The organism is Streptomyces sp. NPDC001381 (assembly GCF_042895685.1).
GTDB lineage: Bacteria > Actinomycetota > Actinomycetes > Streptomycetales > Streptomycetaceae > Streptomyces.
In genome coordinates, this window is record NZ_JBIAWO010000002.1 from 227,788 (window position 1) to 285,458 (window position 57,671).

The following is a 57,671-nucleotide window of genomic DNA, read 5'->3' on the forward strand; positions in this document are numbered from 1 at the left end:
CGGCCCGCAACAGGGCGTTCACCAGGCCGAAGTTGGTGGAGAACACCGAGCCGAAGACGATCGCGATCGCCACCACCGAGGTCACGTTCGGCAGGAAGTACGCGAACCGGTAGGCGTTCTTGAACCGCACGGCCGAGTTGAGCAGGACGGCCGTCACCATCGCCAGGAAGATCATGGGGAAGGTGGCCAGCGCCCAGATGACGACCGTGTTCCCGATCGAGCTCCAGAAGTCGCCGTCGCTCAGCAGGTAGGTGTACTGCGACAGGCCGGCCCACTCCATCGGGCCGAGCCCGTCCCAGCGGTGGAAGGACAGATACAGCGAGAAGCCGACCGGGACCAGACCGAAGCAGAGGAACAGCAGATAGAACGGCGAGATGGCCGCGTACAGGTGCCAGTGTCCGCGGAACCCCCGGCGGGGCCGGGGGGCCGAGGTCTGCTCCACGGTGACGGCGGGCTTCTCCAGCGCGGTGGCCATCAGTGGCTCACCCCCAGGTGGTCGGCGATCCGCCGGCACTTGTTCATGGCGTCCTTCCAGGCCTGGTCGGGGTTCTTGCCGAGGACGCCGACGTTCTTGATCTCGTCCTTGACGGGCTGGCCGAGCGCCACGTCGTACGGGCTGTTGTAGGCGACGGCGATCTTCTGCGCCGCGGGCCCGAAGACGTCCATGGTGACCTGGCCGCCGAAGAAGTCGTCGGGCTCGCGCAGTTGCCTCAGTCCGTACGAGGCGGGAGTGGACGGGAAGAGGCCCGCGTCGACGAACCCCTGGGCCTGGTTGGCCGCGTCCAGCATCCAGGTGATGATCTCGAAGGCCTGCTCGGGCTCCCGGCAGGCCTTGGTGATCGCCAGGAACGAACCGCCGTTGTTGGAGGGCCGGACCGGCATGTCGGCCACCCGCCACCGGCCCTTCGTCCTCGGCACGCCGTTCTTGAGGTCGTTGGTCGCCCAGGAGGCGCCGAGCTGACTGGGCAGCTTGCCGTCCTGGACGGCCGACAGCTGGTCGGGGGTGCCGTTGACCAGGTCCGAGACGATCCCGCGCCGCTTGGCCTCCACGGCGAGCGCCCAGGCGGCGCGCACATGCTCCTGGTCGCCGATGAAGTGGCGGTCCTTGTCGACGTACCGCTCGCCGCCCTGCTGCACCGCGTTCTCGAACACGGAGTTGACGTCGGTGAGCAGGTACGTGCCCGGGATCCGCCGCTTGAGCCGCTCGCCCGCCGCGAAGAACTTCTCCCAGGTGTCGAGCTCCTTCGACACGTCCCGCGGCTCGTACGGCAGCCCGGCCCTGCGGAAGACGTCGTACTGGTAGAGGTGGGCGACCGGGCCGCAGTCGATCGGGAAGCCGATCATCGTGCCGTCGTCGGCGATGCCCTGGTCCCACTTCCAGGCCAGGTACCGGCTCCGGTACTTCTCCGCGCCGAGCGTGCGCAGGTCCACGAACTGGCCCGCGTTGGGCAGATAGGACGCCATGTCCTCGCCCTTGAGTCCGGCGATGTCGGGGATGTGGGCGCGGCCGGCCATCGTGGTGATCAGCTTGGAGCGGTAGTAGCCGCCGATCTTGACGGCCTCCAGGTCGACCGCGCCGCCGTAGCGGGCCTTGGCCCTGGCGACGACGGTGTCGCCCAGGCCGCCGTCCCAGTACCACAGGACCATGTTCCGGCCGGTCGAACCGGTCGGTACGGCACAGCCGGACGCCAGGCCGCCGAGCGCCGTGGCGGCCGTACCGGCCAGACCGGCGCGCAGCAGGCCTCTACGTGAGAGCCGCAACGCTCCCACCGCCTTTCGGATCTGTTCGCGTTCTTCACAGACGGGATGCACCACCAGGGCACGCTTCGGGGGAAGGGCCGGCGCCGGTCAGGGCAGCCGGGCGGGCGGGGTGACCGGGGCGTACCGCACGGGCGGGCCGACGTCCGCCGGGATGCGGCCGGCGAGGAAGCCGTACGCCCGCCTCACCTCGGGGTCGGTCACCGACCGCCACCACCGGTCGACGCCGTACCAGCCGGGCGCGGCCAGCGCCCCGCCGTGATGGCGTACGGACAAGCCGGCGGCCAGGACGGCGAAGCGCAGCCGTTCCTCCAGCGGCCAGCCGCCGAGCGAGGCGGCGACGAAGCTCGCGCCGAACACGTCGCCGGCGCCCGTCGCGTCCAGGACATCGATGTCGAGCGCCGGGACCTCCGCGTACTCGCCGGTCGTCTGGTCGACCGCGACGGCGCCGTCGCCGCCCCGGGTGACGACCGCCACCGGCACCAGCTCGGCGAGCGTGCCGAGCGCCGCGAGCGCGCTGTCGGTGCGGGTGTAGGCCATCGCCTCGGTCTCGTTGGGGAGGAAGGCGTGGCACAGGGCGAGCTGTTCGAGGAGGTCGGGGGACCACTGCCGGGTGGGGTCCCAGCCGACGTCGGCGTAGATCCGGGTGCCGTTCGCCGCCGCCTTCGCGAGCCACGCCCGCGGCTCGGCCTCGATGTGCACCAGGGCGGTGCGCGCCGCGGGCGGGTCGCCCATCAGCACGTCCTGCGAGTACGGCGGCTCCTGGCCGTGGGTGACGAGGGCCCGGTCGTGCGAGCGGGTCCCCCCGTGCGCGGGCGGCCGGGAGCCGGGGAGGGCGAGGGCGACGGTGACCGGGGTGGGCCAGCCCTCGGTGACCCGGGAGAGCGACAGGTCCACACCCTCCTGGCCGGCGAGGACGTCGTGGCAGTGCGCGCCGTAGAAGTCGTCGCCGAAGACCGTGGCCAGGGAGGTTCTGAGGCCGAAGCGGGAGGCGGCCACCGCGAGGTTGGCGATGCCGCCGGGGCCGCAGCCCATGCCGTCGGTCCAGATCTCCTCGCCCGGCGTGGGCGGTCCGCCCAGTCCGGTGAGGACGAGGTCGTAGAAGAGCAGCCCGGTCAGCAGCACATCGGGCCGGTCGTCGTCCACGGAGGCGTCCTCTCGTCGGGGGAGCTCGCGCCCGTCACGGGAGCTCGTCAGAACTCTTCAACTCGTGACCGGAATCGTGCGACGCCCGCCGCCACTGGTCAATACCTGAGCAGAACTGAGCATGGAAATGATTGAAGCTGACGAGTAGTGTTCATGGTGTGCTGGCAGAACGACGACATCAACTCATCCTGCGGGCCCTGCGCTCCGGCGGCCCCGCGGCCGTGACCGATCTCTCCGAGCAACTGGGCGTGAGTCCCGCCACGATCCGGCGTGACCTGGTCAAACTCGAGGAGGACGGCCTGCTCACCCGGGTCCACGGCGGGGCCGTGGTCGAGGAGGGCGACCAGCCCTTCGCCGAGGTCGCCGAGGTGCGCGTGCCGGAGAAGGACGCCATCGCCGCGCACGCGGCGGCGCTGATCGAGGACGGCCAGTCGGTCCTGCTCGACATCGGCACCACCGCCTACCGCCTGGCCCGGCAGCTGCACGGCCGCCGCCTCACCGTGATCACCAGCAACCTGGTGGTCTACGAGGAGCTCGCCGACGACGAGGGCATCGAACTGGTGCTGCTCGGGGGGATGCTGCGTCGCGAGTACCGCTCCCTGGTCGGCTTCCTCACCGAGGACAACCTGCGCCAGCTGCACGCGGACTGGCTCTTCCTCGGCACCAGTGGAGTGCGCCAGGGCGGGCAGGTGATGGACACGACGGTCGTCGAGGTGCCGGTGAAGCGGGCCATGATCAAGGCGGGCGACAAGGTGGTCCTGCTGGCCGACGCGGCGAAGTTCCCGGGTACGGGCATGGCGAAGGTCTGCGGTCCCGAGGACCTGGACGTGGTGGTGACGAACGCGCCGGTCGACCTGGCGACCCGTGCCTCCCTGGAGGAGGCGGGCGTCGAGGTGATCGTGGCAGGAAAGGTGCAGACGTGAAGCTGACGATTCTGGGCGGCGGCGGGTTCCGGGTGCCGCTCGTGTACGGGGCGCTCCTCGGGGACCGTGCGGAGGGACGGGTCACCGAAGTCGTTCTGCACGATCTGGACGACAGCCGACTGTATGCAGTCGCCCGTGTACTGGCGGAACAGGCCGCGGGTGTCCCCGACGCCCCCACCGTGACGGCCACGACCGACCTGGACGACGCCCTGCGCGGCGCCGACTTCATCTTCTCCGCGATCCGCGTCGGCGGACTGCAGGGCCGGGCCGACGACGAGCGGATCGCCCTCGCGCAGGGCGTCCTCGGCCAGGAGACGGTCGGTGCGGGCGGCATCGCGTACGGGCTGCGGACCGTCCCCGTCGCCGTCGACATCGCCCGGCGCGTCGCCCGCCTCGCCCCCGACGCCTGGCTCATCAACTTCACCAACCCGGCCGGCCTGGTCACCGAGGCCATGTCCCGCCACCTCGGCGACCGCGTCATCGGGATCTGCGACTCACCGGTCGGCCTCGGCCGCCGTATCGCCCGGGTGCTCGGCGCGGACCCGAAGCAGGCGTGGATCGACTACGTCGGCCTCAACCACCTCGGCTGGGTCCGCGGTCTGCGGGTCGCCGGCCGCGACGAGCTGCCGAGGCTGCTCGCCGATCCCGACCTGCTCGGCTCCTTCGAGGAGGGCAAGCTGTTCGGCGTCGACTGGCTGCGGTCGCTCGGCGCGATCCCGAACGAGTACCTGCACTACTACTACTTCAACCGCGAGGCCGTCCGCGCCTACCAGCAGGCCGAGAAGACCCGCGGCGCCTTCCTGCGCGACCAGCAGGCCCACTTCTACGAGGAGATGCGCGACCCCGGAGCGGCGGCCCTGTCCGCCTGGGACCGCACCCGCGCCGAGCGCGAGGCCACCTACATGTCGGAGAACCGGGAGACGGCGGGCGCCGGCGAGCGCGACGCCGACGACCTCTCCGGCGGCTACGAGAAGGTGGCCCTCGCCCTGATGCGGGCCATCGCCCGCGACGAGCGCACCACCCTGATCCTCAACGTGCGCAACCAGGGCACCCTGTCGGTGCTCGACGCGGACGCCGTCATCGAGGTGCCGTGCCTCGTCGACGCCAACGGCGCCCACCCGGTCGCGGTCGACCCGCTGCCCGGCCACGCCACCGGGCTGGTGTGCGCGGTCAAGGCGGTCGAGCGGGAGGTGCTGGCCGCCGCCGAGTCCGGCTCCCGGGCGACGGCGGTGAAGGCGTTCGCGCTGCATCCGCTGGTCGACTCCGTGAACGTCGCCCGCAAGCTCGTCGAGGGCTACGCCGAGGTTCATCCCGGGCTCGCGTACCTTAGGCGCTGACATCTGAGAGAAAGCGCTTTCCGAGCCCGTCGGCTCTCCCCGCCCGGTTCCCTCTTCCCGGTTTCCTGGAGACAACCCATGCACGACGAACGCCGCCGCATCGAGGAGCGCGTCGAGCGCGTCCACAACCAGCGCATCAAGCCCGCGATCTACGCGGCCACCGTTCCCTTCGAGGTCGAGGCCTGGCAGGCGCCGGGGGAGCCGGTTCCGTTCGAGGAGGCCGCGGCCGCCGCCTACGCGCCCTTCGCGATGGACACTCCGTGGGGTCCGCCGTGGGGGACCACGTGGTTCCGGATGCGCGGCCAGGTGCCCGCGGCGTGGGCGGGCCGGCGCGTCGAGGCCGTCATCGACCTCGGGTTCGTCGGCGACTGGCCCGGCAACCAGGCCGAGGCGCTGGTGCACCTGCCCGACGGGACCCCGCTGAAGGCGGTCAACCCGCTCAACCAGTACGTGCCGATCGGCAACCCGGCGGCCGGCGGCGAGCGGATCGACTACCTGGTCGAGGCGGCCTCCAACCCCGACATCCTGGCGAACGACTTCGCCGCGCCGACGCTGCTCGGCGATGTACTGACGGCAGGCGACCGTCCACTGTATACATTCCGCCGCGCCGACCTCGCGGTCCTCGACGAGCAGGTCTGGCACCTCGACCTGGACCTCCAGGTGCTGCGCGGGCTCATGGTGCACCTCGGCGAGCACGAACCGCGCCGCCACGAGATCATGCACACCCTGGACCGGGCCATGGACACCCTGGACCTGGACGACATCTCCGGCAGCGCGGCGGCCGTCCGCGAGGTGCTCGCCCCCGCCCTGGCCCGGCCCGCGCACGCCAGCGCCCACACCGTCTCCGGCGTCGGCCACGCGCACATCGACTCCGCCTGGCTGTGGCCGATCCGCGAGACCAAGCGCAAGACCTCCCGCACCTTCTCCAACGTCACGTCCCTGGCCGACGAGTACGAGGACTTCGTCTTCGCCTGTTCGCAGGCCCAGCAGTACGAGTGGGTGCGTGACCACTACCCGCACGTGTGGGCCCGGATCCAGGAGTCGGTGAAGAAGGGCCAGTGGGTGCCGGTCGGCGGCATGTGGGTGGAGGCCGACGGCAACCTGCCCGGCGGCGAGGCGATCGCCCGCCAGCTCATCCACGGCAAGCGGTTCTTCATCGAGCACTTCGGCGTCGAGACCAAGGGCGTCTGGCTGCCCGACTCCTTCGGCTACACCGCCGCCTACCCGCAGCTGGCGAAGCTCGCCGGCAACGACTGGTTCCTCACCCAGAAGATCTCCTGGAACCAGACGAACAAGTTCCCCCACCACACCTTCTGGTGGGAGGGCATCGACGGCACCCGCATCTTCACCCACTTCCCGCCGATCGACACCTACAACGCCCGCTTCAGCGGCGAGGAGATGGACCGCGCGGTGCGCAACTACGCGGAGAAGGGCGCCGGCACCCGCTCCCTCGCGCCGTTCGGCTGGGGCGACGGCGGTGGCGGTCCCACCCGCGAGATCATGGAACGGGCGCGCCGGCTCGCCGACCTGGAGGGCTCGCCCAAGGTCGTCATCGAGCACCCCGACCAGTTCTTCGCCAAGGCCCGCGAGGAGTACCCGGACGCCCCGGTGTGGGTCGGCGAGCTCTACCTGGAGCTGCACCGCGCCACCTACACCTCGCAGGCCCGCACCAAGCAGGGCAACCGGCGCAGTGAACACCGCCTGCGCGAGGCCGAGTTGTGGGCGACGACGGCCGCCCTGCACGCGCCGGGCTACGCCTACCCGTACGAGAAGCTGGACCGGCTGTGGAAGACGGTGCTGCTGCACCAGTTCCACGACATCCTGCCGGGCTCGTCGATCGCCTGGGTCCACCGGGAGGCGGAGGCCGAGTACGCGCGCGTGGCCGGGGAACTGGAGGCGCTGACGGCCGAGGCGGTCGCCGCGCTCGGCGCGGGCGGCGCGGGCGGGACCCGGGTGTTCAACACGAGCCCGTACGACCGGGCAGAGGTGATCCGCACCTCCGCGGGCGCGCCGGCGTACGTGGAGGTGCCTGCCGGCGGCAGCGCGCCCCTGGCCGCCGCCGGGTCGCCGCGGCCGGTCACGGTGTCCGGCCGGGTCCTCGACAACGGGCTGGTCCGGGTGGAGGTGGCGGAAGACGGGACACTGTCCTCTGTATACGATCTGCGGGCGAACCGGGAGGTCCTCGCCGGCCGGGGCAACCTGCTCCGTCTGCACACCGACCTGCCCAACTACTGGGACGCCTGGGACATCGACAAGCACTACAAGAACCGTTTCACCGACCTGCTCGACCCGGACTCGGTCACCGTCGTCGAGGACGACCCGCTGCTCGGCGCGATCCGGGTCACCCGCTCCTTCGGGAAGGGCTCGACCCTCACGCAGACCGTCACCGTCCGGGCCGGCAGCCCCCGCATCGACATCGAGACCGACATCGACTGGCACGAGGCCGAGAAGATCCTCAAGGCGGCCTTCCCCGTCGACATCCGGGCCGCGCACTCCTCCGCCGAGATCCAGTTCGGCCATGTCCAGCGGCCCACGCACACCAACACCACCTGGGAGTCGGCCCGCTTCGAGGTCTCCGGCCACCGCTGGGTGCACATCGGCGAACCGGGCTACGGGGTCGCGGTCCTCAACGACTCGACGTACGGCCACGACGTCTCCCGCACGGTCCGCGAGGACGGCGGTACGACGACCACCGTCGCCCTCAGCCTGGTGCGCGCCCCGCGCGTCCCGGACCCCGAGGCCGACCAGGGCCGGCACCGGTTCACCTACTCCCTGCTGCCGGGCGCCACGATCGGGGACGCGGTCGCCGAGGGCTACGCCCTCAACCTGCCGCTGCGCGTGGCGGAGTCGGCGGGCGCGGCCGAGCCGGTCGTGACCGTGGAGGGCGAGGGCGTGACCGTCGAGGCGGTCAAGCTCGCCGACGACCGGTCGGGCGACGTCGTGGTGCGGCTGTACGAGTCCCGCGGCGGCCGGGCCCGGGGCGTGCTGCGCACCGGCTTCCCGCTGGCCGGCGCCCAGGTCACCGACCTGCTGGAGCGGCCGTGGGAGGAGGACAGGGCGGCGGCCGTGACCCGTGACGGCGCGGTCGAGGTGACGCTGCGCCCCTTCCAGGTCCTGACGCTCCGGCTGCGGCGCGGCCAGTAGAGCCGCGGGGCGGCGGGGCCACGGGGTCGCAGCGCCCCGGGCCCCGGGCCCCGAGGCACCCAGGCACCCAGGCACCCAGGCACCCAGGCTCGCAGGCCCGCGGACCGCAGGGGACCTGTGGGGCCGGGCAGAGCCGGTAGGGCCCGAGACGCCCGGTGGACCGCGGAGGCCGACCCTGGTGGCCCGGAGTTTGGGAGGGCTCGGCCTCGGCGTTCGCAAGATCCGACCACAGGGTCCGCCGGGCTCGACCCGGGCTCGACCCAGGCTCGCCGGGCTCGACCCGGGCTCGCCGGGCCCGGCTTCCGGGTCCGCGGGGCACGATCCCGAAGGGCGGGGCAGGACCGCCCTGTCCCGCCCGCCCCAGTGAAGTCAGCCGACCAGTCGAGGAGTTCAGCCGTGCCCATGCAACCCTGGTTCACCGACGCCAAGTTGGGGATCTTCGTCCACTGGGGGATCTACGCCGTCGACGGCGTCCAGGAGTCCTGGTCCTTCTACGACGACATCGTGCCGCACGAGCGCTACATGTCCCAGCTCGACCGGTTCACCGGCGCCCGGTACGACCCGCGCGCCTGGGCCGACCTGTTCGCCCGCGCGGGCGCCCGATACGCCGTACTGACGACCCGTCACCACGACGGTGTGGCCCTGTGGGACACCGCGTACGGCGATCTCCACCTCGGCCGGGACTACCTCACGGGATACGCCGACGCCCTGCGCGAGAAGGGCCTCAAGGTCGGCTTCTACTACTCCCACTCCGACTGGAACCACCCCGACTACGCCAGCACGCGCAAGCCGGGGCGTCCGCCGGAGATGGAGGACAACCGCTACTCCGAGTGCCCGGCAGAGGAAGAGGACCTTCAGGCCTGGGAACGGTTCCTCGCCTACCGGGACGGCCAGATCCGGGAACTGGCCTCCCGGCACCGGCCCGATCTGATGTGGTTCGACGGCGAGTGGGACCGCAGCGAGGAGCAGTGGCGCATCCCCGAACTCGCCGCGCTCATCCGCTCGTACACGCCCGACGTCGTCTTCAACGCCCGCATGCTGAGTGAGGGTGACTACGCCACCCCGGAGCAGGGCGCCCCGATCGTGCCGCCGGACGGCCCCTGGGAGCTGTGTCTGACGATCAACGACTCATGGGGGTACCAGCACCACGACCACAACCACAAGTCACCGGCCCAGCTGATCCGTTACTTCACCGAGACCATCGGCGGGGGCGGCAACCTGCTGCTCGATGTCGGCCCGATGGAGGACGGCACCATCCCGCAGCCGCAGGTCGAACGCCTCGAAGGGCTGGGGGAGTGGATCCGCAGGCATGCGGACGCCGTCTACGGGACGGTGCGCGGGCTGCCGGCCGGGCACCACCACGGCCCGAGCACCCTCTCCGCCGACGGCCGCACCCTCTACCTCACGCTGTTCGACATCCCGCGCGCGGAGATCGGCGTACGGGGGCTGGCGACGCCGGTCCGCAGGGTCACCGTCCTGGGCACCGGTGCCGAACTCGGTCACCGGGTCGTGGGCGGGCTGCACGAGGCGGTGGGCGTGTTGTGGATCGACCCGCCGGCCGTCTCCGACCTCGACCCGTACGCCACGGTGCTCGCCGTGGAACTGGACGGTGAACTGGAGCTCTACCGGGGTTCGGGCCGTTTCTGAGACCCCCCGACAACCCGGGCCGTTTCTGAGACCCCCCGACAACCCGGGCCGTTTCCGAGACCCCCGACAACCCGGGCCGTTTCCGAGATCCCCCGACGGCCCGGGCCGTTTCCGTGGCCTCCGACGAACCTCGCCGGGTGCCACGCCCAGCCCACCCACAAGGAGTCACAGAAACCTTCAAGAAAGGAGTAAGAGGCCAGGTCAGAGGCGGAGTACGGGATTTCGTGGCCCCTGCGCGTCGTCCGCGCGACACCTGGAGTTCGCCCGGGGCGCCTGGGATGCGGGCGCACGAGCAAGAGAGAGGTGTCACGGTGAACAATCCGCGCATGACCGCGATAGGCAAGGGGCTGAAGCGGCGAGGAAGGCTGATGAGGGAGGCGGTGAGCCCGCCGCGGCGCACCCTGAACGCCGTGCCCTCACCGCGCAGCGAGCCTCCGTCCGCCGCGGCCTCGTACACCGCGCCGCCGACACCCCGCCTGGTGGAGTCCCCGGTGTTCGTGCTCTCCTCGGTACGCTCCGGGTCGACGCTGCTCAGGGTCGTCCTCAACAGCCACAGCCGGATCCGCGCCCCGCACGAGATGCATCTGCGCACCCTCCACGTGCGGCTCAGCCGTGACTTCACCGCCGAGGCCATGCAGGCGCTCGCACTCGACCGCACCGAGCTGGAGCACATGCTCTGGGACCGGGTGCTGCACCTGGAGCTCGTCCGCAGCGGCAAGGACGTCATCGTCGACAAGACGCCCCCGAACACCCTCATCTGGCGCCGGTTGCAGCGGTGTTGGCCGGGCGCCCGGTACGTCCTGCTGCTGCGCCACCCCGCCGCGGTGGTCGCCTCCCTCACCAGCCGCCGCAAGGATCCCGACCACGAGGCCGTCCGTGCCGAGGTGCTCGGCTACGCGGAGAAGCTGGAGGAGGCGCGGCAGAATCTCGTTCACGCGCACGTCGTCCGCTACGAGGAGCTCACCGCCGAGCCGGAGCGCGTGGTCCGCGGGCTGTGCGCGTACCTCGGGGTGCCGTGGGAGCCCGCCATGCTGGAGTACGGCCGGGGCGAGCACGGCACCTTCCGGCCGAAGCTGGGAGACTGGTCCAGCACCATCAGGTCGGGGCGTATCCAGCGCGCCCGCACCGCCGACCTCTCCCTCTCGCTTCCGCCGCGCCTCGACGAGATCGCCCGCGCCTGGGGTTATCCCACGGAGTGACCCGGGGCATCGGGGCGTTGTGGACAGGGGCGAGCGGTCGGCCGCTCCCCGTGACAGCGGCCGACCGACCCGATCCCCCGTGCCCGGGGATTCCTTCCGGGCCCCGGCTCCCCCGTTGACCCTGTGGTGCTTCCCCGTGGTGCTTCCCCCTGGGAACCTCGTGGATCCCTGTGCCACACCGCGGGCCCACCGGGGTCCCCCGTGCTCCCCCGTCGTCCCCCGTTCCTCCCCGGTGGCCCTCGCGGTGACACCGTTAAGAGCACGCACCCCGGGCCCTGATACACCCTCCGTGAAAAAAAGTCCCCCGGATCTGGATCCGGGGGACTTCGCGGGCGGACGCGGCCGGGCCGGGCGGGGTGCGGCGCCGGCCCGCCGGGGACTCAGCCGGTGAAGCCGGCCGTGATGGAGGTGAACTGCCAGGTGCTCTGGCTGATGCCGGAGCAGTTGCTCACCACGCCTCCGCCCGGGCACGGCCGGTCGCGGTTGACGGCCCAGTAGGCGAGCCGCGCGATGTGGTGGGAGTTGGCCCAGTCGCGGATCTGCGTCCAGATCGCCGGAGTCGTGTTCTCCTGCTGGTCGGACAGGCCGTTCATGCCGGAGATGCCGATGTGGGCGTAGGCGGTGGCGTCGTCCCAGCCGAACGTGGACTTCAGCTTGGCCTTCAACCCCTCCGTCGCGTTCACGGTGTTGCCGTACATGTCCGAACCGCCGCCGAAGTCGAACGGCATGATGGTGAAGACGTCGATGTCGGCGCCCAGCGACTTGGCCTGCTCGATGAGCCGGTTGCCGTAGTACGTCGGGCCGGTGGTGGACGTCCCGAAGGTGACGATGGTCTTCAGGCCGGGGTTGGCGGCCTTCACCGTCTTCAGCGCGGTGAGGATCCGCGCCTGCACGGCCTCGTTCTCGAACTCGTCCGTGTTCTCGATGTCCATGTCGATCGCCTTCAGCGAGTAGGCGTCGACGACCTTCTGCAGCGCGCCCGCGAGCGCACCGGCGGAGGAGCAGTTGGCGCCGAGCTTGCTGCCCTGCCAGCCGCCGAACGACGGCACGATGTCACCGCCCGCCGAGCGGACCTGGTTGATGACGGTCTGGTCGACCCCGCCCGTCAGCGGCCGGGTGCTGTCCCACATCGGGTTGCAGCCGCCTCCGTCCAGCATGAACGCCATCGTGAACCACTTGACACCGGTCGAGCTCATCACCGTGGACACGTTCGGAGGATCGCCCCAGCCCTCGTACAGATAGGGCGCGGCCTGTTTGAACGTCGTCCCGCCGCTGCCCGCGTTCGTCGTCACGGACACCGGGTTGGAGGAGGCGGAGACGTTCCCGGCGGCGTCGCGCGCCTTCACCGAGAAGGTGTATCCGGTGCTGGGCGACAGCCCGCTGACGGTGGCCGAGGTGCCGGCGACGCTCAGTACCTGGGTGGATCCGCGGTAGATGTCGTACGCGGTGACCCCGACGTTGTCCGTCGACGCGTTCCAGGACAGCGACACGCTGGAGGAGGTCTTGCCGGTGGAGGTCAGTCCGGACGGCGCGCTCGGCGCCTGGGTGTCCGAGCCGCCGCCCCCGCCGCCCGGCCCGTCCAGACTGATGTCGTCGGCGTAGTAGGTGCCCTGGGCGTACCAGCCGTGCACATAGATGGTCGCGCTGGTCTGGGAGGCGCCGGTGGTGAAGGACACCGACAGCGGGCTGTACGCCGAGGTCGACGACGTCCAGGTGGAGGCGCCGCCGTCGACGCCGAGGTAGACGTAGCTGCCCCGCACCCAGCCGCTCAGCGTGTACGCCGTGTTCGGCTGGACGGAGACGGTCTGGCTGCATCGGGCGTTGTCGCTCGAACTCACGGCCCCGGCCAGGGACTTGGAGCCGCCGTGCACGGGCGAGGAGACGACCGAACCGAGATTGCCGGTGCAGGACCAGGGCGACAGCGTCCCGGACTCGAAGCCGGGGTTGGTGAGGACGTTGGCTGCCTGGGCGGTGGCGGGGAGGGCGATGGCCCCGGCGAGCGCGAGGGCCGCGGAGCCCATCAGGGCGAGAACTCGACGCCAGGGGCGTCTGTGGGGTGTCGTGCGCACGCGGTCTCCCTGAAGGTATGGGGGTGCTCGGGAGTGCAGGAGGTGCAAGAGGGTGCGCAACAAAGTTGGTATGGACCAATCCGCCTGTCAAGGAGAGGGACGGAATTGGTCCATACCGGTGAGGTGATCCGTGCGAGGGGGCGCGGGAAACGGTGCGGGCCGCCGTGGCGGACCCGCACCCGCCCGCCGCCTACAGCGGCAGTGCCTGCGCCGCGGCCGCCGCGGGCGCCGCCGTCTCCACGGAGTCGGCCTGCGCGGGCACGGCCGGCAGCAGCGGCTCGGCGGTGTCCTCGATCCGCTGGTGCGGCAGCGACACGGCGCGCAGCGGCCGCGGCCCCGACACCACCGTGTAGTCCTGCCCGAGGAACGGCGGCACGACCTCGCCCGGGTCCTCGCCGAGCGCCAACTGCACAGCGGCCCAGGGGGCGTTGACCCCGCACAGGGACAGCTGGTGCAGTCCGCCGGCCGGACGGGTGTTGACGTCCATCAACACGGGCCGGTCGCCGAACATCCGGAACTGGATGTTGGACAGGTAGTGCAGCCCGAACCCCTCGGCGATGCGCCGGGCCGGCTCCAGCCACTGCTCGTGCAGGGTGAAACCGCGCCGACGGCCGTTCTTGGTGCGGCCGATGGCCATCCGCAGATGGTTGTCGGGCCCGGTGAGGCAGTCCACCGACACCTCCGGCTGCTCCAGACGGGGCATCACGAGCCAGTCCACGGTCTCGTCGGCCTGCTCGAGCGCCTCGACGACCAGATCCAGCTGGACGTACGGGGTCGGGAAGCCGCTGAGGTGCATGAGCGAGAAGGGCGAACGCGTGATCACGCGGAAACCCACCCCGCCCGCGCCGGACGCCGGCTTGAAGCACGCCCTGTGCCCGGCGTCCTCCAACTCCTCGACGGCGGCGACGAGTTCGTCGGCACTGCGGACCCGGTGCCACGGCGGCACGGGCACGCCGATCGCCTGGACCGCCTCGTAGGCGATCACCTTGTCCTCGAACACGGCCACGGCCTCGGGCGTCGGCGCCAGCAGGGCCGTGCCGATCGCCTCGAAGTCGGCGCGGTGCGCCACGATCGCCGCCTGCTCCATCCGGGGTACGAACACGTCGATGCCGCGGCGCTGGCACTGGTCCAGCGCGTACTCGACGTAGGCGGCGGGGGACAGGCCCTCGGGCTCCAGGTCGGCGGTGTCGGCGGCGGCCAGCACGGGCGAGTCCGCGTCGCCGTGCGTCGCATGGATCTCGACCGCGCGATCGCTCGGATTTCGCCGCAGCTGATCCATGAAGAACACGTTCTCCGCGTACGTGCGGTTGAGCCAGACGCGTACGCGAGAGACCATGCGAGGCCGCCTTTCACGGTTCGCGGGCAGGGCAAAGCAGGCCCGTGCCCGGGCAGGGGGAATGGAGGGTCACCAAACCGCCCTGCTGAAGGGGCATTCATGGCGGTGGTGTTGGGGCGATCATACGGGGTCCCAGGGGTGCCGCGTGCAACGCGCGTGTTACGGATTTTCTGATCTTGTTCACGAATGTCGAGAGCTCGGGTAATGACCTGACCCGCCGGTAACCGCACGATCGCGGTCGGCGACCGGGTGTGGCCTTGTCCCGAGGGCGCGAATGTGTTGTCGTGGTGACCTTCGCGGGTGGGTGAACGGAGGGACGCGAGGTGACGTCGACGGCCGGTGGAGCCGGACAGCTGCTGGCCATCAGCGACCTGCACATCGGCTACCCCGAGAACCGCGCCCTGGTCGAGCGCATGGTGCCGGAGACGGACGACGACTGGCTGCTGGTGGCCGGGGACGTCTCGGAGAACGTGGCCGACATCCGCTGGGCGCTGAAGACCCTCGCAGGCCGCTTCCGCAAGGTGGTCTGGGCCCCCGGCAACCACGAACTGTGGACCCACCCCTCCGACCCCGTCGCCCTGCGCGGCGTCGCCCGCTACGAGCACCTCGTCGGCCTCTGCCGCGACCTGGGCGTGATCACCCCCGAGGACCCCTATCCGGTGTGGGAGGGCCCGGGCGGCCCGGTGGCCGTTGCACCGCTGTTCCTCTTGTACGACTACTCCTTCCTGCCGGCCGGATGCACGACCAAGGCGGAGGGGCTCGCGTACGCGGAGGGGACCGGCATCGTCTGCAACGACGAGTATCTGCTGCACCCCGACCCCTACCCGACCCGCGAGGCCTGGTGCCGTGCGCGTGTCGCCGAGACCGAACGCAGACTCGCCGAACTCCCGGACGACCTGCCCGTCGTCCCCGTCAACCACTACCCGCTGCACCGTCACCCGATGGACGTACTGTGGCACCCCGAGTTCGCCATGTGGTGCGGCACGGAGCTGACCGCGGACTGGCACCACCGCTTCCGCGTCGCGGCCATGGTCTACGGCCATCTGCACATCCCGCGCACCACCTGGCACGAGGGCGTCCGCTTCGAGGAGGTGTCGGTGGGCTACCCCCGCGAGTGGCGCAAGCGTACGCAGCCGCCGGGCCGGCTCCGCCGCATCCTTCCCGCGGGGCCGGAGCCGGGGCCGGGGCCGGAGCGGGAGAGCGCGCCGAAGACGCCGGAGGAGACCGGGACGGGGAAGGAACCGCGGGCGGAGGGGGGAACCCGGTGATCGAGGAGCTGCTGCCGGAGTCCGTGGTGGTCGTCGAGGCCTTCGGGGAGGAGGGCGTGCGGGAGTTCGGGGACGCGCCGCTGTACCCCGAGGAGGAGGCGCTGATGGCCCGCTCGGTCGCGAAACGCCGCCGCGAGTTCACGGTCGTACGCTCCTGCGCCCGCCGCGCGATGGAGAAGCTCGGGGTGCCCCCGCAGCCCGTGCTGCCCGGGGAGCGCGGCGCCCCGCGGTGGCCGGACGGTCTGACCGGCAGCATGACGCACTGCGACGGCTACGGTGCCGCGGCCCTGGTCCGCGCCGCCGACCTGGCCTCCGTCGGCATCGACGCCGAGCCCCACCAGCCGCTGCCGGAGGGAGTGCTGTCCGCGGTCGGCCTGCCCGTCGAGCAGCAGCGGCTGCGCCGCCTGGGCGCGGACCGGCCCGAGGTGCACTGGGACCGGTTGCTGTTCAGTGCGAAGGAGTCCGTCTACAAGGCGTGGTTCCCTCTCACCCGTAAGTGGCTGGACTTCAGCGAGGCCGACATCGACGTCTCGGCAGGGCACCCCGGGCAGGCGCGCGGCACCTTCCACGCGCGCCTCCTGGTGCCCGGACCGGTGGTCGGCGGCCACCGGATCGGGCACTTCGAGGGCAGCTGGACCGTCCGCCGGGGGCTGGTGGCCACGGCGATCGCCGTCCACAGCGCCTGAGGCAGGCCACGGGGACCCGGAGCCGGTGGCGACCCACGCCATTGGCCGCGTCCTGCCCCCTACCCCCCGCCCCGCCTCACCCCCGCCCCGGTACCCGGCGCCCGCTCACGGTGCCGGGCACCAGCTGTGCAGCAGCCGGAAGAACTCCTCCTCGTTGCCCGTGAGCCCCGCCTCCGACAAGGCCCGCTCCGCCTCGGCCAGCACGGTGGGCGGGACCATCGGAGGCAGCCGGTCGTGCGGCGGGCCGCAGGCGTCGCCCTCGTCGCCGAACTCCTCTCCGAAGGCGGCCCGTACGGTGTGCAGCAGGCGCAGATATGCCTGGACGGCGGTGCGCTCGCGATCGGTCAGTACGGCAGTGGGCATCGGTCGGCTCTCCCCGTGTCGGCGTCGTCTCCCACGCGCCCGGTCGGCGCGTACGCCGCCCCACGACGGCGCACCTCCCAGCTTGCCGCCCACCACTGACAATCCGGCCCAGCCGCCCGCCGGTTCGCCCGCTTAGCGGAGGCGAAACCTCCCCGAAATGCCCTGGGGAAAAGGGCCTCTACGCTGGGAGGAAGCGCTTACGGCCAACTGCCGAGGGCTCCAGGACACGGGAGGAGGGCGCGTGGTCGACGTTCCGAAGCGGCGCCCGGCGCGCGCCGCACGACTGCGCCCGGTGGGCGCCCCCGAGCCGGCACCGCAGTACCGGGTCGTGCACGGCTACCGGCGTGCCTTCCGCATGGCCGGTCAGGGTCCGGCCCTGGTCCTGATCCACGGCATCGGGGACTCCTCGGCCACCTGGGCCGAGCTGATTCCCGGCCTCGCCCGCACCCACACCGTCATCGCGCCCGACCTCCTCGGGCACGGCGCCTCCGACAAGCCCCGCGCCGACTACTCGGTGGCCGCGTACGCCAACGGGCTGCGCGATCTGCTGACCACGCTCGGCGTCGAGTCGGCGACCCTGGTGGGGCATTCGCTCGGCGGGGGAGTGGCGATGCAGTTCGCCTACCAGTTCCCCGAGCGCACCGAACGGCTCATCCTGGTCAGCGCCGGCGGAGTCGGCCGCGAGGTGACCCCCGCCCTGCGGCTCGTCTCCCTGCCCGGTGCCCATCTCGCGCTGTCCGCGCTCCGGTTGCCCGGCATGCGGCTCCAGGTGGGCCTCGCCGTCAGGCTGATGAGGCTCCTGGACACCGATCTGGGCCAGGACGCACCCGACTTGCTCAACCTCGTCGACGCGCTGCCCGACGAGACCTCGCGCAACGCGTTCATCCGCACCCTGCGCGCGGTCGTCGACTGGCGCGGGCAGGTGGTGACCATGCTCGACCGCTGCTATCTGACCGCCGGGATGCCCACCATGCTGCTGTGGGGCGACCGGGACAGCGTGGTGCCGGTCCGGCACGCGTACGGCGCGCACGAGGCGATGCCGGGCAGCCGCCTGGAGATCTTCGAGGGAGCCGGACACTTCCCGTTCCACAGCGACCCCGCCCGGTTCCGCGCGCTGGTCGAGGAGTTCACGCGTACCACGGCCCCGGCCGACTGGAGCCGCGACCACTGGCGCGCACTCCTGCGGGAGGGCCGTCCGGCGGTGCAGCCGGGCCTGCCCGGAAAGGCCGCACGGGATCTGCGGGAGGTGAGCCGGCGCAGTGCGACCTGACCGTCGTACCGGCATCCCGGGGCAGCCATGAGGTCAGCATCCGCCCTGCGGTCGGCGTCGGCCCTGCGGCCCGGGTCAGCCCTGTGGGCCCAGGTATCCGAGCGAGGCCCCGATGCGGCCCGCGAGGTGGTCGCGGCCGTGGCCGCGCGGGCACGAACTCGCCAGCCAGGTACGGCACTTGCTGGCCAGGAGCAGGCCGAAGCTCTCGGCCTCCTTCTCGTCGGACAGGTCGAAGCGGGTGCGTGCGGCGACCTTGCGGACCGTCGCCTGGAGGTCGGCCCCGTCGTTGAGTAAACGGGCGGCGACCGAGGCGCCCTCGACGTGGTGACCGCAGTGGCCCGCGTTCATGTGCCACAGCTCGTGCCCGAGGATCACCAACTGATGGTCGGGCGCGGTGCGTTCCTCGATGACGACGAGGTCCTGGTCGGCCATGTCGAGCCACAGTCCGCTCGCCGTGTCGGTCGGGAAGGCCGCCGTGCGGAAGTGGACGGGCCGGCCCCGGCGTCTGCTCATCCCGTCGCACAGGGCGGTGTACAGCTCGGCCGGCGCGGCGGGGGCCGGCAGGGTCAGTTCGGAGACGAGTTCGCCGCACAGGCGGCGCATTTCCCTGGCGATGCCCACTGTTCTCCCCCGGATCACGACTCGGGCCGCTTCACGCTCTCCAGGAGCATGTCCAGCCACTCGGCGACCTTGTCCCGGTGCTGGTCGGTGGGCAGCTGTGCCGCCCGCCAGGCGATCCCGCGCACGCCGTGGTCCTGCAGCAGCCGTTCCAGCGGGTCCTCGGCGGCAGCGGCCGCCTCCCGTGCGGCGAGTTTCTGCAGCAGCTCCTGCTCGGTGTGCTGGAGCGCGCCCGCGAGCGCCTCGGGGTCCTCCGCCGTGAGGAAGCCGGCGTGGACCCGGAAGAACCGCTGGAGAGCGTCGCAGTGTTCCATCGTGGGGCGGCGGTCGCCGTTGATGAGGGCGCCCGCCTGCTGCCGCGACATGCCGGCGCCGTCGGCGATCTCCTGCTGGGTGTACTTGCGGCCGTTCGGCTTCAGCCGGGTGCGGCGCAGCAGGTCCAGGCGCTGCAGGAACCGGGCCTGGACGTCCGGCTCGCCCGCCGGCCGGCCGCTCAGCAGGGCCTTGACCACGGACTCCGGGACACCGCAGGCGACGGACAGCCGCGCGGTGTCGAAGACCTCCGCGTGGGGCACACCGAGCCGGTCGGCGAGCTGGGCGACACGGGCGACGACGGCCGACAGCAGCACCGTCGCCGTGGCGCCCGGAACCTCGAAGCCATCCGACACCGACAGGTCTCCTACGTCTCTCACGTCCCTCTCACCGGCACAGGCGATCGCCGTGAACTGCGTGGAGACTAGCCGGTCTTTCGAACTCACATCCAGGGCTCGCCACAACTGTGGCCAATTTCAGCCGTCAACGAGCGCCGAATGCCACGATAGTTGACACCTCATGTATGCGGGCAGCAGGATCGGGGCGCCGCGTGAAGGCGGCACAGGCAAGAGGGGTGACCTCCCGATGGCGTTTCAGGCAGGAGGGCAGCGGTCCGCACCGCGGCCCGTCCCCGAGAGTCCCGAGGCCCGGGCGTATCTCCAGGACTACGCCGGCTACTTGGAGGCGGTCCCCTTCCCGTCCGTCGTGCTCGACCACCGCTGGGACGTGGTCCTGGCCAACACCGCTTTCGCGTCACTTTTCCGGGGCGTCGGACCGCACCCGACGGCTCAGCCCGGCGACAACTTCCTCCGGTTCGTCCTCTTCCATCCGGACGCGGCCTCGGTCCTCGGTGACCACGAGGCCAGCTGGTGCCTGCCGATGCTCGCCTGTTTCGCGGCGGCCGTGGAGCGCCACGGGCACGACGCCGGTCTGCAGGCGATCCGGCGCGAGATCGCCCAGGACCCGATCATGGAGGCCGCGTACCGGCAGGGCCTGCCGCACTGGATCCGCGTGGTCGGCGAGGGTGCCGTGGAGCACGACGGGGCGGTCCGCCCCCTGTACCACCCCGACCCGCGCCGGGGCACCACCGAGTGCCGTATCGTCGGCGAGACCCCCCGGACCCTGCGGGACATGGGGTACACGCGGCTGACGATGGTGCTGCGTGAGCCCCGCCCGGCGCCCCCGCCCCGCAGAACCCGTACCATCCGGCGCGGCGCGAGCCACCTCAGCGTGGTCCCCGCCCCCCGGGCCTGACCGGGCACCGTCGGCGTTCAGGTCGCCGACGGCGCCCTGGTCGGGCGAGCACCTAGGAGTCCTTCCGCAGGGCGTCCCGTGCCACGACAGGCTTCCCGCCCCGCGCCGCGCCGGGCTTCCCGTCCTGCGGGGTGCCGGGCTTCCCCTCCCGGGGCGAGCCGCGTTTCGCCGCCTGGATCTGCTCGTACACATGGGTGCGCAGCTCGGCGAAGCGCGGGGCGACCCGGGTGTGCAACTGGTCGCGGTCGGCCGGGAGATCGACCTTCAGCTGCTCCTGGACGACGGTGGGGGAGGCGGACAGGACGACCACCCGCTCGCCCAGATAGACCGCCTCGTCGATGTCGTGGGTGACGAACAGGATCGTGATGGCGCGCTCGCGCCACAGGCCCCGGACCAGATCCTCCAGATCGGCGCGGGTCTGGGCGTCCACGGCGGCGAACGGCTCGTCCATCAGCAGGACCCGGGGTTCGTAGGCGAGCGCCCGGGCGATCGCGACCCGCTGCTGCATACCGCCGGACAGCTGCCACGGATACGCCCCGGCGGCGTCCGCGAGCCCGACCGACTCCAGGGCGTCGGCCACCTGCTCCCTCCGGCGCGGCTTGGACAACCCCTTCTGCTTCAAGGGGAGTTCGACGTTCGCTCCGACCCGCATCCACGGGAAGAGGCTGCGCCCGTACTCCTGGAACACGAACGCCGTCCCGGGCGGCGGGCCCGTCACCCTGCGTCCCTCGAGCAGCACCTCACCGGAGGTCGGCGCCAGCAGCCCGCCCACGCACTTCAGCAGGGTCGTCTTGCCGCAGCCCGACGGGCCCACGAGACAGACGAGTTCGCCCGCCCCGACGGTGAAGGTCAGGTCGCGCACCGCCTCCACCCGGCGCCCGGATCCCTCGTAGACCTTCTTCAGGCCGCGTACGTCGAGCATGGACCGCCCTTTCACGAGGGTCACGGGGACCGCCGGGTGGATGCGCGCAGACCGTGGTACCAGCCGAGCACCCGCCGCTCGACCACCTGGAAGAGGACCGACAGCACGAAGCCCAGCAGACCGAGCAGCAGGATCCCGGTCCACATGTCGGGGATGGCGAAGCCCCGTTGGAACTGCACGATGGTGAAGCCGAGCCCGTTGCTCGCGGCGAACATCTCGCTGATCACCATCAGGATGATCCCGATGGAGAGTGCCTGGCGCAGGCCCGCGAAGATCTGCGGACTCGCGGATCTCAGGACCACGCTTCTGAGCCGCGCGACGCCCGTGATGCCGTACGACCGGGCCGTCTCCGCCATCACCGGGTCCACCGCTCGTACGCCCTCGACCGTGTTGAGCAGCACCGGCCACACACAGCCGCTCGCGATGACGAGGACCTTCATGGTGTCGCCGATGCCCGCGAACAGCATGATCACCGGAACCAGGACCGGCGGTGGCACCGCCCGCAGGAACTCCAGGACCGGCTCGCACACCTCCCGCACCCGCCGGTACGACCCGATGACCGTGCCCAGCGCGATCCCGGCCACGGCCGCCGTGGCGTAGCCGCCCGCGAGCCGCAGCACGCTCGGCCGTACGTCCGAGCGCAGCCGCTCACCGGTCCACACGTCCGGGAACGCCTCGAGGATCGTACGCAGAGGCGGCCGGTAGACGTCGGTGCTGCCGTCGGAGGCCAGCCACCACACCGTGACCAGCACGGCCGGCAGCGCCCCCGCGAACAGCAGCCGCAGCAGCAGCCGTCTCACACCGCCGCCTCTCCGCGCACCGACTGGTGCCAGGCCAGCGCCCGCCGCTCGACGGTCCGCGCGCCCACGTTGATCAGCAGCCCGAGGACACCGGTCACGACGATCAGCGCGTACATCCCGGGCACCGCCTGCGAGGTCTGCGCGACGGCGATCCGCGCGCCCAACCCCGGTGCGCCGATGACGAGTTCGGCGGTGACGGCGAGGATCAGCGCGACGGCGGCGGCGAGCCGCACACCGGTCATGACATAGGGCAGCGCGGTCGGCCACAGCACATGCCGGACCCGGGCCCAGCCGCCCAGGCCGTAGGAGCGGGCGGTCTCCTCGGCGACCGGGTCGACGTCCCGGATGCCGTACAGGACCTGGATGAGGACCTGCCAGAAGGCGGCGTAGACCACGAGCAGGAGGACCGAGCGGAGTTCGGTGCCGTAGAGCAGGACCGCCAGCGGGATCAGGGCGACGGACGGGATCGGGCGCAGGAACTCGATCGTGGAGGCCGTCGCCTCCCGCAGATACGGCACCACCGAGACGACGACTCCCGCCACGACGCCGGCGCCGACCGCGATCGCCAGGCCCAGTGCCCAGCCGGTGAGGGTGTCGCCGAGCGCCGTCCAGAACGCGGGGTCGGCCAGTTCCTCGCCGAGGGCGCCGGCGACACGGCTCGTGGGCGGGAAGTAGGCCTCCTTGACCAGGCCGAGCCGCGGCACCGCCTCGCCCAGGGCGAGGAAGGCCGCGAGCCCCGCCGCACCGAGTACGACGTTCCCGCCCCTCACGGCAGCAGCTTGTCCAGGTCCGGGGTCGTCTTGAAGAGCTTGTCCTGCTCGCCCAGCTTCTCCAGCGCCTCGATGGACGAGCGGTTCGCCTCGGCGGGCCACTTGGGCAGGGTGACCTGCGCCAGCACCGACGCCGGGATCTTGGTGTAGGTGGTGACGATCTGCCGGACCTCCTCGGGATGGGAGTCGGCGTAGGCGAGGGACTCCGCCGTGGCCTCCTGGAACTTCTTCACCACGTCCGGGTTCTTCTGCTCGTACTGCGTCGACGTGAAGTACATGGCGACGGTGAGGTTCGGCGCCACGTCCACCAGCGGTGAGGCGATCTCCACCCCGCCCTGGCTCTTCACGGTCGCGAGCGCCGGCTCGACCACCATCGCGGCGTCGATCTGCCCGCTGTCCAGGGCGGCCGGCATCTGGTCGAAGGCGAGCTCGACGAACTTCACCTTGTCCGGGTCGCCGCCCGCCTTGCGCACCGATTCACGCACGGCGGTCTCGTTGATGTTCTTCAGGGTGTTGATGGCGACCTTCTTGCCCTCCAGGTCCTTCGCGGACTTGATGGGGCTGCCCTTCTTCACGGTGATCGCCCCGAAGTCCTTGCCCTGGACGCCCGTTGAGGCGATGCCGTTCGAAACGGCCTTCGCGGGAACGCTGTTGGACTGGGCCACCATCAGTGACGTCATGTTGCTGAAGCCGAACTGGAACTGCCCGCTGACGACTCCGGGCACGATCGCCGCGCCGCCCTGCGCGGTGGTGATGGACAGCTTCAGGCCGTGCTTCTCGTAGAACCCCTTTTTCACGCCGAGGTAGACGGGCGCGACGTCCACGATCGGGATGAGGCCCAGTTTGACGGTCGTGACCCCGCCGGACGACGAACTCCCGCCGGACGAACCGGAGTCGTCGGACGAGCCACAGGCCGCGGCGGCGAGCAGGAAGGTGCCGGTCGCGAGACCGGCGAACAGACGACGCATGGCTCCCCCTGTGCAGAGACAACGGTGTTCCGACAGGCTGTGCGCACACCGCACAGTAGTGCTCAACTGGCGTGCAGGGAACGTAGATCGTGCCGTCCGGCGGGGTCAATGGCTTTGGCTGACGAAATTGTTGACAGTTTCCCCGCCGGTCTGGGACCTCCGGCTCACAGATCCAGGACGAGCCTCTTCCCCGCGCACCGCGACACGCAGATCATCATCGTCTCCCCGGCCTCCCGTTCCTCGGCCGTGAGCACGGAGTCGCGATGGTCCGGTGTGCCCTCCAGCACGTCGGTCTCACAGGTGCCGCAGGTGCCCTCGGTGCAGGACCAGAGCACCTCGACGCCGGCGGCGCGCACGGTGTCGAGGACGGAGACGCCGGGCGGGACGGTCAGCGTACGGCCGCTCTGCGCCAGCTCGACCTCGAACTCGGCGTCCTCGCCCGTCGGTTGCGCCTTCGCCTGGAATCTCTCGACATGCAGGGCACCGGACGGGCAGCGCGCCTCCACGGCGTCGAGCAGCGGGCCGGGACCGCAGCAGTAGACCAACGTCCCCTCGGGCAGCGGGTCCAGCACCGCACCGAGGTCGAGCAGCCCGGTCTCGTCCTGCGGAGCGACGGTGACCCGCTCGCCGTACCGCGCCAACTCCTGTGTGAACGCCATGGAGTCACGGCTGCGGCCGCCGTAGAGCAGCGTCCACTCGGCGCCCGCCGCCTCCGCCGCCGCGAGCATCGGCAGGATCGGGGTGATGCCGATGCCGCCCGCGACGAAGCGGTAGCGGGCAGCGGGGTGCAGGGCGAAGTGGTTGCGCGGACCGCGCACCCGGACCTTGTCGCCCTGCCCCAACTGCTCGTGCACATACGCCGATCCGCCGCGCCCCTCCGGTTCCCGCAGGACGGCGATCCGCCAGGCGGAACGGTCCGCGGGATCGCCGCACAGCGAGTACTGGCGCTCCAGGTCCGGCCCGAGCAGGACGTCGATGTGGGCGCCCGGCTCCCAGTCGGGGAGCGGCTCGCCCAGCGGGTGGCGCAGGGTGAGGGAGCGCACACCGTCGGCCGCGGACTGCAGCCCGTCGACGACGAGCTCGGCTTCGTACACCGTCATGAGTTGTTTCCTTGCGGCTCGTGTCCCTGGGGGTGGGCGAGCATCCACTCCCACATCTCCACCGGGTCCTGCGCGGTGTGCTCGCGACCGCAGTGACAGGTGCCGTGCAGGGTGTCCGTGCCCGGCAGCCAGTCGATGCGGTAGATCTCGCCGGTCGGGCTGCTCACAGGGCCTTCTCCACCGGCTTGTCGCCCTCCTCCACCAGCCGGGCGAGGATCCGGCGGGCGGCCAGTCCACCGGTGTCGATGTTGATGCTCAGCTCCTGGTAGCCGGTGCGCTCGGTACCCAGGGTGCGCTGCAGCAGGTTGAGCGCGGTGACGTCCTGCATGACGACGGTGTGGTTGTTGCTCCGCAGGAACTCGGTGACCTCGTCGTCCTGAGTCGCCCAGTCGCGCGAGACCATCCAGAAGTCGTACACCTTGCCGTCGGTGGACGGCGTGATCGCGTAGGTGACCTCGGTGTGGAAGCCGTTCGGGTCGCTGCCGTCCGGCTCGGGCACCACACCCACCGGGGCGACCCGGCTGTGCAGCAGATACAGGCACGGCGCGTGGTACTCGATGTCCTGCCAGCGCGTGATGCGGCCCTCGATGCCGGTCGAACGGGCGTAGAACGGCGGGCACTCGGCGTCGTCCATGTGCCGGCTGACCCGGACGATGCCGGCGCCCTCGTCGACCTCCGTGGTGATCGGCGTCTCGGCGACCTCGGGGGTGCCGATGTAGCCGCCGTGCAGATAGGTCTCGTGGGAGAGGTCGAGGAGGTTGTCGACGAGCAGGCCGTAGTCGGCGTCGATCGGCTCCATGCCGCGGACGGTGACCCAGCCGGGGGAGTCCAGGTGCCGGGCCCGCGGGATGCTCTGCGGGTCCGCCAGCGCCGGGTCGCCGATCCACACCCACACCAGCGAGTCCTGTTCGACCACCGGGTAGGAGGCGACCCGCGCGGTGCGCGGAACGCGCTTCTGCCCCGGCACGTACACACACGTTCCGGTCGTGTCGTACGTGAACCCGTGATAGCCGCACACGACGCGGTCGCCGTCGAGCCGGGTCGGCGCCTCGGACAGCGGGTATCGCCGGTGCACGCAGCGGTCGTGCAGCGCGACCGGCGTCCCCTCCGCCTCGGTGCGGTACAGGACGAGGGGCTCCCCGAGAATCGTCCGGCCCAGCAACTCCCGGCCCACCTCGTGGCTGTAGGCGGCGACGTACCACTGGTTCCTGGCGAAGGCGGTCATGTGAGGCATGGGCTTCCCGTCCCTGTCGGCGGGGCGTCCTCGCCCCGCGTGCCGTGGTTGGGATCAGGGTCGTGAGACTTGCATCGCCTCGGCAAGACGGCTTCTGCCAGGCGGAAGAACTTCTGTAAAGAGGCTGGTCAGAGCCCTGTTCTGTCGGCCCCTAGCCGCCAGAGCAGGTGGCCCGGGTGCTGCTGCTGTTCGGTTCGCGCTTGGGTTGGCCGGAGAGGGCGACGGCGAGTGCGGCTACTCGCTGCGTAGCGTTGATCGCCCAAACATGTCCGCTTAACTGCAAATGTGATACCCGTCTGTTGATGGATGCCCGGTACAGCGGCAAGAATCAGCATCATTGCAGGTCAACTATTGATCGTTTTGGAGTCTGGGGCTCTCGGGTCGAATCCGGGTCGAATCCGCACCCTTTTGGGCTGTTGAGCGTGTCGCCGCTGGTCAGGGTGGTGTGAGGTCATGTGCTGGTTCGCCTCGCGGATGGGGCTGGCGCGACGAGAGTCGGACCGATGAGCCGCTGAAGAGGCGCTGAGTGGCTGTGGTCGGCTGCCGGGGGCAGGGGGCTCACCAGCGGATGCTTCGCTGGCGGTGGTGCACGCCTTTCGTGATCATGTCCAGTGGACATGTCTTCAGGCGGGACGGCTGATGCGCGGCGGCCCGGGAATGGCGGTTCCTGGCCGAGACCGACCTGCCGGGTGGCAGGGGTCATCCAGGAGACGTGTGGTAGGCGGGTGGCGTGGCCGGCTGCCCCGCCGCCTCGCGAGGCATCCGGCGCTCTCGCAACAGCCGGTACACCCCGGAACTGCCATTCCTCGGCGCCGACATCAGCACAGCCTCGGTCGGCTCGCCGTCACCGACGCCGAACTGGAAATCTCGGTACCTCAACGGGTTCATGGACCTGGCTCATGTTGATGGTGCCGTCCGGTGAGCGGCTTTCGAAGTGGACGACGTACACGGGCCGCCCATAGGGGGCGTGTGTCGAGTAGGTCGTGGCGATGATGTCGAGATGGTGAGGCGGCTGATTCCAGGGACTTGGGTCCCACTTGAGCCGTACCTCGGCCTTTCCCACTCCCTGGCTGTCACCGCTCACCGGATTGCTGCCTCTCCCATGCCAAGCCACCACGGGATGGTCCCCCGTAAGGCCAAGTATGGCTCTCGGCCATCCTGTTGAAGCCCTGTGCGGCAGGCTCCTTCGACAGGCCGTTCGGGTCATGGTGCGTTCAAAGAGGCAAGGACATCAGCTGGTTCGGTGCGGTTTATGCATGCGGTGTCGACGAACACCCGGTGGATGATGCCGTTGTGGTCGATGGTGTGGGCCGTGGTCAGCGCCGGGACGCGGGAGCGGCTGCGCGGTCGTCGCGTGCGCTGTCGGCCCCGCCCACCGTGGCGGGTGCCGAGTGTCAGAGGTCCTTGGCGGGCCAGTCCAGAAGCCGGGCGCCAATCACTGCGGTCTGGAGCATGTATCGGTGGGCCGGGTCGGCGGGGTTGGCGCCGGTGAGTTTGTGGATGCGTTCCAGGCGGTAGGTCAGGGCGCGCACGCTGAGGGTGAGGCGGCGGGCGGCCTCGGCGGCCACGCAGCCGGAGTCGAAGTACGCGGTGAGGGTGTCCAGGAGGGGCTGGACGCCGCCGCGGGCCATGGTGAGCGGGCCCAGGGTGTCGGCGACGAGGTCGGCCATGGCTTGGCGGTCGCGGGTGAGGACGGGGTAGACCAGCAGGTCGGCGGCGCGTAGGACCGGGTCGTCGAGGCCGAGGCGCTCGGCGAGTTCGAGGGCGTTGACGGCCTCTTCGTAGGACTGGACTACGCCTCCCGGACCCGGTTGGGGTCGGCCGATGGCTACGCGGCCGCCGTCGGTGGCGGCGTGGGCCTGTTTGGCGAAGTAGGCGAGGACCTCGTCCTGGTGGCCGGGGGCGATGCACAGCAGTCGGCCGTCCTTGGTGGTGAGCAGGACGCTGCGGTCGCTGAAACGGGAGATGAGCGCCCGTTCCACCTGCTGGGGCACCGGGTCGCCCTCGTCGTAGGCGGCGGGTCCCTGCGCGACGGCGACCCCGTTCGCGTGGGACAGGCGCAGTCCGAAGCGTTCGGCGCGTTCGGCGAGGCGGCCGAGGTCGCTGCGGCCGTAGAGGAGGTCGTCGATGAACTCCCGGCGCGCGGCCTCTTCCTGGCGCACGGCGACAAGCTGGGCGCGTTCGTATCCCTCGGCGAAGGCGTCGATGACCTGCTGCGCGGCGGCCAGTGCGCCGTCGGCGGAGCCGGGCGTAACCGGCCAGGCCGTGCGGGCAGCGCTCAGATGCGCGCTGACGAGGGCACGCAGCCCGTGGCCCGCCTCGGCGGCCTCCTCGCCCAGGGCGCGGCGGGAGGCGATCTCGTCCCGGGTGAGGCGTCGTCCGGTGGCCGACACCGCGGCCAGGATCTCGGCGTATCCGTCCAGATAATGCTCGGGTAGTTCCCGGTCTGTCACTTCGTCCCCCGGACTGTTGACGCGCCGGTGACGGTTTCTTAGCGGCCATCGGCATGCAGACCCTAATGAACACTGCCGGGAACCGGCAATGCGTGGCAGGGGTTGGATCGTGCAGCATGGCTCGCGGGGAGCACGGCGGATGGTTCCGATGCCGGATACCGGCAGGTGCCCGGTACCGGGGCCCGGAACGGCCGTGCGCCGTCGGAGACGACTGATGCGCGCCACGGGCGGAGAGGGGGATCAGGAGATGCGGACATTTCTGGCAGCGGCCACGGCCCTGCCCACGATCCTGCTGACCGCTGCCCTCGTCGTGGTCGTCTGCTTCTGGCTCCTGGCCTCTGTGGGCGCCGCCAGCGTTGACAGCTTCGACGCGGACGTGGACCTTCGGGTGTGGCGCATGGGCGGGGTGCCCGTGACGATCGCTTTCTCGCTGCTGACGGTGCTCGCTTGGTGCCTGAGCGTCGGAGCGGCGGTTCTGCTTGCCGTGTTCGCGCGCCCAGGGCCGGTCGCCGGGATGTTGCGCCTTGTCGTGCCGGTCGGGGCGCTGTTCGTCGCCTGGGTCGTGACCTGCCTGATCGTACGTCCGTTGCACCGCCTCTTCCCGGATGAACCCGTGCCGTCCGTGCCGAGCGAGGCTCGCACGGGTGACGGTGAGCCGTCGGATGCCGCCGGCCGGGATCCCTATGGGGGCGTGTCGCGCGGCGCCGCGCTCCCTTCGCGAGGCCGCGCCGCCTGAGCCGCGCCGCCGCCGGACCTCGTCTGCGGCCCTCTCTTCTTCAAGCTCAACTCCCTTACGCCTGAAGGACGTATGCCATGGTTGCCATGCTCGTGGGCATCGGCGTGCTCGTCGCCGTCTGCCTCGTTGTCGTACTCGTCGTCTCCCAGCTCTTTCGCAAAGTGGAGCAGGGCAAGGCGCTGATCGTCTCCAAGTTGCGCAAGGTCGACGTGACCTTCACCGGGCAGGTCGTCCTGCCGGTGCTGCACAAGGCCGAGGTGATGGACATCTCGGTGAAGACGATCGAGATCACGCGCTCCGGGCGGGACGGTCTCATCTGTCAGGACAACATCCGCGCGGACATCCGGATCTCGTTCTTCGTGAAGGTCAACAAAACCGTCGAGGACGTCATCAAGGTCGCCCAGTCCGTCGGCACCGCACGGGCGAGTGATCGGGACACGCTGCAGGAGCTGTTCCACGCCAAGTTCTCCGAGGCGCTGAAGACCGTCGGCAAGCAACTGGACTTCACCGACCTGTACACCAAGCGCGAGGAGCTGCGGTACCGGATCATCGAGGTCATCGGCGTCGACCTCAACGGCTACCACCTGGAGGACGCGGCGATCGACTACCTGGAGCAGACGCCGCTGACCCAGCTAGACCCGGCCAACGTCCTCGACGCCCAGGGCATCCGCAAGATCACCGAGCTGACAGCCGTGGAGCACGTGCGCACCAACGAGGCCCAGCGCACGGAGGAGAAGGAGATCACCCGGCAGAACGTGGATGCCCGCGAGGCCATCCTGGAGCTGGAGCGCCGGCAGGCCGACGCCGAGATCAAGCAGAAGCGGGAGATCGACACCGTACGGGCCCGTGAGGAGGCCGAGACGGCGCGGGTTATGGAGGAGGAGCGGCTGCGCTCGCAGGGCGCCTTCCTCAGGACCGAGGAGCAGCTCGGCATCCAGCGGGAGAATCAGGCCCGCGAGGTGGCCGTCGCCGCGAAGAACCGCGAGCGGGTCATCGCCATCGAGAACGAGCGCATCGAGAAGGACCGCCTCCTCGAAGTCATCGCACGGGAGCGGGAGACGCAGCTGACCCGGATCGCCGCCGACAAGGAGGTCGAGGCGGAGAAGCGGGAGATCGCCGAGGTCATCCGCGAGCGGGTCGCGGTGGACCGGACGGTCGCCGAGCAGGAAGAGTCCATCAAGACGCTGCGTTCCGTGGAGGAAGCCGAGCGCGGCCGCCAGACCGTGATCATCGCCGCCGAGGCCGAGGCGCAGGAGCAGCTGGTGAAGGACATCAAGGCCGCCGAGGCCGCCGAGCAGGCCGCCGTGCACCGCGCCGCCGAGGAACTCACCCTGGCCGACGCCCGGTTGAAGACCGCCGACCTCGACGCGCAGGCCAAACTGCGGCTGGCCGAGGGCGTCCAGGCGGAGTGCGCCGCCGAGGGGCTGGCCGCCGTCCAGGTCCGCGACAAGGAGGCCGAGGTCATCGAGAAGGCCGGCCGCGCGGAGGCCGAGGCGACGCAGGCACGCATGCTGGCGGAGGCCGAGGGCGCCAAGGCGAAAGCGCTGGCCGAGGCCGACGGCATCGGCGAGAAGCTCAAGGCGGAGGCCGCCGGTCTCACCGAGAAGGCCGCCGCGATGGCCGCCCTCGACGACGCCTCACGCGGCCACGAGGAGTACCGGCTGCGCCTGCAGGCCGAGAAGGACATCCGCCTTGCCGGGCTGGACGTGCAGCGGCAGGTCGCCGAGGCACAGGCCACGGTGCTCGCCACTGGGCTGGAGAACGCCGACATCAACATCGTCGGCGGCGAGTCGGTCTTCTTCGACCGGCTGGTGTCCTCGATCGCGCTCGGCAAGAGCGTCGACGGCTTCGTCCAGCACTCCGACACGGCCCAGGCGCTCGTGAAGCCCTGGCTGGACGGCACCTCCAGCTTCACCGACGACCTCAGCCACGTCCTCGGCTCGGTCTCCACAGCAGATGTGCAGAACCTGACCGTCTCCGCCCTGCTCATGAAGCTCATGAACAACGGCGGCGCGAAGGCCGGACAGTTCCAGCAGCTCCTCGACAAGGCCGGTGAACTGGGCGTCGCCGACACGTCGCTGGCCGCGCTCAACGGCAGCGTAAGGGCCTGACCTGTACTGCCCCGGCCCGTGGTCTGGAGCTGCCGCACAGGGGACGGCAGCTCCAGACCACGTTTCTCCGACTTCCGAGAGGGACCCATGACCACCGGGACCACCGGTTTGGACACCGGCACCTACGAGGTGCTGCGCGACCGGCTCACCGCGCAGGCCGCCGAGCTCGCCCGCCGCGCCGAAGCGCTCAACGACAGGCGTGCCGAGAAGTTCGGCTCGACGCGATTCGAGCTGTCCGGCGCCAAGAGGCTGCGCACCGAGCACAACTGCGTGCCCCGCGACATCGTCTCCGTCGGCGGCGTGCTGCTTTTCGGCTACAACGTCTTCCTCGGCCTGAAGCCGGACACGGCCGTGGGTGACGTCTTCGCACTGCACGACCGCGAGCTGCGCCGGCTGCCCGACGACGCCGTGCCCGGTCTGCTCGACGACCCCGCCTTCGTACGGGAGTTCACGGCCCTCTACCGCTATTACCGCCAAGCCCATCTCCTCCAACTCCGTCACGTGGACGGGAAGTTGCTCGCCGTCTTCCAGACCGGCGATAAGGCCGACGACATCCGGGTCCTGCGCTGGGCCCTGACGGACGACGGCCGGGCGTCCTTCCTCGACGCGCGCGGCGAGCGCGACCACGTCTTCCCGCCCTCTCACGACTTCGAGTGGACCGAGACGACCCGGGAGGACCACGTCCTCGGCCGCCACCCGCACGTCTCCGTCCAGGACGAGGTGTACGTCGAGACGCTCGGCGGCACCCTCACCGTCAAGGTCGAGAACAACACCGAGACCGGCGAGGGCATCTACAGCGAACCCGTCGACGAACCGCTCCAGTCCCTCGCCGACGCGGACATCGCCTACGCGCGCGTGGGTGCCCTGATCCTGCTGCGGATCCGCCCGTACAAGGAGGAGACGCTCCGCTACCTGGTGTTCAACACCCTCTCCAGGAGGGTGATCCGCCTCGACGGCATCGGGCAAGCGTGTCGCCGGCTGCCGGAGGACCAGGGGATCGTGTTCCCTGGCGGCTACTGCCTGTTTACCGGTACGCACAAGAATTTCGACGGCATCGACACCACCGACCTGGACGTCGAGCGCGTGGTCCGCTCCCCGAACGGCGAGAACGTGCTGTTCGCCTTCCACGCACGCGGGGAGGGCCGCAGCCTCCTGCTGCCGTACAACGTGATCCGCAAGGAGGTCGCCACCCCACTGTCCTGCCACGGCTGGGCGCTCTTCGACGACGGCACCCTGATGGTGCTGCGTGCCGGCAGCGACGAACCGCAGCGTGTCCACCCGCTCCAGCTGTGGAAGTCGCCGTACGTCTCCGACACCCACGCCGCCGCGCAGCCCGTCGGCACCGGACCGCTGGCCCGCATCGGCAACGCCGACCTCGTGCGCGGCGTCTCCGACTGTCTCTCCATCACCCAAGCCGTCACCGAGACCACCCCGACGAGCGAGGTGTACGAGGCACTGGCCGCTGCCTGCGTCCGGGCGGCGGACTCCCACTACTGGCTGGGCGAGCCCGGACTCGGCGATCTGCACAAGCCGCTCACGCAGGTGCGGGCCACCGCCGAGCAGGTCCTGGCCGAGTTCGAGACCGTCCAGGCCCTCACCCGGCAGGCAGCGGACGCGCTCACCCAGGCCGCGGCGCGGGTCGCCGCCGTCGTTCGACGCCTGCGCGGTGAGGCCCCGCGCAGTGCCGCTGCCTGGGTGACCGGCCTGACCGAACTGCGCCACGCCCAGGGGCACCTGCTCACGCTCAAGGACATGCGGTACGCCGACACCGCCCGCATCGACGAACTTGCCGCCGATGTCGAGGCCGACCTGTCCGCCTTCGGGCATCGGGCCGTCATCCACCTCGCCCGCGAGGACGCCTTCGCCGGCCACCAGGACGACATCGGGCAGCTCGTCGCCGACGCGGAGGCGATCGCCACGGTGGCCGAGGCAGCGCCCGTCGCCGCCCGTCTTGACGAACACGCCGAAGGACTGCGCACGGTGACCGAGGTCGTCGCAGGGCTGGATATCGGCGACGCCACCGTCCGTACGTCCATCCTGGAGCGCATCGCCGAGGTCCTCGGCGGAGTCAACCGCGCCCGCGCCACCCTCGACGGCCGCCGCCGCGCGCTACTCGACCGTGAGGGGCGGGCCGAGTTCGCCGCCGAGTTCGCGCTGCTGGGCCAGGCCGTCATCGGTGCGCTCGCCGCCGCCGACAGCCCCGAGACGTGCGACGAGCAACTCGCCCGCATGCTGGTGCAGGTGGAGAACCTGGAGTCCAGGTTCGCCGAGTTCGACGACTTCCTCGGCGAGCTGGCGGACAAGCGCGACGAGGTCCACGAGGCGTTCTCCGCACGCAAGCAGACCCTCGCCGACGCCCGCGCCCGCCGCGCCGAACGCCTCGCCGACTCCGCGACCCGCGTTCTCCAGACGGTTACCCGCCGCGCCGCCACACTCGCCGACACAGACGCGATCGTCACGTACTTCACCTCCGACCCGATGCCCGCCAAGGTCCGCCGCCTCGTCGACGACCTGCGCGAACTCGGCGAACAGGTACGGGCGGAGGAACTGGACGGCCGCCTGAAGTCGGCCCGCCAGGAGGCGCTGCGTGCCCCGCGCGACCGCACCGACCTGTACACCGACGACGGCCGCACCCTCCGCCTGGGCAGCCACCACTTCGCCGTCAACACCCAGGCGCCGGAGCTGACGCTGGTCCCGCATGGCGAGGGACTGGCCTTCGCGCTGACCGGTACCGACTACCGCTCGCCGGTCATGGACCCCGACTTCGCCGCCACCCGGCCGTACTGGGAACGCCCGCTGCCGTCCGAGTCGCCCGAGGTCTACCGCGCCGAGCACCTCGCCGCCCGCCTGCTGGACGAACACGGCCCGGCCGCGCTCGCAGAGGCCGACCTGCCCGCCGTCGTGCGGCAGGCGGCGGAGGCGGCATACGACGAGGGCTACCAGCGCGGCGTCCACGACCACGACGCGACCGCGATCCTCGCCGCAGTGGTGCGCCTGCATGAGGGCGCCGGTCCGCTGCGCCACGAGCCCGCCGCACGCGCCACCGCCCAGCTCTTCTGGGCACAGGGCACGACCGCCGAGGAGCGCGAGAGCTGGACCCGGCGGGCGGTATCGCTGGCGCGTGCCCGGGACACGTTCGGGCTCGCGCCCGCCATCGACGACCTCCGGGCCGAACTGGCGGAGGCGATCGGCACCCAAGCAGCGGCCGCCTACCTCTTCGAGGAGCTGACGAGCGGCCCCGACGGCTTCGTCATCAGCGCCGGCACCCGCACGCTCCTCGACAAGTTCCGCCACACGGTGGGCACGTCGGCCTACGACGACGACCTCGCCGCCCTCCCCGACCCGGCCGCACGCAGGCAGCTGGTGGAGGCGTGGCTGACGTCGTACACCACCACGACCGGCACGGAGATCACCCCCGGCGACCTGGCCGAGGCGGTGGCCGCCGAGCTGTGCCCGGACCTGGCCCGCTACGAGTCCGACGCCCCGCTGACCGAGACCGTCGAGGGGCTGCTGGGCACTCATCCGCGCATCATCGGCCGTAGGCTCACGGTTCGCGTCGACGAATTCCTCGCCCGCACCGGGGAGTTCCGTGCCCACGAGGTCCCCGCCCACCGGGCGTACCAGCGTCGCCGGACGGCGTTGGTGGCCTCCGCGCGCACCCGCCTCCGCCTGGACGAGTACCGGCCGCGGGTGATGTCCGCGTTCGTCCGCAGCAGGCTCATCGACGAGGTGTACCTGCCGCTGGTCGGCGACAGCCTCGCCAAGCAGCTGGGCACCACGGGCGAGTCCAAGCGCACCGACACCGGCGGCCTCCTGCTGCTCATCTCCCCGCCCGGCTACGGCAAGACGACCCTCATGGAGTACGTCGCCGACCGCCTCGGCCTGATCCTGGTCAAGGTCAACGGACCCGCGCTCGGCCATGCGGTGACCTCCCTCGACCCGGCGGAGGCGCCGAACGCGACTGCCCGCCAGGAGATCCAGAAGATCAACTTCGCGCTGGAGGCGGGCAACAACACGCTGCTGTACCTGGACGACATCCAGCACACCTCGCCCGAGCTGCTGCAGAAGTTCATTCCGCTGTGCGATGCCACCCGCCGCATCGAGGGCGTACGGGACGGCGAGCCGCGCACCTACGACCTGCGCGGCAAGCGCTTCGCCGTCTGCATGGCCGGCAACCCCTACACCGAGTCGGGCAGCCGCTTCCGCGTGCCCGACATGCTCGCCAACCGCGCCGACGTCTGGAACCTCGGCTCCGTCCTGACCGGCAAAGAGAACGCCTTCGCGCTCAGCTTCATCGAGAACGCGCTCACCGCCAACCCGGTCCTCGCCCCGCTCGCCGGCCGTGACCGCACCGACCTCGACCTGCTCATCCGCCTGGCCGAGGGCGACGCGACGGCCCGCGCCGACCGGCTGGCCCACCCATACGCCCCAGCAGAGCTGGAGCGAATCCTGGCAGTACTGCGGCACCTGCTCGCGGCCCGTGAGACGGTCCTTGCGGTGAACGCCGCCTACATCGCCTCTGCTGGCCAGTCCGACGTCACCCGCACTGAACCGCCCTTCCAGCTCCAGGGCTCGTACCGCAACATGAACAAGATCGCCCAGCGTATCCAGCCGGTCATGAACGACACTGAGCTGGCCACGCTGATCGACGACCACTACCGGGCCGAGGCCCAGACCCTCACCACCGGAGCCGAGGCCAACCTGCTGAAGCTGGCAGAGCTGAGTGGCACACTGACCGCCGGACAGGCTGTGCGCTGGGCCGAGCTGAAGGCGGCGTACGTCCGCACCCAAACTCTCGGAGGCCCGGAGAACGACCCGCTCCCCCGGGCCGTCGCCGCCCTCGGCCTCCTCGGCGACCGAATCGCGGCCGTGGAGACGGCGATCAACCGCGCTGTTGACCCGCGCCTCCTGGTGGCCGGCCCCACCGCCAGGCATGCGGCCCGTCCGGCCTCGGGGCCAGGGGAGAAGTGACGTTGACATCCCACGCGGTGAGATCCGCCTCGCCGGCAACGCCGGACACGTCACCCTTCACCGCCGCCGTCCCGACGCCGTACTGCAAGCGATCCAGGATTTCCTCGGCAAGCGACGGCCGAAAGCGGTCACAACGCGGCCGAGAAGACGGTCGAGACGTACGCCGTCTGCCAGCGCGACGACCGGACGATCCGCGCGCTGGTAGCGGAGGGGAAGGATCGTGAGGCGGTCGCCTTCTGCATCAGCTGGGAACCGGGCATGTCCAACGCGCACTTCGGTGCGTACATGGACGCGCTCGACCAGCTGATCACCATCAACCGTGAGCACTTCGCCGCCTCGGTGAGTGATGGCCGGTCCGCCGTGTCCGGGCTGCTGCCGTGGACGTGCGGTGCACTGCTTGCGGCGGGCCTGCTCACAGTGCTCGGGTTGCGGCAAGCTTTGCGGAGTTCCGCTGAGCACCGGACTGTCGGCCTCTGCTGAGGTGGGGCCTGCTACGGGCGTCGGTATCCCAGAGGGCTGTCCGGGCGCTCGGCCGAGTTCGGGGGTTCGCCGCGGCGGACGGAACCGGGGGCGCGGCCGGCCGGGCGGTCGGCGCGGGCGGAGGAGGTCAGCTGCCAGGGGACGCTGGTGACCATGACGCCGGGGGTGAAGAGGAGGCGGCTCTTGAGCCACAGGGCGGACTGGTTGTGGAGGAGGTTCTCCCACCAGCGGCCGACGACGTATTCGGGGATGAAGACGGCGACGAGGAACAACAACAGCGCGAGTCCGCTCCACAAGGTGACACGCGCCGGGGAGAACGTCCCGGCCGCAGCGTCCACCAGCAGCAGGAGCCCCAGGAACGCGTCGGCGCACGCGATCGCGCTGCGCAGCTCCGCGGCCCAGTGACGGTCGTGGACCAGCCCCTCGGACGGGAGGGCACGTTCGCCGGAATCTCCATCGATCCCGTCGATCCCGTGCCCATCGATACGGCGACCCATAGCGCCGAAGGTAGGCTCGTAGCCGCGCCCTTCCTTGTTTCTTGACGCGTTGCTAGCGGGTCGGTGATTCGTCCTTAACGGCTTGCCCGTCGCTCGGGCGCGTGGGCTTGGCTGGGGCTGTCTGCCGGCCAACGTGTCGGCATCGCCCGGACGTCGCACGTGATGCTGCGACCAGTTTGGCGGGGCTGGGCGTATGGGATGCGTCAAGGGTGTACGGGCCGGCGTAAGGGAGCCGTTAAGGACCATCGAATCCGGCCCGGTAGGCAGGTTTCCTGTAGCGGTCCGATCCTCTTACGGATTTCCGAACCTCTTTCAGGAGCTTGCGATGGCCGACGTGGCCTTCGTCGTCGTCACGATCGCGGTGTTCGCGCTGGTGGCTCTCGTCGCCAAGGGGGTGACGAAGCTGTGACCGCCGAGAACATCGTCGGCCTGATCGTGGCCGTTGCTCTGCTGGGCTATCTCGTCCTCGCCCTCATTTTCCCGGAGAGGTTCTGAGTCCCCGACATGAGCTCCGTTCTTGCTGATGTGCTCATGGTGATCGCGCTGGTCGGCGCGCTCGCTCTGGTGCACCGTCCCTTCGGGGACTACATGGCCGCCGTCTTCCAGTCCAGGAAGCACCTGCGCGTCGAGCGGTGGATCTACCGCTCCGTGGGTGCCGACCCGGACGCGGAGATGCGCTGGCCGGCGTACCTGCGCGGCATGCTCGTCTTCTCCGCGGTGAGCGTGCTGTTCCTGTACCTGCTGATGCGGGTCCAGGACAAGCTGCCGCTGTCGCTCGGCTTCAAGCCGATCAGCCCGGACCAGGCGTTCAACACGGCCGCCTCCTTCGTGTCGAACACCAACTGGCAGTCGTACTCGGGTGAGGTGGCGATGAGCCACGTCACCCAGACCGCCGGTCTGGCCGTGCAGAACTTCGTCTCCGCGGCCGTCGGCATCGCCGTCGCGGTGGCGCTGGTGCGCGGTTTCGCCCGGTCCCGCACCGGCGACCTGGGCAACTTCTGGGCGGACCTGGTGCGCTGCATCGTCCGCATCCTGATCCCGATCTCGGTGGTCGCGGCGATCCTGCTCATCGCGGCGGGCGCCATCCAGAACTTCGGCGACATCCACACCATCACCACGCTCACCGGTGACAAGCAGGCCATCAGCCCCGGCGCGGTCGCCTCCCAGGAAGCCATCAAGGACCTGGGCACCAACGGCGGCGGCTTCTTCAACGCCAACTCCGCCCACCCCTTCGAGAACCCCAACGGCTTCACCAACCTGCTGGAGATCTTCCTGCTGCTGGTGATCCCGTTCTCGCTGCCGCGCACCTTCGGCAAGATGGTCGGCAACGTCAAGCAGGGCTACGCGATCGTGGCCACGATGGGCATCATCTGGTTCGCCGGCGTGGTCGCGGTGACCTGGCTGGAGTACGCCCACCCGGGCACCGCCTCGCAGCTCGCGGGCGGCGCGATGGAGGGCAAAGAGCAGCGCTTCGGCGAGGGCCCGTCCTCGGTGTTCGCGGTCTCCACCACGATGACCTCGACCGGCTCGGTCAACTCCTTCCACGACTCCTTCAGCGGCCTGTCCGGCGGCGTGCTGCTGCTGGGCATGATGCTCGGCGAGATCGCGCCCGGCGGTACCGGCTCCGGCCTCTACGGCATGCTGATCATGGCGATCATCGCGGTATTCCTCGCCGGCCTGATGGTCGGCCGTACCCCCGAGTACCTGGGCAAGAAGATCGGCACCCGCGAGATCAAGCTGGCGGCCTGCTACATCCTCGTCACGCCGGCGCTGGTACTGATCGGCGCCGGGGTGGCCATGGCCCTGCCAGACGGCAAGGACGCCATGACCAACATCGGGGCACACGGCTTCTCCGAGGTGCTGTACGCCTACACCTCGGCCTCGAACAACAACGGCTCGGCCTTTGCGGGCTTCGGCGCGAACACCGACTTCTTCAACACGACGCTGGGCCTGTGCATGGTCCTGGGCCGCTTCCTGCCCATGGTGTTCGTGCTGGCGCTGGCCGGCTCGCTCGCCGAGCAGAAGCCCGTCCCGGCGACCGCGGGCACGCTACGCACCGAGAAGCCCCTGTTCACCGGCCTTCTCGTGGGCGCAATCATGATCATCACCGGTCTGACGTTCTTCCCCGCCCTCGCGCTGGGCCCGCTCGCCGAGGGGCTGGCGTCATGACCGCCAACATCAAGAAGCAAGAGGACTCCATGTCCACGGTGACACCGACCCGGGCGCCGCACAGCGACGTGCCGACCGGCCACAAGGAAGAGGGACGCGTCGGCGCGGGTCTCTTCGACCCGAAGCAGCTGCTGCAGTCGCTGCCGGACGCCGTCCGCAAGCTCGACCCCAGGGTGATGGTCAAGTCGCCCGTGATGTTCGTGGTGTTGGTCGGTTCGGTGCTGACGACGGTCTTCTCCTTCAAGGATCCGGGCGACTGGTTCGGCTGGGCGATCAGCGCCTGGCTGTGGCTGACGGTGGTCTTCGCCAACCTGGCGGAGGCGGTGGCCGAGGGCCGCGGCAAGGCGCAGGCGGACACCCTGCGCAAGGCCAAGACCGGCACGGTGGCGCGGAGGCTGTCCAAAGACGGCAAGAGCGAGGAGCAGGTGCCCGGCACCGAGCTGACCATCGGCGACCTGGTCGTCTGCGAGGCGGGCGACATCATTCCCGGCGACGGTGACGTCGTCGAGGGCGTGGCGTCCGTGGACGAGTCCGCGATCACGGGCGAGTCGGCGCCGGTCATCCGCGAGTCCGGTGGTGACCGCAGTGCCGTCACCGGCGGCACGAAGGTTCTCTCCGACCGTATCGTCGTCAAGATCACGACGAAGCCGGGCGAGACCTTCATCGACCGGATGATCGCCCTGGTCGAGGGCGCGGCCCGGCAGAAGACGCCGAACGAGATCGCGCTGAACATCCTGCTGGCGTCGCTCACGATCGTCTTTCTGCTCGCGGTGGCGACCCTGCCGCCGTTCGCGGATTACGCGGGCACGCACCTCACGATGGTCGTGCTGGTGGCTCTGCTCGTCTGTCTGATCCCGACGACGATAGGCGCGCTGCTTTCCGCGATCGGCATCGCGGGCATGGACCGGCTGGTGCAGCGCAACGTACTGGCCATGTCCGGCCGGGCGGTCGAGGCGGCGGGCGATGTGTCGACCCTGTTGCTGGACAAGACCGGCACCATCACGCTCGGCAACCGTCAGGCGTCGGAGTTCGTGCCGGTGACGGGTACGACGGAGGTCGAGGTGGCCGACGCGGCGCAGCTGTCGTCGCTGGCCGACGAGACGCCCGAGGGCCGCTCGATCGTCGTCTTGGCAAAGGAGAAGTACGGGCTGCGCGAGCGGCACCAGGGTGAGTTGGCGCACGCCGAGTGGATCGCCTTCACAGCCCAGACCCGGATGTCCGGCGTGGATGTCGACGGACGCAAGGTGCGCAAGGGCGCGGCTGGTTCGGTCATCGCCTGGGTGCGGGAGCAGGGCGGCGAGGTGTCCGGCGACGCCGACATCCTGTCCCATCGGATCTCCGAAGCGGGCGGCACACCGCTGCTCGTCGCCGTCGAGGACACTGACAGCGCTCGCATCCTCGGGGTGATCCACCTCAAGGACGTCGTCAAGCAGGGCATGCGGGAGCGGTTCGACGAGCTGCGCCGCATGGGCATCAAAACCGTCATGATCACCGGCGACAACCCGTTGACCGCCAAGGCGATCGCCGACGAGGCCGGTGTCGACGATTTCCTCGCCGAGGCCACGCCAGAGGACAAGATGGCGCTCATCAAGCGCGAACAGGCGGGCGGCAAGCTGGTCGCGATGACCGGTGACGGTACGAACGACGCGCCCGCGTTGGCCCAGGCGGACGTCGGCGTGGCGATGAACACGGGTACGTCGGCCGCGAAGGAGGCCGGCAACATGGTCGACCTCGACTCGAACCCGACCAAGCTCATCGAGATCGTCGAGATCGGCAAGCAACTCCTCATCACCCGGGGCGCGTTGACGACCTTCTCCATCGCCAACGACGTCGCGAAGTACTTCGCGATCATCCCGGCATTGTTCGCGGTGGTCTACCCGGGCCTGGACAAGCTCAACATCATGCACCTGTCCTCGCCGGACTCCGCGATCCTGTCCGCGGTCATCTTCAACGCGCTGATCATCATCGCGCTGGTCCCGCTCGCCCTGCGCGGTGTGCAGTACCGGCCGATGAGCGCCGACAAGATGCTCCGCCGCAACCTCGGGATCTACGGCATCGGCGGACTGATCGCCCCCTTCATCGGCATCAAGATCATCGACCTGCTCATCTCCCTCATCCCCGGAATCGGCTGATCAGCATGAACAACTCCGTACTCAACACCGGGCGCATGGTGTGGGCGGCGCTGCGCATGCTGCTCGTCCTCACGGTCGTGACCGGTGTCATCTATCCGCTGGTGGTGACCGGCATCGGACAGCTGGCCTTCCACGACAAGGCCAACGGCTCGATGGTGAAGGTCGACGGCAAGGAGGTCGGCTCCAAGCTGATCGGCCAGAGCTGGCACATCAAGGGCACCGACAAGCCGGACCCGAAGTGGTTCCAGGGCCGCCCCTCCAACAGCGGCTACGACCCGCTGTCCACCGGCTCCAGCCAGCTCGGCGCCAGTGACCCGACCCTCGTCAAGAACGTCAAGGCGGCCAAGAAGCAGGTCGCCGAGTTCAACGACGTACCGCAGTCCGAGGTCCCCAAGGACGCGGTCACCGGCTCCGCCTCGGCGATCGACCCGGACATCTCCAAGGAGTACGCGGACATCCAGGTCAAGCGGGTGGCCGAGCACAACGGTCTGACGGCCGCGCAGGTCCGAAAACTGGTGAAGGACCACACCGACGGCCGTACGGCCGGGTTCCTCGGCGAGCCGACGGTCAACGTCCTCGAACTCAACATCGCGCTCAAGGAACTGGCCAGGAACTGATGGCCTTGGCGGCAGAGACGACTGGGAGTCGGCGGGGCTGGGAATCCCCGCCCCGCCGGCTCCCGCCGCCGTCTCGAAAGCCCTGACCCCACCGATGACAGGAAGGCCGCACGCCGATGACCCGGGTGCTGGTGGTGGAGGACGATCCACAGCTCGTACGAGCCCTTGTGATCAACATGCAGGCCCGGCATTACGGAGTGGACGCGGCGCCGGACGGTGCCACCGCGCTCCGGCTGGCCGCCGCGCGCCAGCCCGACGTGGTGGTGCTCGACCTCGGGCTGCCCGACATGGACGGCGTCGAGGTGATCAAAGCGCTGCGCGGCTGGACCCGGGTGCCCGTCCTGGTCCTGTCCGCACGTCGCGCGTCCGAGGAGAAGGTCGCAGCCCTCGACGCGGGCGCCGACGACTACATCACCAAGCCGTTCAGCATGGACGAACTCCTGGCCCGGTTGCGCGCCGCCGTGCGTCGCACCGAGGCCCTGCCGCTGGCCCCCGAGACGACCGTGGTCACCACGGACGGCTTCACGGTCGACCTGCTGGCCAAGAAGGCGACCCGCGGCGGACGCGATGTGCGCCTCACCCCGACGGAGTGGCATCTGCTGGAAATCCTGGTCTGCAGCCCCGGGCGCCTCATCACACAGAAGCAGCTGCTCCAGGAGGTCTGGGGCCCCTCCTACGGAAGCAAGACCAACTATCTTCGGGTCTACATGGCGCAGCTGAGGCGCAAGCTCGAAGCCGACCCCGCCCACCCGCGCTATCTGATCACCGAGCCCGGGATGGGCTACCGCTTCGAGTCATGACGCGCTCTCCATGCTCCTGACCGCACACGACTGCAGAGGCGAGACGATGGCACGCGGCAAGCTGCGGATATATCTCGGCGCGGCACCAGGCGTCGGCAAGACGTACGCGATGCTGTCCGAGGCGCACCGCCGTATCGAGCGGGGCACCGACTGCGTCGTGGCCTTCGTGGAGCACCACGACCGGCCGCGCACCGAGGTGATGCTGCACGGCCTGGAGGAGGTGCCGCGCAAGGAGCTTGAATACCGCGGCAGCGTCTTCACCGAGATGGACGTGGACGCCGTGCTCGCCCGGCACCCCGCGGTGGCCATCGTCGACGAGCTGCCCCACACCAACATCCCCGGCTCGCGGAACGCCAAGCGGTGGCAGGACGTCGAAGAGCTGCTCGCGGCCGGCATCGACGTGGTCTCGACGGTCAACATCCAGCACCTGGAGTCCCTCGGGGATGTCGTCGAGTCGATAACCGGCGTGCGGCAGAAGGAGACCGTCCCGGACGAGGTGGTGCGCCGCGCGGACCAGATCGAACTGGTCGACATGTCACCGCAGGCGCTGCGCCGCCGCATGGCGCACGGCAACATCTACAAGCCGGACAAGGTCGACGCGGCCCTGTCCAACTACTTCCGGCCCGGCAACCTGACCGCGCTGCGCGAGCTGGCGCTGCTGTGGGTGGCCGACCGGGTCGACGAGTACCTGAACGAGTACCGCAGCCAGCACCGGGTGTCGAAGATCTGGGGCTCGCGCGAGCGGATCGTGGTCGGGCTGACCGGCGGCCCCGAGGGCCGCACGTTGATCCGCCGCGCGGTACGGCTGGCGGAGAAGGGCGCCGGCGGCGAGGTGCTGGCCGTCTACATCTCCCGCAGCGACGGGCTGACCTCGGCCTCACCCAAGGAACTTGCCGTGCAGCGCACCCTGGTGGAGGACCTGGGCGGCACCTTCCATCAGGTCGTCGGCGACGACATCCCCGTGGCGCTACTCGACTTCGCACGGGGCGTGAACGCCACCCAGATCGTCCTCGGTGTGTCCCGCCGCAAGAGCTGGCAGTACGTCTTCGGGCCCGGCGTCGGGGCCACGGTGGCCCGCGATTCGGGGCCCGACCTGGACGTCCACCTGATCACGCACGACGAGGCGGGCAAGGGGCGCGGCCTGCCGGTGGCCCGGGGCGCACGCCTTGGCCGCTCCCGTGTTCTGTGGGGCTGGCTCACCGGAATCGGCGGTCCCGCACTTCTCACGCTGCTGCTCACCCACGTCGACGCGGACCTCGGTCTCACGAACGACATGTTGCTGTTCCTGACGCTGACGGTGGCATCCGCCCTGCTCGGCGGCCTCTTCCCGGCGCTCGCCTCGGCGGCGGTCGGCACGATGCTGCTGAACTGGTACTTCACGCCGCCGGTGCACCGCATCACGATCGCCGACCCCAAGAACATCCTGGCTCTGGTGATCTTCGTGGGGGTGGCGGTCTCCGTGGCCTCCGTCGTGGACCTGGCGGCCCGCCGCACTCACCAGGCCGCCCGGCTGCGCGCCGAGTCGGAGATCCTTTCCTTCCTCGCGGGCAACGTACTGCGTGGCGAGACCGGCCTGGAGGAGCTGCTGGAGCGGGTCCGCGAGACCTTCATCATGGAGTCGGCGGCCCTGCTGGAGCGCACGAGCGACGTCGAGCCGTGGACCTGCGCGGGCCGGGTCGGCCCCGGACGGCCGGTGGTGCGGCCGGAGGACGCCGACGTGGACATGCCGGTCGGGGACCACATGTCGCTGGCCCTGTCCGGCCGCGTCCTGCCCGCCGAGGACCGCCGCGTACTGGCCGCCTTCGCCGCCCAGGCCGCCGTCGTCCTGGACCGCCAGCGCCTGCAGTCCGAAGCGGACCAGGCCAAGGAGCTGGCCGAGGGCAACCGCATCCGCACCGCCCTGCTCGCCGCCGTCAGCCATGACCTGCGCACCCCGCTCGCCGGGATCAAAGCCTCCGTCACCTCCCTCCGCTCCGACGACGTGGAGTGGTCCGAGGCGGACCAGGCAGAACTCCTCGCCGCGATCGAGGAGGGCGCCGACCGCCTCGACCACCTGGTCGGGAACCTGCTGGACATGTCCCGCCTCCAGACCGGGACCGTCGAGCCGCTGATCCGCGAGGTGGATCTGGACGAGGTCGTCCCCCTGGCGCTCGTCGGCATCCCCGACCCCGAGTCGGCTGTGGCCCTGGACATCCCCGAGACCCTGCCGATGGTCGCAGTCGACAAGGGTCTGCTGGAGCGCTCCGTCGCCAACGTCGTCGAGAACGCGGTGAAGTACAGCCCGAACGGCGAGCCGGTCGTGGTGTCGGCCAGCGCGCTCGCCGACCGCGTGGAGGTGCGCGTCGTCGACCGGGGCCCGGGCGTCCCGGACCAGGCCAAGGAGCGCATCTTCGCGCCCTTCCAGCGCTACGGCGACGCCCCCCGTGGCAACGGTGTGGGCCTCGGCTTGGCGGTCGCGCGCGGCTTCGCCGAGGCCATGGGCGGCACCCTCACCGCCGAGGACACCCCCGGCGGGGGTCTCACCATGGTCCTCACCCTCCCGGCCGCCCCCAGCCACGCGCCTACCCCCACCGACCTGTCGGCGACGGCCCCGTCGTAACTCCGTAGACGGTGTTCCTTGCCGGAACCCGGCAACCTGTACGCCTGGGCGGTGCGCATCAGTGATCTGTCAAAGACGTACCAAGAGCAGGTAAGGTTCCCAACGGTGTGCCGGGAAGCCTGGTCGGCGAGCAGAGGTGTGATCTCTCTTCCGATCGGGGGCGTTTCCGGTGGTACTCGTTGCTGTCTTCGGGGTGGCTCTGCTGATCGCGGTGCTGCTGTCCGGGCTCGCCGCCCGCACCGTGCTGTCCACCTCCCTCCTCTTTCTCGCCGGCGGCGCGCTGGTCAGTGACGGGTTCCTCGGGCTGATCCACATCACGCCGGACAGCGAGATCGTGTCGGTCACGGCTGACCTGGCGCTGTTCGCGGTGCTGTTCACCGACGGCCAGCACGTCTCCTTCGCCAAGCTGCGCGCCAACTGGCGTAACCCCGCAAGGGCGTTGGGCCTGGGCATGCCGCTGGCGTTCGTGTTCATGGCGCTGGTCGCGCACTACCTGGTCGGTCTGGACTGGACGACGTCGTTCCTGGTGGGTGCGGTGCTGGCGCCGACAGACCCGGTGTTCGCCTCGGCGATCGTGGGCCGCAAGGAGGTCCCGGCCAAGCTGCGGGAACTGCTGAATGTCGAGAGCGGCATCAACGACGGCCTCGCGCTGCCGGTGGTGGTACTGCTGATCGCGGCCGCGGGCCCGGTCGCCGGTCACGCGAGCGAGGCGTCGCTCGGGACGATCGCGCTGGAGCTGGCCCTCGGCCTCGCCTTCGGCATCCTGATGCCGCTGTTCGTCAACGGCCTCGTTCGGTTCCGGCTGCTGGGCGCCGAGCCCAAGCTGCAGCAGCTCTTGCCGCTGGCGACCGGGATCATCCTGTACGGCCTGTGCCACCTCACCCACGCCAACCCCTACCTGGCCGCGTTCTCCGCCGGCGCCGTGCTCACCGCCAACGCACCGGAGGCGAAGGAGGCGTTCGAACCGCTGGGCGAGGCCCTGGCGGAGCTGGCGAAATTCGCCGCACTGCTGGTGTTCGGCGCGCTGCTGACGCCCCGTCTGTTCGCGGACCTTACGTGGCAGGGCTACGTGGCGGTGGTCCTGGCGATCGTCCTGATCCGCCCGGCCTCGCTGCTGATCTCGCTGGTCGGTACGCGGTTCGAGCGGCGCGAGAAGCTGACCGCGGCGTGGTTCGGACCGAAGGGCTTCGCGTCGGTGGTGTATGGGCTGCTGGTGCTGCAGTCCGGCATCCCGCAGGCGGAGGCGGCGTACACGCTGATCGCGGTGTGCATCGCGTTCTCGATCGTCGCGCATTCCAGCACCGACGTGCCCATCGCCCGCATGTTCGACGTCGAGGACCTGGTCGGCATCCCCGACGACGCACACGACACGAACACCGGTGAGAACGACCAGGAGAGAAAGACGGCCGTATGAGTGATTGGCACAGCTGGGCGGCCGTGTCCGTGTTCGTCGGCGCGTACGTACTGATCATCAGCGAGCGCGTCCACCGCACGGCCGCGGCCCTCGGCGGCGCCGGGTTCATGCTCGTGATCAGCGCCACCGACGACAAGGCGGCGTTCTACTCCGAGCACACCGGCATCGACTGGAACGTCGTCTTCCTGCTGTTGGGGATGATGGCGATCGTCGGGGTGCTGCGGCAGACCGGCCTGTTCGAGTACCTGGCGATCTGGTCGGTGAAGCGGGCCCGCGGCAAGCCCTTCCGGGTGATGGCGATGCTCGTCGTCATCACCGCGGTGGCCTCCGCGCTGCTCGACAATGTGACCACGGTGCTGCTGATCGCTCCGGTGACCCTGCTGGTGTGCGAACGGCTGGGCCTGGCCTCCGCGCCGTTCCTGATCGCCGAGGTGTTCGCCTCGAACATCGGCGGCACCGCGACCCTGGTCGGTGACCCGCCCAACATCATCATCGCCAGCCGGGCCGGGCTGACCTTCAACGACTTCCTGGTCCACCTGGCTCCGATCGCCGCCGTGCTGACGGTGGTGCTGCTGGGGCTGTGCCGGGTGATGTTCCGCAAGGCGTTCGTCTACGACGAGGAGCGCGCCGGGCAGGTCATGGCGCTGACCGAGCGCGAGGCCATCCGGGACCCGCGGCTGCTGTGGCAGGGCCTGGCCGTCCTGGCCCTCGTCGTCGCCGGGTTCGTCCTCCACCCCGTCCTGCACTACGAGCCGAGCGTGGTCGCCCTGCTCGGCGCCGGACTGCTCGTCGCCGTCTCCAGAGTGGAGACCCGGCAGGTCCTGGGCGAAGTGGAGTGGCCCACCCTCGCCTTCTTCGCCGGCCTGTTCGTCATGGTCGGCGCGCTGATCGAGACCGGCGTCATCGGTGACCTCTCCAGCGCCCTCGCGGACGCTACCGGCGGCCGCGAACTCGGCGCCACACTCACCCTGTTGGGCGGCTCGGCCGTGCTGTCCGGCATCGTGGACAACATCCCCTACGTGGCTACCATGGCGCCCATCACCGCCGACCTGGTCAAGGACATGGGCGGCGCGGCCGGCGGCCACCAGGTGCTGTGGTGGGCCCTGGCCCTCGGTGCGGACCTGGGTGGCAATGCCACTGCGATCGGCGCCAGTGCCAACGTGGTCGTCCTCGGCATCGCCGAGCGCAACCGGCAGCCCATTTCCTTCTGGCAGTTCACCAAGTACGGACTCGTCGTCACGCTCGTCACGGTCGCTATCAGTGCGCTGTACTTGTGGCTGCGGTACTTCGTGCTCGCCTGAGCCGTGACGGGCGTACACGCGGGCGGCCGGGCCACCCGAGGGGGAGCACACTGGAGGCGGGTGCCGTCTGTCCTCTTGCGAGGGGGTGTCGGCGGTGGCGCGCACACCACGTGGGACGGTGCTGTGATGGCGTTGGAGGCGCAACCCGCTGCGGCGGCGCAGCGACGTCGTCGCAGCCTGGGTGGTGCTCATCGCCTGGGCGCTCGCCGTGGCCGGGGGGCTGCTGGCGGGCCTGGTGACCCGCGGGCGCGGTCGAGCGGGGCCTCGACCGGGAACGGGCCGAGCGGCAGGGGGTGTCGGCCGTCGTCACGAAGGACGCGGTGGACGAGGCGTCCGTGCGGCCGGACGGGAACCGGCTGGCGTGGGCCCCCGTTCGCTGGGTTTCCCCCGACGGCCAGTCGCATACGGACCGGACCCGGGCGCCGCCCGGCACCCGGGCAGGCACCCGGGTCACCGTCTGGACCGACAGGCGCGGAAGCCTGGCCTCCGAGCCGTTGTCCCCCGCGGATGCGCCCTTCCGCGCGGTGATGATGGGCGGAATCGTCGCAGTGGGGGCGGGCGGAACGATGTGGGGCAGCGGACGAATCGTCCGTGTGCCTGGCCCGGCAGCGCCTGCGGCAGTGGGACGAGGAGTGGGAACGGGCCGACACGCGGAGGGGCGGGAAGACGGGCTGACCGGCCGCCGCCCAGTACCGGATGGCCCGGTGACTACGTACGCCCTGGTGTATGCGGTGTCAGAGGTGCGTCAAGATCGGCGCTGGCAGTAGCCCGGAGAGGACGGCAGCGGGATTCTGGCCGTGTCGACCGTCGTGCCGTGTCGACCCCCTACGGGGCGGCCCCTTGGCAAGGAGGGCCGCTCCTCGCTCCCGTGAGGTGGTGGCCCATGCGGATGCCCCTGCGTGACCGGATCGCCCTGGCGGCTGCTCTGCTCGCGCCGCTCGTCGTCGCTCTCGCCCTCGCACCGATCCGTACCCACATGACGTCCGCGAACCTGGCCCTGATCCTCGTCGTGGTGGTCGTGGCGGTCGCGGCCCTGGGCAGCCGCGCTGCCGGGGTGCTGGCCGCGCTGTCGGCGGCGGCCTGGTTCGATTTCTTCCTCACCCGGCCCTTCCAGCGGTTCAGCATCTCTCATGGCGACGACATCACCACGACCTTCCTGCTGCTGGCGGTGGGCGTGGCCGTCTCCCAACTAGCGGCCCACGCCCGGACGTTGAAGCTGGTCACCGTCACCGACGCGGCGCATCTGGCGCGGATCCACGAAACTGCCTCCCTGGTCCAGGCCGGCGGCTCGCCGTATGCGGTGGTGGACCAGGTAGGGCATCAGCTCACCGAGATCTTGGGACTGCGCGGCTGCCGGTTCGAGCACGGCACGCTGCTCGGCCGACATCCCCGCCTGGAACAGGACGGTTCGGTGACCGTCGGCCGGGCCCACTGGGACCTGGAGAAGGACGGCTGGCCCGGCGAGGAGATCGAACTGCGCGCCCAGGTGGGCGGCCGCTACCTGGGCCGCTTCATGCTGGAGCCGGAACCCGGCACGGTACCGCCGCCTCTACAGACGCGCCTGGTCGCGGTGAGCCTGGCCGACCACGTCGGGGCAGCACTGGACACCGCCGGGCCGGTACTCGACCGCTGACCCGACAGGTTTCAGGCGCTTGGCGTGCTGCTCAACGTGCCCGTCTTGCCGAGGAGTTCGTGCAACAGGTGCGAGGCGGTGATGACGCCGAGGAGATGCGTGCCGTCCTTGGCCTTCTCGGCGACCGCCACCAAGGGACTGCGCACCTGCGCCATCAGCGCGGCGACCTCCAGCGCGGTGTCGTCCGGGTCGGCGATCGGCGGCGGGGCCGCGGTTTTGGAGAGACAGTCGCCGACGCGGCGGCCGGCCAGCGCCTGGCACAGCCGGTCGGCGTGCTGCTCGTCGACCACTGCGGCGAGCGTGGGGTCCTCGATGACGTAGGCGGGAACCAGCACCTTGATCATCTGGGAGGCCGGCAGGATGGCCTTCGGCTCGCGATGCTCGTCGAGCACGAGCAGCCCGGGCAGCTTGTGCTCGGCCATCAGCCGAGCCGCGTCCAAAGCATCGCTGTCGACGCTCACCGACTCGTATTCCACCGCCAGGTCACGTGCGCGCACGGTCGGCTCCTCGTCTGCCTCAAAACGTCCCTGCGCCCAGCGTCGTACGGCCCCGCCCCAGACGCCAGGTCATCGAAGGGAAACATACGCAGCCTATGCCCCATCCCCGCCCGACGCGGCCAGTGCCCGCCCCACCAGCGCGACGATCTCGTCGGCCGCCTCGTCCAGCAGCAGATGCCCCGAGCCGTCCAGGATGTGCAACCGGGTGCCCAGGTGCCGCTGGGCGGCCGGCCCCATCCGCCGCGGCGGCAGGAAGACGTCGTAGCGGCCGGTGGCCACCAGACAGGGCACCGCCCGGCGCGCGGCCAGCAGCGTCGGAGGCAGCGGGGGAGGGGCGAGGCTGCTGTGGCAGCAGCGGGCGACCAGGGCCATCCACTCCGCCAGCTCATCCGGCACGCGACCACCCGGCGCCACCATGGGCTGCAGCATCCGGGCCGCCCGTGGCACGGTCGGCCGGGTCAGCCACGGCACGGTCGCGGCCACGACGGCCGGCGGGACGAGCAGCCGCACGAGCCCGGCGCTGGACAGCACGACCCGCCAGGCGATCCGCGGGGAGGCGGAGGCGAGCACGATGGCTCCGCCGAGCGAGTGCCCGACGACCAGGGCCTTGCCCGGCACCGTCTGCTCCAGTGCCTCAGTGAGCCACTGCCCGTACCACGCCGACCCCCTGCGGCGCGGACGGATGTCCGCGCTCAGCCCGGGCTGCCCGGGCACATCGAGCACCACTGTGGGCCACCGGGCGGCCAGCGCCTCGGTGATGTGCCGGTAGACGGCACCGTTCGTGTTCGTACCAGGCACCAGCACCACCGTCGGCGACGCGGCTGCCGGGTCCGGGCCAACCGTGACGACACTGGTGGCTCCGGCGGCTGTCGAGATCTCCCGTCGGTGGTGCGGCACGCCCCACTCATCGAGTCGCTTAAGACACCATTCCCGCACCCGCTGACGGCACTTGGGGCGGCGATAGACGGAGGGCACGTCGGCAGCGTAGCCCTGCAGGCCGGTATCGGAACCAGGCTGACGTCGGCGTACCGAGGGGAGCCGTGAAGCGGCCCGGATCGGCTGACTACCTGGCAGCCGTGTCGCGTCGGCCGTCGTCCCTGGCAGCGGGCGGTGCCCGGCGGGGAACCCTGACGCATTCTTAACGCCTTGCTTGCGCTTCCCTGACGTAGTGTCGGGGGCGGAGTGCCGGGAAGTCTGGTCGGCGAAGTGTCCTGCCCTCGACGAATGCGTCCCCAAGGACGCCAAGGAAGGTCTTCGCGTGACCGTCTCGAAGTCGGCCGCCGCCATCGCGGCTGCTCCGTCTGCTGTCGCGGGCGTCCGTGGCCCGCGCCGTTCCGTTCTCTTCTTCGCGTTCGCCTTCGCGGTGATCGCCGACCCCGTCTCCTCGGTGGCATACGCGATCGAGGCGGCGCTGCGCGCCCTGCACGGCGACCTGGCGCTGCTGCTGCCGACGATGAGCCTCGTGGTCGGGCTCGTCGTGGTCGTCACCGCCAACTACTGGCAGCTCGTGCGGCGCTTCCCCAAGGGCGGCGGCGCAGCGGCCGCGGCCGGGCGGGCGTTCGGCGCGCGCTGGACGTTTCTGCCCATCGGCGCGCTGGTCGTCGACTTCGTCCTGACCATCGGCATCTCGATCGCAGCCGCGGCCAGCGCGGTCATCGCCCTCTTCCCCGGGCTTGCTCCGCTGCGCATCCCGATGGCGCTTCTGCTGCTGGTCGTGGTGGCCGGGCTGACCTGGTTCGGGCACGGCGGGCGACTGCTGTTCGCCTTCATGACCGTGGCCTTCGTCATCATTTCCGTGGCCGTGCTGATCCTCGGCTTCACCTCGCCCCACGCCACCGGCCACGCCGCCGCCTCGGCCGACCCGGGCCGCTCGGCGATGCTCGCGGTGGTCCTGGCGTTCCCGGTCGCCATGGCGCTGGCCACCGGAATCGAGGCGCCGTCGACCGCCATCGCCCAGCTCGGCCAGCTCGACGACACCCACCGCCGCCGCTTCGGTCGCGGCACCCTCGCGCTTCTGGTCGTGATCGTCGGCGGCCTGACCCTTGCCCTGACCGCGCTGGCCGTGCAGCTGCACATCGGCATCCCCGGCACGGACTCCACCCAGATCGCCGACATCGCGCACGCCGCCGCCGGACCCGGCTGGCTCTACAGCGCCTTCCAGCTGACCAGCTCGCTGCTCCTGCTCGCCGCGGCCAGCTCCTCCTTCCAGGCCGGCCCCGGACTGCTCAAGGCCCTGTCCGGCACGCCCGAACGGCCCGGGGTACTGCCGCCGGTCCTCGGCCGGGTCAACCGCCACCACACCCCCTACTGGTCGGTGGTCGTCTACCTGGCCGCCGCCGCGCTCATCATCGTCGCCGCGGCGGGCCAGGAACAGGAACTCGTACTGTTCTACGCGGTCGCCGTCTTCGTCAGCTTCCTCGTCGGCCTCGTCGCCATGGCCCGCTTCGCCCACCGGGAGCAGAAGACGGCCCTGGCCTGGGTCAACGCCCTGGCCGCCGTGGCCGTCGCCTTCACCCTGGCGGTGAACCTGCTGCGCGGCTGGCCGATGCTGTCCCTGGCGGCCACCCTCCTCATCGCGGCCGGCCTGTACGCGCGGTGGACGAGGGCCGGGCGCCCCACAGGCATCGAAGACGTCGAGGCGCGCGCCGAGGCGGAGTGACGGCGTGACGAGTACGGCACGGTGGCCGGCGTGGTAGTCGTGCCCTGCGGCACCGGCTGACCACTCCCCGTATTCGGCCTTGGGCGAGGCGAGGCGAGGTCGGGAGGGTAGCCCTTCGGGGACGGCATAGTTGATCTGCCCACGACTGGTGTGGCGGCCATTGATGACCTCCAATGTCTCGGGATGCGGCGCCAACGGGTCGTCGGTCAGGCACCCGACCGCCCGGTTCCCTACTGGGGCTGGGGCAACCTCCCGGACCAATACGCACGCCGCTGGGACGGGGACGACGGGGAATCGCCGATGCCGAAGCGCCCAGCCCGCGGGCTCAGCGACCTGCCTCCGATCCTGCCGTGGTGGGGCGAGCGCCGCCGAGGATGACCTCACGCTGCGTATACGCGGTGGCCGACAGTGGGGAGTCGACGTGGCCACGGTGGGGAGCTGAAGCGGTCGCGAGCGGGGAAAGCCAACCGGCCGCTGACACACGTCTTCTGTGTCAGATCGGCACTGCCGCGCGGGGTGACAGACGCCCGTGCGCCCGCGGCGAACGGGGCAGTCTGGAAGCCCGCTTCAGGGGGCGACACGCCTCGGGACACTGGGGCACCGTGGAGGCGGCCGAGCAGGGCCGGTCGACGGGATTCACCTCGCGGTACGAGGCGTAGGGCATCCTGACGGGTGCCAGTGACGACATCGAGCTGGACCTGATCCGCGAGGGCGGCAACCGCGCCGTCGGCCTGGTCTTTCGTCGTGCGCGGAAGGAGCGCCCGAGCGTCAACAACGCGACCTGTCGAGCAAGTTGGGCACCCGGTGTTCGACCCGGTACGGCTCGGGGGCGAATTGTCGGGGGTGTCGTGGAACACGTCTCCCCGGGCCGCACCACCTCGCGGCGTACTGGGGCTCGAAGTTCGCGGACTACGCCACACAGAGACCAGACCCGTCATGGCCGGGAGGGCTCGACCTGGTACCTGGGCGACGGCGGCGGCAAGACCCCCGACTTCGGTGGGCCGGAGGACTCGCCCGGGATCGAGGTTGTCCTCGCGGGCGCGGAAGTCCTCCGGACCAGCCCGGCGCCGATGCCGCCGACGTTGGCGCCCGGCTGGATCACCTCCCGGACGACCTCGCCGCCGCCGTGATCGCCTCGACGAGACAAGTCCCTGGCCGCAGCCACAGACCACGTCTGGGCGGCAGTCTCGCGGACGGCAGCTTCGCCCGCGGCTTCGGCCACGGTCTGGGGGGTGACCGCCTCCGGCAGCGCGCACCGGTCCATGCCGACCAGCGCAGTTACGACGAGCTGGCCGCCGCCCATGCCGAAGCCCGGCATCCGCAGCCGCGCCCCGCCCGGCGCAGGCGTTGACTCGCCGCAGCCACGGGAGAAACGCGGCGCCGGAGTCCTGGACGCTGGTGCTGGAGCCCAGGCCGTTGCTCGGCGGGTGGCGGTGGACGGCGCCTTGAGCTGCGCTCATGTAATTCCCGTGCATGGCTAAGCAGTTGGGGGGATGTGCGGACTGTCGGATCTCGGGAAGCTTCAGGAACTGCGATGCGACCTGCACTGGAAGGTCGCCTGCGGGCTGGGCCTGCATGGCCTGGCGACCTGTCCCTGCGGGCCTGCTTCCGCTGCCTCGACCGCTCGGCCCGCCCAAGCGCGGTGCGGCAGGTGGGTGGAGGCCATCGGCTCCTGCGGGGTAGTGGGCGGCGGAGACCGCCGCTTGTCACCGCCTGGCCGTGTCGTCGCTCTCTCCGGATACCCGCGGCGGTGAGGTCGTGGTGAGGGACCAGCACCGCCGCCCGTTTCGGGATGGCCTGCTACTTGATGCTGATCTCGGCGAGTTGGAGGCGGTACTTGGTGGTCTCGTCCGAGGCGGGCCTGCCGAGCTTGGAGGCCTTCAGGCGTAGATAGCGGCCGGTGGCGGAAGTGAGGGTGTAGGTCTGAGCGGCTCCGCCCGGGTTGGGTTCGGCAGTGATGGTGCGGGCGGTGGTGTAGGTTCCGGATCCGTCGGGGCGAGTCTGGATGGTGAAGTCGACGGGGAAGCCCGCCGTGCCGCCGCCGGCTGCGCCGGTGTCCGTGCGGGGGTGGAGGGTGACGGAGCCGATGGCCCGGTCGGCGCCGAGGTCGATCTCGATCCACACCGGTGTGGCGCTGACGTCGGCGGAGGGGAAGTCGATGCTGGTGAAGCCCTTGGCACCGGTCACGCTGGTGGTGGTGCCGTCAAGGAGCCGGGTCTTGCCCCAGTCGCCGTTCTCCAGCGTGTAGTTGGCGGTGACGGCGGTCGCGGCGGTGGGGACGGTGAGTTCGGCGAGCTGGAGGCGGTACTTGGTGGTCTCGTCGACGGGAGGGGTACCGAGCTTGGTGGCTTGCAGGCGGACGTGGCGGGCGGTCGTGGTTTTGAAGCCGTACGTCTGCACGCGCCCGCCCGGGTTGGGTTCGGCGGTGATGGTGCGGACGGTGGTGTAGGTGCTCGACCCGTCGCGGCGGGTCTGGATCGTGAAGTCGGCCGGGAAGCCCGCTGTGCCGCCGCCGACCGCCGGGGTGTCGGTGCGGGGGAAGAGCCGTACGGCGTCGAGGTCGGTGTCGGCGCCGAGGTCGATCTCCACCCAGACGGGGTTCGCGCTGACGTCGGCGGAGGGGAAGTCGATGCTGGTGTAGCCCTTGGCACCGGTCACGCTGGTGAGCTTGCCGTCGGTGAGCCGGTTCTTGCCCCAGTCGCTGTTCTCCAGGCTGCTGTTGCTGGAGACCGGCCGGCCGAGGGCGAGGTTGTCCAGACGGCCGGCGCCGGTGACCGTGAACGTCCAGCTGCCCGGCTGGAGGGTGAAGTAGACGTACGAGGAGTCCTTGCTCGCGTAGCCGAGGCCCGGGACGCCGCCGGTGGAGGCGCCGCCCGTGAAGACGGTGGTTCCGTTGGCCTTGATCACCGGTGCGGAGCCGCCGTACGTCGGGACACCCACCCGCGCGGTCGTTCCACTCGGGGAGGTGAGGGTCAGGGTGACCTGGTCGCCGTCGCGTGTGATGCCGAAGCGGATGTCGCCCTTGACGGTCGGCGTGACCGTGTTGATCTTCGTGAGGGTGCCGGTCTGCGGGATGACGTCGTACGTCTCCCAGCCGGGCTTGGTGGGACGGACGCCGGCGGCGTAGGCGGACATGGTGTACAGGGGGCCGCCGTTCCAGGCGTGGTTGTCGGTGCCGCCCGACTTGTCCCATATCTCCCACAGGGTGTGGCAGGTGGGGTCGGCGACCTGGGCGGCGTAGCGGTTGCGCATCCGCTCCTCGGCGACGGTCGCCGCTCCCATGAGGTAGAGCGCTTCGAGGACGTAGAACTCCATGTAGGGGCTGGCGTTGAGGTGGGTGCGCAGCACCTCGGTGATCGCCCGGTGGCGGGAGGCGGGCGCGAGGCCGGCGACGACGGCGAGGCCGTTGGCGCGGTCATCGGTGTCGCCGGTGTAGCCGGGTGAGCGGTACTCGTTCCTGGAGGTGTCCCACAGAACGCGGTCGAAGTTGGCCTTGATGCTGTCGCGCTTGGCCTGCCAGGCGGCGACGTCGCCGCTGTTGCCGCTGAGGCCGGCGAGGGTGATGGCCGTGTCGAGGGCCAGGTAGTACCAGCTGTTGTCCAGGACGCGGGCGTCGATGTTGGTGCCCCAGTCCTCCCAGTCCCAGTCCCCGGCGCGGTGGCCGACCAGTCCGGCGGAGTCCAGGCTCCACAGGTCCAGGTACGCCTTCACCGCCGGGTAGGCGCCGGAGACGGCGTCGGAGTCGCCCGTGTAAAGGTGGTACGTGCCGAAGGCCCACACCGAGGCGAGCATCTGGACGGGCAGTTCAGCGGTCCAGATGGTCGACGGGATCGGGGAGTAGAGCACGCCGCCGGGCTTCTGCCAGGCGGTCAGCTGGGCGATGGCCTTGGCACCGAGGGCGTGGGAGCGGGTGTCGAAGGTGTAGAAGCCCTCTTTGAGCTGGTTGACCACGTCGCCCCACCACTGGGCGCGTTCGCGGGTGGGGCAGTCCATGTAGTTGTCGCGCATGTTGACGTACATCGTGCGCGCCGCCTTGCCCCACAGGGTGTCGAAGAAGGCCTCACTGCTGCTGAAGGAGCCGGCGAAGTCGGTGTCGTAGCCGGACTCCCGGTACTTCAGATCCAGAATGGTGACGCCCGTGGGGATCGTGTACCTCACCGCCGTGCCGCTCATCCAGGCCAGCGCCTCGAACTCCTGGACCCCGCCGGTGCAGACGTAGGTGGCGCGAATGTTGTTCTCGGCCCCGGGTGTGAGGCCGGTCAGGCCGTCGCCGTCGGCGTAGTGGTCGGTCTGCATGCCGATCACCGCGCCGGCCGGAGCGTCCACCTTCAGATACGGCGTGACCTGGAGGTTCGAGGGCAAGGTGGCCGTGATGGGGGTGGCGCCCTGTCCCGTGGACGGCAGCGACGACGCGTTGCCGTAGGACTTCAGGCCCGAGTACCGGAACTGCGGGACCGGCCGCCGGACGAGATCGTTCC

At 70.6% G+C, this 57,671-nt stretch carries 44 protein-coding genes and 3 pseudogenes (2 of these 47 only partly in view); 25 read left to right on the top strand and 22 right to left on the bottom strand.

Annotation, left to right across the window (positions count from 1 at the left end; translation table 11 throughout):
• The 3 genes from ACFY2L_RS08110 to ACFY2L_RS08120 all read right to left on the bottom strand — a co-directional run.
• Nucleotides 1-475, bottom strand: partial view of a carbohydrate ABC transporter permease gene (locus ACFY2L_RS08110; protein WP_390658624.1) — the 5' portion only. 482 nt of this gene lie to the left of the window's left edge; the window shows 475 of its 957 coding nt (coding positions 1-475); the start codon lies at nucleotides 473-475; the stop codon falls past the left edge of the window.
• The gene (locus ACFY2L_RS08115; protein ID WP_390821818.1) at nucleotides 475-1,761 is read right to left on the bottom strand and encodes an ABC transporter substrate-binding protein; all 1,287 of its coding nucleotides are present in this window, start codon (nucleotides 1,759-1,761) and stop codon (nucleotides 475-477) included. The genes ACFY2L_RS08110 and ACFY2L_RS08115 overlap by 1 nt, the downstream gene beginning before the upstream one ends.
• An 87-nt stretch (nucleotides 1,762-1,848) precedes the next feature.
• Nucleotides 1,849-2,904, bottom strand: coding sequence for a carbohydrate kinase family protein (locus ACFY2L_RS08120; RefSeq protein ID WP_390821819.1), 1,056 nt, complete (start codon nucleotides 2,902-2,904; stop codon nucleotides 1,849-1,851).
• A 158-nt stretch (nucleotides 2,905-3,062) separates the two neighbouring features.
• Here ACFY2L_RS08120 and ACFY2L_RS08125 point away from each other — a divergent pair, with 158 nt between their 5' ends.
• From ACFY2L_RS08125 to ACFY2L_RS08145, 5 genes are all read left to right on the top strand, one after another.
• Nucleotides 3,063-3,827 (top strand): DeoR/GlpR family DNA-binding transcription regulator, encoded by a 765-nt coding sequence (locus ACFY2L_RS08125; protein ID WP_390821820.1) that lies wholly within the window; start codon nucleotides 3,063-3,065, stop codon nucleotides 3,825-3,827.
• A complete protein-coding gene (locus ACFY2L_RS08130) occupies nucleotides 3,824-5,164 on the top strand; it encodes a 6-phospho-beta-glucosidase (RefSeq protein WP_390821821.1) in 1,341 nt (446 codons plus the stop codon). The genes ACFY2L_RS08125 and ACFY2L_RS08130 overlap by 4 nt, the downstream gene beginning before the upstream one ends.
• Nucleotides 5,165-5,242: 78 nt before the next feature.
• Nucleotides 5,243-8,308 (top strand): alpha-mannosidase, encoded by a 3,066-nt coding sequence (locus ACFY2L_RS08135; RefSeq protein WP_390821822.1) that lies wholly within the window; start codon nucleotides 5,243-5,245, stop codon nucleotides 8,306-8,308.
• Between the two features lie 363 nt (nucleotides 8,309-8,671).
• A complete protein-coding gene (locus ACFY2L_RS08140) occupies nucleotides 8,672-9,955 on the top strand; it encodes an alpha-L-fucosidase (RefSeq protein WP_390821823.1) in 1,284 nt (427 codons plus the stop codon).
• Nucleotides 9,956-10,281: 326 nt separating this feature from the next.
• The gene (locus tag ACFY2L_RS08145; protein WP_390658617.1) at nucleotides 10,282-11,154 is read left to right on the top strand and encodes a sulfotransferase family protein; all 873 of its coding nucleotides are present in this window, start codon (nucleotides 10,282-10,284) and stop codon (nucleotides 11,152-11,154) included.
• Nucleotides 11,155-11,534: 380 nt separating this feature from the next.
• On the opposite strand, the gene ACFY2L_RS08150 is transcribed toward ACFY2L_RS08145, so the two are convergent.
• Together ACFY2L_RS08150 and ACFY2L_RS08155 are read right to left on the bottom strand one after the other, a co-directional pair.
• Entirely contained in the window at nucleotides 11,535-13,175 is a 1,641-nt protein-coding gene (locus tag ACFY2L_RS08150; RefSeq protein WP_390822393.1) for a carbohydrate binding domain-containing protein, read from the bottom strand.
• A 238-nt stretch (nucleotides 13,176-13,413) separates the two neighbouring features.
• Nucleotides 13,414-14,559, bottom strand: coding sequence for an ATP-grasp domain-containing protein (locus ACFY2L_RS08155; protein WP_390821824.1), 1,146 nt, complete (start codon nucleotides 14,557-14,559; stop codon nucleotides 13,414-13,416).
• 323 nt (nucleotides 14,560-14,882) lie between these two features.
• On the opposite strand from ACFY2L_RS08155, the gene ACFY2L_RS08160 reads away from it, so the two are divergent.
• Together ACFY2L_RS08160 and ACFY2L_RS08165 are read left to right on the top strand one after the other, a co-directional pair.
• Entirely contained in the window at nucleotides 14,883-15,827 is a 945-nt protein-coding gene (locus ACFY2L_RS08160; RefSeq protein WP_390658615.1) for a metallophosphoesterase family protein, read from the top strand.
• On the top strand, nucleotides 15,824-16,513 hold the full coding sequence (locus ACFY2L_RS08165) for a 4'-phosphopantetheinyl transferase (RefSeq protein ID WP_390821825.1): 690 nt from the start codon (nucleotides 15,824-15,826) through the stop codon (nucleotides 16,511-16,513). The genes ACFY2L_RS08160 and ACFY2L_RS08165 overlap by 4 nt, the downstream gene beginning before the upstream one ends.
• A 105-nt stretch (nucleotides 16,514-16,618) precedes the next feature.
• Here ACFY2L_RS08165 and ACFY2L_RS08170 read toward each other — a convergent pair whose 3' ends face one another.
• On the bottom strand, nucleotides 16,619-16,876 hold the full coding sequence (locus tag ACFY2L_RS08170) for a hypothetical protein (protein ID WP_390821826.1): 258 nt from the start codon (nucleotides 16,874-16,876) through the stop codon (nucleotides 16,619-16,621).
• Between the two features lie 241 nt (nucleotides 16,877-17,117).
• Here ACFY2L_RS08170 and ACFY2L_RS08175 point away from each other — a divergent pair, with 241 nt between their 5' ends.
• Nucleotides 17,118-18,146, top strand: coding sequence for an alpha/beta fold hydrolase (locus tag ACFY2L_RS08175; protein ID WP_390821827.1), 1,029 nt, complete (start codon nucleotides 17,118-17,120; stop codon nucleotides 18,144-18,146).
• A 75-nt stretch (nucleotides 18,147-18,221) separates the two neighbouring features.
• On the opposite strand, the gene ACFY2L_RS08180 is transcribed toward ACFY2L_RS08175, so the two are convergent.
• A complete protein-coding gene (locus tag ACFY2L_RS08180; protein WP_390822394.1) occupies nucleotides 18,222-18,749 on the bottom strand; it encodes a toxin-antitoxin system, toxin component in 528 nt (175 codons plus the stop codon).
• 32 nt (nucleotides 18,750-18,781) lie between these two features.
• Nucleotides 18,782-19,432 carry a helix-turn-helix domain-containing protein gene (locus ACFY2L_RS08185; RefSeq protein WP_390658977.1) on the bottom strand — a complete coding sequence of 217 codons (651 nt, stop codon included), beginning with the start codon at nucleotides 19,430-19,432 and terminating at the stop codon, nucleotides 18,782-18,784.
• Between the two features lie 229 nt (nucleotides 19,433-19,661).
• On the opposite strand from ACFY2L_RS08185, the gene ACFY2L_RS08190 reads away from it, so the two are divergent.
• Nucleotides 19,662-20,330 carry a hypothetical protein gene (locus tag ACFY2L_RS08190; protein ID WP_390821828.1) on the top strand — a complete coding sequence of 223 codons (669 nt, stop codon included), beginning with the start codon at nucleotides 19,662-19,664 and terminating at the stop codon, nucleotides 20,328-20,330.
• 52 nt (nucleotides 20,331-20,382) lie between these two features.
• Here ACFY2L_RS08190 and ACFY2L_RS08195 read toward each other — a convergent pair whose 3' ends face one another.
• The 7 genes from ACFY2L_RS08195 to ACFY2L_RS08225 form a co-directional block, all read right to left on the bottom strand.
• On the bottom strand, nucleotides 20,383-21,252 hold the full coding sequence (locus ACFY2L_RS08195; RefSeq protein ID WP_390821829.1) for an ABC transporter ATP-binding protein: 870 nt from the start codon (nucleotides 21,250-21,252) through the stop codon (nucleotides 20,383-20,385).
• 20 nt (nucleotides 21,253-21,272) lie between these two features.
• The gene (locus ACFY2L_RS08200; protein WP_390821830.1) at nucleotides 21,273-22,052 is read right to left on the bottom strand and encodes an ABC transporter permease; all 780 of its coding nucleotides are present in this window, start codon (nucleotides 22,050-22,052) and stop codon (nucleotides 21,273-21,275) included.
• Nucleotides 22,049-22,822 (bottom strand): ABC transporter permease, encoded by a 774-nt coding sequence (locus ACFY2L_RS08205; RefSeq protein WP_390821831.1) that lies wholly within the window; start codon nucleotides 22,820-22,822, stop codon nucleotides 22,049-22,051. The genes ACFY2L_RS08200 and ACFY2L_RS08205 overlap by 4 nt, the downstream gene beginning before the upstream one ends.
• Nucleotides 22,819-23,790, bottom strand: coding sequence for an ABC transporter substrate-binding protein (locus ACFY2L_RS08210; protein WP_390658607.1), 972 nt, complete (start codon nucleotides 23,788-23,790; stop codon nucleotides 22,819-22,821). The genes ACFY2L_RS08205 and ACFY2L_RS08210 overlap by 4 nt, the downstream gene beginning before the upstream one ends.
• A gap of 164 nt (nucleotides 23,791-23,954) precedes the next feature.
• Complete coding sequence (locus ACFY2L_RS08215) at nucleotides 23,955-24,890, bottom strand: PDR/VanB family oxidoreductase (protein ID WP_390821832.1); 936 nt, start codon at nucleotides 24,888-24,890, stop codon at nucleotides 23,955-23,957.
• The gene (locus ACFY2L_RS08220) at nucleotides 24,887-25,057 is read right to left on the bottom strand and encodes a hypothetical protein (RefSeq protein WP_390658605.1); all 171 of its coding nucleotides are present in this window, start codon (nucleotides 25,055-25,057) and stop codon (nucleotides 24,887-24,889) included. Before ACFY2L_RS08220 ends, ACFY2L_RS08215 begins: the two co-directional genes overlap by 4 nt.
• The gene (locus ACFY2L_RS08225; protein ID WP_390658604.1) at nucleotides 25,054-26,124 is read right to left on the bottom strand and encodes a Rieske 2Fe-2S domain-containing protein; all 1,071 of its coding nucleotides are present in this window, start codon (nucleotides 26,122-26,124) and stop codon (nucleotides 25,054-25,056) included. Before ACFY2L_RS08225 ends, ACFY2L_RS08220 begins: the two co-directional genes overlap by 4 nt.
• A 730-nt stretch (nucleotides 26,125-26,854) precedes the next feature.
• Here ACFY2L_RS08225 and ACFY2L_RS08230 point away from each other — a divergent pair.
• A pseudogene (locus ACFY2L_RS08230) lies at nucleotides 26,855-26,991 on the top strand (sugar kinase); the annotation flags it as partial.
• Between the two features lie 25 nt (nucleotides 26,992-27,016).
• Here the strand turns inward: ACFY2L_RS08230 and ACFY2L_RS08235 are convergent.
• Both ACFY2L_RS08235 and ACFY2L_RS08240 read right to left on the bottom strand, forming a co-directional pair.
• Nucleotides 27,017-27,208: pseudogene (locus ACFY2L_RS08235) on the bottom strand (TerD-family protein); the annotation flags it as partial.
• A gap of 310 nt (nucleotides 27,209-27,518) precedes the next feature.
• Entirely contained in the window at nucleotides 27,519-28,577 is a 1,059-nt protein-coding gene (locus ACFY2L_RS08240) for a PucR family transcriptional regulator (RefSeq protein WP_390821834.1), read from the bottom strand.
• 214 nt (nucleotides 28,578-28,791) lie between these two features.
• Here ACFY2L_RS08240 and ACFY2L_RS08245 point away from each other — a divergent pair, with 214 nt between their 5' ends.
• The 3 genes from ACFY2L_RS08245 (at nucleotide 28,792) to ACFY2L_RS08255 (ending at nucleotide 36,395) form a co-directional block, all read left to right on the top strand.
• Nucleotides 28,792-29,313, top strand: a complete 522-nt coding sequence (locus ACFY2L_RS08245) for a hypothetical protein (RefSeq protein WP_390821835.1) — start codon at nucleotides 28,792-28,794, stop codon at nucleotides 29,311-29,313.
• Between the two features lie 77 nt (nucleotides 29,314-29,390).
• Nucleotides 29,391-31,424, top strand: a complete 2,034-nt coding sequence (locus tag ACFY2L_RS08250; RefSeq protein ID WP_390821836.1) for a flotillin family protein — start codon at nucleotides 29,391-29,393, stop codon at nucleotides 31,422-31,424.
• 87 nt (nucleotides 31,425-31,511) lie between these two features.
• The gene (locus ACFY2L_RS08255) at nucleotides 31,512-36,395 is read left to right on the top strand and encodes a DNA repair ATPase (RefSeq protein WP_390821837.1); all 4,884 of its coding nucleotides are present in this window, start codon (nucleotides 31,512-31,514) and stop codon (nucleotides 36,393-36,395) included.
• Between the two features lie 128 nt (nucleotides 36,396-36,523).
• Here ACFY2L_RS08255 and ACFY2L_RS08260 read toward each other — a convergent pair whose 3' ends face one another.
• A complete protein-coding gene (locus ACFY2L_RS08260) occupies nucleotides 36,524-36,682 on the bottom strand; it encodes a hypothetical protein (RefSeq protein ID WP_390821838.1) in 159 nt (52 codons plus the stop codon).
• On the opposite strand from ACFY2L_RS08260, the gene ACFY2L_RS08265 reads away from it, so the two are divergent.
• Entirely contained in the window at nucleotides 36,681-36,875 is a 195-nt protein-coding gene (locus ACFY2L_RS08265; RefSeq protein ID WP_390821839.1) for a hypothetical protein, read from the top strand. The genes ACFY2L_RS08260 and ACFY2L_RS08265 overlap by 2 nt on opposite strands.
• A gap of 11 nt (nucleotides 36,876-36,886) precedes the next feature.
• Here ACFY2L_RS08265 and ACFY2L_RS08270 read toward each other — a convergent pair.
• Nucleotides 36,887-37,141 (bottom strand): annotated as a pseudogene (locus tag ACFY2L_RS08270) (DNA-binding protein); the annotation flags it as partial.
• A gap of 424 nt (nucleotides 37,142-37,565) precedes the next feature.
• On the opposite strand from ACFY2L_RS08270, the gene ACFY2L_RS08275 reads away from it, so the two are divergent.
• From ACFY2L_RS08275 to ACFY2L_RS08320, 10 genes are all read left to right on the top strand, one after another.
• On the top strand, nucleotides 37,566-37,781 hold the full coding sequence (locus ACFY2L_RS08275) for a hypothetical protein (RefSeq protein WP_390821840.1): 216 nt from the start codon (nucleotides 37,566-37,568) through the stop codon (nucleotides 37,779-37,781).
• Nucleotides 37,778-37,867 carry a K(+)-transporting ATPase subunit F gene (gene kdpF, locus ACFY2L_RS08280; RefSeq protein WP_037659531.1) on the top strand — a complete coding sequence of 30 codons (90 nt, stop codon included), beginning with the start codon at nucleotides 37,778-37,780 and terminating at the stop codon, nucleotides 37,865-37,867. The genes ACFY2L_RS08275 and kdpF overlap by 4 nt, the downstream gene beginning before the upstream one ends.
• Nucleotides 37,868-37,876: 9 nt before the next feature.
• Complete coding sequence (gene kdpA / locus ACFY2L_RS08285; protein ID WP_390821841.1) at nucleotides 37,877-39,541, top strand: potassium-transporting ATPase subunit KdpA; 1,665 nt, start codon at nucleotides 37,877-37,879, stop codon at nucleotides 39,539-39,541.
• Nucleotides 39,538-41,673 (top strand): potassium-transporting ATPase subunit KdpB, encoded by a 2,136-nt coding sequence (gene kdpB, locus ACFY2L_RS08290; RefSeq protein ID WP_390821842.1) that lies wholly within the window; start codon nucleotides 39,538-39,540, stop codon nucleotides 41,671-41,673. The genes kdpA and kdpB overlap by 4 nt, the downstream gene beginning before the upstream one ends.
• A gap of 5 nt (nucleotides 41,674-41,678) precedes the next feature.
• Nucleotides 41,679-42,290 (top strand): potassium-transporting ATPase subunit KdpC, encoded by a 612-nt coding sequence (kdpC, locus tag ACFY2L_RS08295; RefSeq protein ID WP_390821843.1) that lies wholly within the window; start codon nucleotides 41,679-41,681, stop codon nucleotides 42,288-42,290.
• A 116-nt stretch (nucleotides 42,291-42,406) separates the two neighbouring features.
• Nucleotides 42,407-43,090: a response regulator gene (locus ACFY2L_RS08300; RefSeq protein WP_390821844.1), complete on the top strand. Its 684-nt coding sequence runs from the start codon at nucleotides 42,407-42,409 to the stop codon at nucleotides 43,088-43,090.
• 46 nt (nucleotides 43,091-43,136) lie between these two features.
• On the top strand, nucleotides 43,137-45,689 hold the full coding sequence (locus tag ACFY2L_RS08305) for an ATP-binding protein (protein ID WP_390821845.1): 2,553 nt from the start codon (nucleotides 43,137-43,139) through the stop codon (nucleotides 45,687-45,689).
• A gap of 169 nt (nucleotides 45,690-45,858) precedes the next feature.
• Nucleotides 45,859-47,103, top strand: a complete 1,245-nt coding sequence (locus ACFY2L_RS08310) for a cation:proton antiporter (RefSeq protein WP_390821846.1) — start codon at nucleotides 45,859-45,861, stop codon at nucleotides 47,101-47,103.
• The gene (locus tag ACFY2L_RS08315) at nucleotides 47,100-48,404 is read left to right on the top strand and encodes an SLC13 family permease (protein ID WP_390821847.1); all 1,305 of its coding nucleotides are present in this window, start codon (nucleotides 47,100-47,102) and stop codon (nucleotides 48,402-48,404) included. Before ACFY2L_RS08310 ends, ACFY2L_RS08315 begins: the two co-directional genes overlap by 4 nt.
• A gap of 883 nt (nucleotides 48,405-49,287) precedes the next feature.
• Nucleotides 49,288-50,037, top strand: a complete 750-nt coding sequence (locus ACFY2L_RS08320) for a DUF4118 domain-containing protein (RefSeq protein ID WP_390821848.1) — start codon at nucleotides 49,288-49,290, stop codon at nucleotides 50,035-50,037.
• Between the two features lie 11 nt (nucleotides 50,038-50,048).
• On the opposite strand, the gene ACFY2L_RS08325 is transcribed toward ACFY2L_RS08320, so the two are convergent.
• Nucleotides 50,049-50,534 (bottom strand): CBS domain-containing protein, encoded by a 486-nt coding sequence (locus tag ACFY2L_RS08325; protein WP_390821849.1) that lies wholly within the window; start codon nucleotides 50,532-50,534, stop codon nucleotides 50,049-50,051.
• Nucleotides 50,535-50,627: 93 nt separating this feature from the next.
• On the bottom strand, nucleotides 50,628-51,509 hold the full coding sequence (locus tag ACFY2L_RS08330; protein WP_390821850.1) for an alpha/beta fold hydrolase: 882 nt from the start codon (nucleotides 51,507-51,509) through the stop codon (nucleotides 50,628-50,630).
• 283 nt (nucleotides 51,510-51,792) lie between these two features.
• Here ACFY2L_RS08330 and ACFY2L_RS08335 point away from each other — a divergent pair, with 283 nt between their 5' ends.
• Entirely contained in the window at nucleotides 51,793-53,193 is a 1,401-nt protein-coding gene (locus ACFY2L_RS08335) for an amino acid permease (RefSeq protein ID WP_390821851.1), read from the top strand.
• A gap of 1,800 nt (nucleotides 53,194-54,993) precedes the next feature.
• Here ACFY2L_RS08335 and ACFY2L_RS08340 read toward each other — a convergent pair.
• Nucleotides 54,994-57,671 carry the 3' portion of a discoidin domain-containing protein gene (locus ACFY2L_RS08340; RefSeq protein WP_390821852.1) on the bottom strand. It continues 685 nt past the right edge of the window, so 2,678 of the gene's 3,363 nt are visible here — the last part of the coding sequence; the start codon falls outside the window, past its right edge; it ends in the stop codon at nucleotides 54,994-54,996.

Excerpts from the sequence above, each read along its gene's own strand:
- ACFY2L_RS08135 (WP_390821822.1), top strand. The coding sequence starts at position 5,243 with ATGCACGACGAACGCCGCCGCATCGAGGAGCGCGTCGAGCGCGTCCAC.
- ACFY2L_RS08145 (WP_390658617.1), top strand. The coding sequence starts at position 10,282 with ATGACCGCGATAGGCAAGGGGCTGAAGCGGCGAGGAAGGCTGATGAGG.
- ACFY2L_RS08150 (WP_390822393.1), bottom strand. The coding sequence starts at position 13,175 with ATGGGCTCCGCGGCCCTCGCGCTCGCCGGGGCCATCGCCCTCCCCGCC.
- ACFY2L_RS08155 (WP_390821824.1), bottom strand. The coding sequence starts at position 14,559 with ATGGTCTCTCGCGTACGCGTCTGGCTCAACCGCACGTACGCGGAGAAC.
- ACFY2L_RS08170 (WP_390821826.1), bottom strand. The coding sequence starts at position 16,876 with ATGCCCACTGCCGTACTGACCGATCGCGAGCGCACCGCCGTCCAGGCA.
- ACFY2L_RS08180 (WP_390822394.1), bottom strand. The coding sequence starts at position 18,749 with ATGCGCCGCCTGTGCGGCGAACTCGTCTCCGAACTGACCCTGCCGGCC.
- ACFY2L_RS08190 (WP_390821828.1), top strand. The coding sequence starts at position 19,662 with ATGGCGTTTCAGGCAGGAGGGCAGCGGTCCGCACCGCGGCCCGTCCCC.
- ACFY2L_RS08195 (WP_390821829.1), bottom strand. The coding sequence starts at position 21,252 with ATGCTCGACGTACGCGGCCTGAAGAAGGTCTACGAGGGATCCGGGCGC.
- ACFY2L_RS08210 (WP_390658607.1), bottom strand. The coding sequence starts at position 23,790 with ATGCGTCGTCTGTTCGCCGGTCTCGCGACCGGCACCTTCCTGCTCGCC.
- ACFY2L_RS08215 (WP_390821832.1), bottom strand. The coding sequence starts at position 24,890 with ATGACGGTGTACGAAGCCGAGCTCGTCGTCGACGGGCTGCAGTCCGCG.
- ACFY2L_RS08225 (WP_390658604.1), bottom strand. The coding sequence starts at position 26,124 with ATGCCTCACATGACCGCCTTCGCCAGGAACCAGTGGTACGTCGCCGCC.
- ACFY2L_RS08245 (WP_390821835.1), top strand. The coding sequence starts at position 28,792 with ATGCGCGCCACGGGCGGAGAGGGGGATCAGGAGATGCGGACATTTCTG.
- ACFY2L_RS08250 (WP_390821836.1), top strand. The coding sequence starts at position 29,391 with ATGGTTGCCATGCTCGTGGGCATCGGCGTGCTCGTCGCCGTCTGCCTC.
- ACFY2L_RS08255 (WP_390821837.1), top strand. The coding sequence starts at position 31,512 with ATGACCACCGGGACCACCGGTTTGGACACCGGCACCTACGAGGTGCTG.
- ACFY2L_RS08265 (WP_390821839.1), top strand. The coding sequence starts at position 36,681 with ATGGACGCGCTCGACCAGCTGATCACCATCAACCGTGAGCACTTCGCC.
- ACFY2L_RS08260 (WP_390821838.1), bottom strand. The coding sequence starts at position 36,682 with ATGTACGCACCGAAGTGCGCGTTGGACATGCCCGGTTCCCAGCTGATG.
- ACFY2L_RS08275 (WP_390821840.1), top strand. The coding sequence starts at position 37,566 with ATGGGATGCGTCAAGGGTGTACGGGCCGGCGTAAGGGAGCCGTTAAGG.
- kdpA (WP_390821841.1), top strand. The coding sequence starts at position 37,877 with ATGAGCTCCGTTCTTGCTGATGTGCTCATGGTGATCGCGCTGGTCGGC.
- kdpB (WP_390821842.1), top strand. The coding sequence starts at position 39,538 with ATGACCGCCAACATCAAGAAGCAAGAGGACTCCATGTCCACGGTGACA.
- kdpC (WP_390821843.1), top strand. The coding sequence starts at position 41,679 with ATGAACAACTCCGTACTCAACACCGGGCGCATGGTGTGGGCGGCGCTG.
- ACFY2L_RS08300 (WP_390821844.1), top strand. The coding sequence starts at position 42,407 with ATGACCCGGGTGCTGGTGGTGGAGGACGATCCACAGCTCGTACGAGCC.
- ACFY2L_RS08305 (WP_390821845.1), top strand. The coding sequence starts at position 43,137 with ATGGCACGCGGCAAGCTGCGGATATATCTCGGCGCGGCACCAGGCGTC.
- ACFY2L_RS08315 (WP_390821847.1), top strand. The coding sequence starts at position 47,100 with ATGAGTGATTGGCACAGCTGGGCGGCCGTGTCCGTGTTCGTCGGCGCG.
- ACFY2L_RS08320 (WP_390821848.1), top strand. The coding sequence starts at position 49,288 with ATGCGGATGCCCCTGCGTGACCGGATCGCCCTGGCGGCTGCTCTGCTC.